Origin of the sequence: Streptomyces sp. NPDC050418 (genome assembly GCF_044458745.1) — a bacterium.
Taxonomy (GTDB): domain Bacteria; phylum Actinomycetota; class Actinomycetes; order Streptomycetales; family Streptomycetaceae; genus Streptomyces.
Genome location: NZ_JBITIG010000009.1, coordinates 340,729 through 396,775, shown reverse-complemented (window position 1 = coordinate 396,775; position 56,047 = coordinate 340,729). Strand labels below are relative to the sequence as shown.

Below are 56,047 nucleotides of genomic sequence, written 5' to 3'. Positions count from 1 at the left end.
CCGCTGCAGGCCGTACCGATGACCACGGACCGGGCGCTGGCGGAGAGCTGGTACGAGGGGCTGCGCGAGACCGGGATCGAGGGGCTGGTGATCAAGCGGCTCGATCAGGGGTACCGGGCGGGGCGTCGGTCATGGCTGAAGCTGCGGCACAGCGATACGCGGGACGCGGTGGTGGTCGGGTTCACCGGGCCGCCCGCGCGGCCGCAGGCGCTGGTGCTCGTGCTGCCCGACGACGACGCGCCCGTGCTGTCGAGCCCGCTGACGCCCGGGGTCCGGGCCCGGGCGGCGGAGCTGCTGCCCGCGGCGGAGGGCGAGGGTGAGCTCAACGCGGTCGGGCTCGGGGACGTGACGTACCGGAGGGTGGGCGGCGGGCTGGTGGTGGAGGTGCGGCAGCAGGTCACGCGGCATCAGACGGTGGGGGTGGTGCGGTTTCGGTGAGCGGGTGGAGGTGCCGGTTTCGGTGAGTGAGCGGGTGGTGGTCCGGGGGCTCGGGCACGTACTCCCGTCACGTCCGAAGCCACGTCCGCCGGTCGCGGGCCAGTGCGTACAGCGTCTCGATGTCCGTCGGTTTGCAGACGCCCGCGAGGGACGCGAGGGACGGGACGTCGGTGTCGTCCAGGACGCGGGTCTCGCGGAGCGCGCCGCGGATGTCGATGGCCGTGGCCGCGACCACCGCAAGGACCGCGTGAACCTCCGTGGTGAGGGCCAGGCAGGCGCGGTCGGCGGCGTGGCGGAGGCGGCCCAGGACGGGCTCGGGCGGGGTGCGGCCGATCGTGACCTGGGGGTCGGTGACGCGGACGCGGTGCTTGGTGGCGTGCAGCGCGTGGAAGGCAAAGACGCCGCCCGGCCCGATCAGGAGGTGGTGCAGCCGTCCGCCGCCGGGCAGCGGGACCGAGTGGAGGGTGCGCCAGCCCGCCGGTTCCATGCGGTCGAGCGCGTCGCCGACGGCCTGTTCGGCGAGGAGTTCGCGGCGGCGCTGGTCCGTGCGCAGCCGGCGGACCGGGGTCGGGTCGCGGTCGAGGGCGAGGATCAGCGCCTCGCCGGGGCGGTTGGGCGCCAGGTCGTCGTCCGGGTGGAGGGCGAGGCGCGCGAGCTCGGCGCCGGTCGGGACCGGCGGGGCGCCGACCGTGACCGGGCCGGTCAGATAGGGCGCGAGGGCCCGGAGCACCTCTTGTCTGCGCGCGTCCTTGAGGACGTTGACCCGGCCGGCCTCGCGGTCGTACCAGGCGATGTTCCGGCCGTCCGGGAGAAGTACGTAGTAGCGCTCATGTCCGTGTCGCCATGTGGGTACGACCCGCAGTTCGGTCATGCCGCATCACCCCACGGACCATGGGAACAGGTCGGGACGGCCCGGGCAATAACCCGGTAGGGGAACGCACCGCTTGGCACGGCCCAAACGTGCCCACGGTACGAACCCGGGCGGTTGAAGGCTGGATCAGTAATGGCTCTGTTCGGACAGCTATGGGCTGCTGTTACACAGCTGCCGAACTGCCGCAATGGCGGACCCATAGCTTCGAATACGTCGGATACATCGGATACATCCCGTACGTCGAAACCGCCGGCCCGAGCCGGAAGGACCCCACCATGCGCACTCCTCGCCGCAACCTCGTCCGCAGCCTCGCCGTCTCCGTGATCGCCGGAGGCGCCCTGCTCATCCCGGCGGCCTCCTCGTTCGCGGCCTCGCCCGCCGCGGAGCCCGCCGTGCACGCCGCCGGGTCGCCGTTCGCGCTCGCCGCGGGCGGCGGGATCGCGACGGCCGGTGCCGCGGGCCTCGGCTTCGCGATGCTCCGCCGCGGCCGTACGGACGGCTGAGCCTCCCCCGCTCAGAGCCTCCCCCTCACCGCACCTCCCTCCCCCACCCCCTCAGCAGCCCCACCTGCCCAGGAGAACCCCATGACCACCCCCACCCTCACGCGCACCCGCCGCACCACCCGTATCACCGCCGCCACCGCCCTCACCGTCTCCCTCGGAGCCGGGCTGATGGCCTGCGGGCAGAGTGCGCAGCCCGGGCCCGACGTCAAGGTCGCCAACACCGCGACCACGCAGGCCAAGCAGGCCGCACAGCCGCTGCAGCGGTCGAAGCCCGCGGGGCTGAAGATCCCGTCGGCCGGTGTCGACGCCAAGTCGATGCTGGATCTGACGACGGACGCGAACGGCGAGCTGGAGGTGCCCTCCGTGGAGCAGGCCGGACTGCCGGGCTGGTGGAAGGACGGGCCCGCGCCCGGCGAGAAGGGGGCGTCCGTGCTGGTCGCGCACTACGACACGGCGAAGGGCCCGGCGCTGATGAAGAACGTCAAGGACGTCAAGGTCGGGGACGCCGTCGACGTCCCGCGGGCGGACGGCAGCACGGCGCACTTCAAGGTCCGCGAAATCCAGCAGGTCAACAAGAAGGACTTCCCCACCCATAAGGTGTACGGGGAGACGCAGCGCGCCGAGCTGCGGATCCTGACCTGCGGCGGCGGCCTCAAGGACGGCCACCGTACGGACAACATCATTCTCTACGCCGACCTCGTGCCGTAACCCCGGAGTGCCGATGCCCCGTCCGGTGCGCACCGCCCTGGTGCTCCCCGTCCTCGCCGTGCTCGTCGCGTCCGCGGCGGGCTGCGGCAGTGCGGGCGGGCTCGAGAGCGCGGGGGCGACACCGAGCGCGGTCGGTCCGGCGCGGCTGTGGCCCGAGCTGCCGCCCGCGAGGAACGACACGCAGGACGATCTCGGCGACGCCAAGCCCGAGGTCGTCCCGGGCATCAAGGTGCCGGGCGGCGATCTGCGCAAGGTCGACGCGCTGGCCGTCGTGCGGGCCGAGGTCCGGGCCAACCCGGACGAGGCGAGCGGGCAGGACGCGATGCCCGCGGAGATCCGCACGAAGATCCTCGGCTGCGAGGGGAAGGCCGGGGACAAGGGCTGCCCGGTGCTCACCGCGTACTACCGGGATCTGACCGGCAGCGGCAAGGACGAGCTGATCGTCGGGATCGACCTGGGGAACAAGGACGAGTTCGGGATCGGGATCCGCATCTACACGCAGGACGAGGGCCGGCTCGTACGGATCATGTCGACGAGCCAGCCGGTGATCAGCGCGGAGCTGGCGGGGCGGGATCTGATCGTGCGCTCGCCGGCGCAGTTTGCCGGGTACGAGTTCCGTGACGTGTGGTCGTGGGACGCGACGGCGCGCTCGATGCTGCCGACGCGGATGGAGATCGTCCGGGCGCCCGGGGCGAGCGCCAAGCCGCGTCCGGCCTCGCCGTCCGCCGAACCGCGTGCCCCCTCGCCGTCGGCGGCCACCCCATGAGACCCCGGCTGCCCGCCTGGACCGCGACCCTCACCTGGAAGGCCGCGGTCTTCATCACGGTGATGTGCTGCGCCCTTGCCGCGATGCTCGGGACGTTCGTGCATGTCGCGGTCACCCGGCAGACCGTGGACAACCACCGCGAGAAGGCGCTCACCAAGCTGCAGGACGTCACCCGTTTGTACGAAGCGGGCGACCGGCTTCCGCCGGACTCGGGGATCGATCCGCCGGGCCTGCCCGCGTCGTTGCGGGAACTGGCCGGGCAGGGCAGCCGCGGCACGATGGTCAGCGAGTCGACGGGCCGGCCCATGATGTGGGCGGCGGGCCCGGCGGACAGCGGCCAGGTGGTGGCGGCGGGCATCGACTACGCGCAGGGCGCGCGGACCATCGAGGGACTCGACCGGGCGATCACGGTCTCCTCGGTCCTGGCGATCGGGGCGACGCTGCTGGTCGGCGCGTTCGGCGTGACCCGGGTGACGCGGCGGCTGCACCAGACGGCGACGGTCGCGCGGCGGATCAGCGCCGGTGATCTGGACGCGCGGGTCAATGATCCGCGTACGGAGGATCCCGGCCGGGCGCAGGACGAAGTGGCCACCGTGGCGGGGGCGTTGGACACCATGGCGTCCTCGTTGCAGGGGAAGCTGGAGAGCGAGCAGCGGTTCACGGCCGATGTGGCCCATGAGCTGCGCACCCCGCTGACGGGGCTGCACGCGGCGGCGGAGCTGCTGCCGGAGGGGCGGCCCGCGGAGATGGTGCGTGAGCGGGTGCAGACGATGCGGACGCTGACCGAGGACCTTCTGGAGATCTCGCGGCTCGACTCGCGGCGCGAGGAAGTGGATCTGGACTCGCACCAGTTGGGGCCGCTCGTGGAGCGGGCCGCGCAGGGTGCGGGCACCCGGGTCGAGGTCGTACGCGATGTGCGGGTCGAGACGGACCGCAGGCGCCTGGAGCGGGTGCTCGGCAATCTGATCGCCAACGCCCACAAGCACGGGCGCGCGCCGGTCGTGGTCACCGTGGACGGCCCCTCGGTGTCCGTGCGCGACCACGGCGACGGCTACCCCGGCTATCTGGTGGAGCACGGGCCGCAGCGCTTCCGTACGGAGGGCGGGGCGAAGGGGCACGGGCTCGGGCTGACGATCGCGGTGGGCCAGGCGCGGGTCCTGGGCGCGAAGTTGAGCTTCACCAACGATCCGGAGGGCGGGGCGGTGGCGCGGCTGACGCTGCCGTACGAGGACGGGGTGTCCGAGGGGGCGTGAGGCCTCCGGCCCCTTTTGCGAAGTGCGGGGGCTGCTCCTAGCGTGATCACAGCCTCGGGGATTGGCACACGCCTTTGAGGAGACCCATGTCGCTCCGGTCCACCACCCTGCGTCTCGGCATATCCGCGACGGCTGTCGCGCTCACCGCGACCGCCGCGCTGACCACGACCGCCACCGCGTCGCACGCGTCGCATGCATCGCACATGTCGCACGCGTCGCACGCCGAAGCGCAGGCACCCACCCCCCGGACCGCCCCCGACCGGAACGACCCGCCGCCGATCTACAAGGGGCGCGTCAACGCCCGCAACGGTCTGCTCCTGCGGGACTCCCCCACGCGCGGCAGCCGGATCGTGCGCACCGAGCCGTACGGCGCGTATGTGCACATCTTCTGCAAGACGCGCGGCGAGAGCGTCGAGAACAACGACCGCTGGTATCTGCTGACCGACGGCACCTGGGCCTGGGGCGCGGCGGCCTTCATCGACAACATCGGGCCCGCGCCGCGGTGGTGCTGAGGGCCCCGCGCCGGATGCCGCGGCACCCCGACGTCCTGACATAGCCGGACATCACGCCCACCCATTGCTACCGTCCGCGCATGACCGGACCCGGACCGACCGCGGACTTCCAGGACCTGGCGGAGCTCACCGACCCGCGGGACGCCGCCGTCGTCGCGACCGGGCCCGCGCGGCGGCGCGGGGTGGAACTGGCGCTGCTGGTGCTGGCCGTGGGGCTCTGCGTCTGCGGGTATCTGTCGGTCGGGCTCGCGCGGCACGGCTCCGTGCCGCAGGGCGCGGCCGGGTACGGGGCCGGTCTTGGGGTGCTCGCGCTGCTCGCGCACATCGCGGTGCGGCTGCGGGCCCCGTACGCCGATCCGCTGCTGCTGCCGATCGCCGTGCTGCTCAACGGGCTCGGCCTGGTGCTGATCTACCGTCTGGACCAGGAGACCCCGCTGGACCAGGCGGCCCTGGCCCAACTGGTGTGGTCGACGGTCGGGGTGGGTCTGTTCATCGTGGTCGTCCTGGCGCTGCGGGACCACCGGGCGCTGCAGCGGTACGCGTATCTGTCGGGTCTGGCCGCGCTCGCGCTGCTCGCCGTGCCGATCTTCTTCCCGCCGGTCAACGGGGCGCGGCTGTGGGTGCGGATCGGCGGGCTCTCGCTGCAGCCGGGCGAGTTCGCGAAGATCCTGCTCGCCGTGTTCTTCGCGGCGTATCTCGCGGCGAACCGCGGCGCGCTCGCGTACACGGGCCGGCGGCTGCTGTGGATGCGGCTGCCGACGGGCCGGGTGCTCGGGCCCGTCGTGGTGATCTGGCTGGTCAGTGTGGCGGTGCTCGTCCTGGAACGGGATCTGGGCACGTCGCTGCTGTTCTTCGGGCTCTTCGTGATCCTGCTGTTCGTGGCGACCGGGCGGAAGGGCTGGCTCGCGGTCGGGCTGCTGCTCGGGGCCGCGGGTGCGTACACGGCCGCGCGGCTCGAACCGCATGTGCACGCCCGGGTCGCCGACTGGCTGCATCCGCTGGCGTCGATCGAGGCGGGCGAGGGGCCCAACCAACTCGCCCAGTCCCTCTTCGCGTTCGCGGCCGGCGGGATGCTCGGCACCGGGCTCGGCCGGGGCGAGTCGGTCCTGATCGGCTTCGCCGCGAAGTCCGACTTCATCCTGGCGACGGCCGGTGAGGAGCTCGGCTTCGTCGGCCTGTCCGCGGTGTTCGTCCTGTACGCGGCGCTGGTGGCACGCGGCTACCGGGCGGGGCTCGCGCTGCCGGATGCGTTCGGGCGGCTGCTCGCGGTGGGGCTCGCGTCGATCCTGGCGCTGCAGGTGTTCGTGATCGCGGGCGGTGTGACGGGCCTGATCCCGCTGACCGGTATGGCGATGCCCTTCCTCGCGCAGGGCGGTTCGTCCGTGGTCACCAACTGGATCATGGTGGCGCTCCTGATCCGGCTGAGCGATTCGGCGCGGGCGCACGGTGCACGGGAAGAGGTGGCGGCATGACGCGTCAGATCCGCTGGGCCGCGGCCTTCTGTCTGCTCCTGACCGGGCTGCTGCTGCTCAACGCGGCCCGGATCCAGCTCGTCCAGTCGGCGACGTACGACGACAATCCCGCCAACCGCCGTCAGGACATCGCGCGTTACGGGCAGCCGCGCGGTGACATCTTCGTGGACGGGCGGCCGGTGACCGGGAACAAGGACACCGGGGAGCAGCTCCGCTTCGAACGCACCTACAAGAACGGGCCGTTGTACGCGCCCGTGACGGGCTACGCCTCGCAGGTGTACGGGTCGACGCTCCTGGAGAGCAGCGAGGACCGGATCCTCGCGGGCACCTCGCCGCTCCTGTCGCCGCTGCCGCTGGTCGGTGATCTGACGCGGGACCTGCAGCCGGGCGGGCGGGTGCACACGACGATCGTGCCGCAGATGCAGCGGGCCGCGTTCGAGGGGCTCGGCGGGCGGCAGGGGGCGGTCGCGGCGCTGGAGCCGTCCACCGGGAGGATCCTGGCGCTGGTGTCGACGCCGTCGTACGATCCCGAACTCCTGTCGGGCAACGGTGTCCTGGAGGCCCGCAACTGGTCGCGTCTGAACTCGGCCGCGAGCAAGCCGATGCTGAACCGGGCGATCCGGCAGACGTATCCGCCGGGTTCGGCGTTCAAGGTGGTGACGGCGGCGGCGGCGCTGGACTCCGGGGTGATCGGCGATGTGGACGCGCCGACGGACTCGCCCGACCCGTACCAACTGCCCAGCACCTCCACGTCGCTCGGCAACGAGGTCGAGGGCTGCGAGGACGCCTCGCTGCGCTATGCGTTCACCTGGTCCTGCAACACGGTCTTCGCGCGGCTCGGGGTCGAGGTGGGGCTCGGTTCGATGGCGGGGACGGCGGAGCGCTTCGGGTTCAACACGCGTGGGCTGCGGATCCCCTCCCCCGTGGCCACCAGCAACTTCGACACGTCGATGGACCAGCCGCAGCTCGCGCTGTCCTCGATCGGGCAGTACGACACGACGGCGACTCCGCTGCAGATGGCGATGGTGGCCTCGGCGGTCGCGTCGGGCGGTGACGTGCGGGCGCCGTTCCTGGTCGACCGGACGACGGACGGCTCCGGTGACACGGTCGGGCAGACCCGGCCGCGCTCGCTGAACCGCGCCTTCAATCCGCGGACGGCCGCGCTGCTGCGGGAGCTGATGGTCGGGGTCGTCGAGGAGGGCACGGGCAAGAACGCGGCCATCCCCGGCGCCCTGGTCGGCGGCAAGACGGGCACGGCCCAGCACGGCTACGGCAACACCGGCCTCCCGTACGCCTGGTTCATCTCCTGGGCGCAGAGCCCTTCGGCCGGGGTGCCGGAGGTGGCGGTGGCCGTGGTCGTGGAGGATGCCTCGGCGGTACGGGACGACATCAGCGGGGGCGGGATCGCGGCGCCGATCGCGCGGGCCGTGATGGAGGCGGGGCTCGGGCGGGGGTCCGCGTCGCCGGGCTTCGGTCAGGGTCCCCGGAGGGCTCAGCCCTCGGCGCCCTGAGCGGCGGTCAGCCCTCCGCTCCCTGAGCGATCGTCGCGCTCACCTCCTCGGCGCGGGCCGCCTCCTCGGCCGCGAAGCGCTCCGCGTCGAGCTTCTCGGCGATCTCCTCGTCCTGGGCCATCAGGAGGTCGAGGTTCTGGTTGCCCATCTCGAAGACGCCCATGTCCACGTACGCCTCCTGGAGGCGCTTGCCCCACAGGCCGATGTCGCGGACGCAGGGGACGATGCGCGAGAAGAGCAACTGGCGGAAGAGCGCCAGGAATTCGGACTGCTCGGAGTACTCCTCGGCCTCCGCCTTCGGGATGCCGAAGTTCTCCAGGACCTCGACGCCGCGCAGCCGGTCGCGCATCAGGTAGCAGCCCTCGATGACGAATTCCTCGCGCTCGCGCAGCTCCGCGTCCGTGAGCTGCTTGTAGTAGTCGCGCAGGGCCATCCGCCCGAAGGCGACATGGCGGGCCTCGTCCTGCATCACGTACGCGAGGATCTGCTGCGGCAGCGGCTTGTCGGTGGTGTCGCGGATCATGCCGAACGCGGCGAGCGCGAGGCCCTCGATGAGCACCTGCATGCCCAGGTAGGGCATGTCCCAGCGGGAGTCGCGCAGGGTGTCGCCGAGCAGCGACTGGAGGTTGTCGTTGATGGGGTAGGCCATGCCGACCTTGTCGTGCAGGAAGCGGCCGAAGATCTCGGCGTGGCGGGCCTCGTCCATCGTCTGGGTCGCCGAGTAGAACTTGGCGTCCAGGTCGGGGACGGACTCCACGATGCGGGCCGCGCAGATCATCGCGCCCTGTTCGCCGTGCAGGAACTGGCTGAACTGCCAGGAGGCGAAGTGCTGCCGCAGATCGCCCTTGTCGCGTTCGGTGAGTTTCGCCCAGTGCCGGGTGCCGTACAGGGAGAGGGACTCGTCCGGGGTGCCGAGCGGGTCGTACGGGTCGACCTCAAGGTCCCAGTCGATGCGCTTGGCACCGTCCCACTGCTTGTCCTTGCCCTTCTGGTAGAGGGCGAGGAGGCGCTCGCGGCCGTCCTCGTACTCCCAGCTGAAGCGGGCCGATCCGGTGGCCTGCACCTCCCAGAGAGGCGCGGCGGGCGGCTGGACATAGCGGTCATACGTCGACACGGACGGCTCCTTCTGCTCGCATACGGGGCGCCGGTGCGGGCCCCGAATCGCCTTGCAGGACCGGGCAGTTGGCAGGTTCACACGGTGGTAGATGCATCGTCAACAAGTCGCGCACGGGGGATTGACGGGCTTGCTGACAGGGAGTCTCATAAGTCGTGACCACCGGTAACCGAGGCACGAGGTGACAGCCGCCATGACGATGACGGACCCGGGCTCGCACGCGGCCTTGAGGGACGCGCTCGGTCTGCTCAAGGACCGGGAACAGGTCGCCGAGCGGCTCCTCGTCGCCTCCGCCAAGAACTCCTTCGACCCCGACAAGGAGCTCGACTGGGACGCGCCGGTCGAGGAGGGCAAGTGGTTCTGGCCGCCGGAGCTCGTCTCCCTCTACGGCACGCCGCTGTGGCGGCGGATGTCCGAGGAGCAGCGGATGGAGCTGGCGCGCCACGAGGCAGCGTCGCTCGCCTCGCTCGGGATCTGGTTCGAGATCATCCTGATGCAGCTGCTCGTCCGGCACATCTACGACAAGCCGATGGACAGCGCGCATGTGCGCTACGCCCTCACGGAGATCGCGGACGAGTGCCGGCACTCCATGATGTTCGCGCGCATGATCAAGAAGGGCGGGGCGCGCGTCTACCCCGTCACGAAGCTCAACCACAATCTGGCGCGGATCCTGAAGACCGTGTCCACGACGCCCGGTTCGTTCGCGTGCACGCTGCTCGGCGAGGAGATCCTCGACTGGATGCAGCGGCTGACGTTCCCGGACGAGCGGGTGCAGCCGCTCGTCCGCGGGGTGACGCGCATCCATGTCGTCGAGGAGGCGCGCCATGTGCGGTACGCGCGCGAGGAGTTGCGGCGGCAGATGGTCACCGCCCCGCGCTGGGAGCGGGAGCTGACCCGGGTCAGCTCCGGGCAGGCCGCGAAGGTGTTCTCGGTCGCGTTCGTCAACCCGCAGGTGTACACGGACGTCGGCCTCGACCGGCGTGAGGCGCTCGCGCAGGTCAAGGCGAGCGGGCACCGGCGCGAGGTGATGCAGACGGGCGCCAAGCGGCTGACGGATTTCCTCGACGACATCGGGGTGCTGCAGGGGGTTGGACGGAAGCTGTGGCGGAGCTCCGGGCTGCTGGCGTAGGGCGGTCTTGTTGAGCGCGCCCTTGCGGCGGGCGGGCGCGGATTACGCTTCGGGCATGTCCCCGGCGCCCGTTTCCCGCACGCCGTCCACGCCCGGCTCGCGGTCCACGCCTGAACCGAGCGCGCCGTCGCCGCGTGCGTACCGGCGGCTGAGCGTCGCCGAGCGGCGCAGTCAGCTGCTCGCGTCGGCGCTCGGGCTCTTCGCGCACCGTGCGCCCGAGGAGGTCTCGCTCGACGACGTCGCCGAGGCGGCGGGGGTCTCGCGGCCGCTCGTCTACCGCTACTTCCCGGGCGGCAAGCAGCAGTTGTACGAGGCGGCGCTGCGCTCGGCCGCCGACGAGCTGGAGCAGTGCTTCGACGAGCCGCCGACCGGGCCGCTCACCGAGCGGCTCGCGCGGGCGCTCGACCGGTATCTCGCGTTCGTCGACTCCCACGACACCGGCTTCGCGGCGCTGCTCCAGGGCGGCAGCGCGGCCTCCACGTCCCGTACTTCCGCGATCGTCGACGAAGTACGGCGCACCGCGGCGGCCAGCATCCTCGGCCACCTCCAGGTGACGGTTCCCGGTCCGCGCCTGCATCTCCTGGTCCGCACGTGGATCTCGTCGGTCGAGGCGGCCTCCCTGATCTGGCTGGACGAGGGCAAGCATCCGACCGCCCCCGACCTGCGCGACTGGCTCCTGGACCAGTTCATCGCCCAGCTCACGGCAACGGCGGCGTCGGACGAGCAGACGGCCGGGGTGCTCCGGGCGGCCCTCGCGCTGGAGCGGGCGGAGGGGCCCGCGGGGGTGCTGGTGCGGCGGGTGGTTCCCGTGGTGGGGGTGGCGGGGCACCTGCTGTAAGGGGCCCACCTGTGACACTGGCCCCGTGAACCGCGATCCGATCTCCTTCCACGGTGGGCCGCTCGACGGCCGGAGCCTCGATGTGCTCACCGGACCCACCGGGCATCCCCCGAAGCTGTACAAGATCCCCGTGCCCGCCACCGAGGACTCCCCAGCCCTGACCGTCGTCTACCGGCGGGTCGCCGCGGGGCGGCGTGGGGTGCAGCAGCTGTGGCGGTACGAGTACGACCCCGAGGGGAACGCCGACACCGGGCGGCTGCGGTGGCCGTGGTCGAAGCCGCGGCCGGGGGCGGGGCCGGGAGACGGGGCGGATGCGGGGCCGTCAGCAGGTCCGGATGCGGGGCCCGAGCGTTCCTGAGCGGGTCGTGGGCTCGGCGGGTGGGTACCCATCTTGGTGGACCCACCCGCGCGCGCCCGTGACAGCGGGAGTGCGTTGCTCGTTTGACCGCCTGGAGCACAACTGCCGTAGGCCCAGCGCACCGGGATGTTCGAGGGGGACGCCGCCGTGGAGCCACTGCGGGACGGGGAGCCGCGGGAGCTCGGGCCGTATCACGTCCTGGGCCGGCTCAGGGAGACCGCGTCGGCGCGCAGCTATCTCGCGCGGACCGACGACGGGCGGCCACTGACCGTCACGGCCGCCGTGCCGGAGCTGGCCGCGCTGTCCGCGTACCGGCGCAGATTCCGTACCGAGGCGCGGACCGCGGGCCGGCTGACCGGCGCGTGGGTGCAGCCGGTGACCGACGCCCGGCTCGACACCGAACTGCCCTGGACGGCCGCCCCGTTCGTGCCCGCCCAGTCGCTCGCGGAGGCCGTCACCCGGTACGGGCCGCTGCCCGAGCGCACCGTCCGCGTGCTCGGCGCGGCGCTCGCGGAGACGCTGGCGCGGGTGCACGCAGTGACGGGCACCGCGCTGCAGGGCCTCGCGCCCCACACGGTCCTGATCGCCGCGGACGGGCCGCGCATAGCGGCATTCGGGCCGCTGGGCGCGGCGAGCCGGGCGGTGCGGGCGGAGAGCGGCGGGCTCTCGGTGCGGCTCGGGTATCTGACGCCGGAGCAGCTCGAAGGGGCCCAAGTCGGGCCGCCCGCCGATGTGTTCGTGCTCGCGGTGCTGCTGACGCACGCGGCGACGGGACGGGCCCCGTTCGGCGAGAGCGCCGGAATCGCGGGCGGTGAGCCGGACCTCGGCGGCGTACCGGACGCGCTGCGCCCGCTGCTCGCGCGCTGTCTGACCCCGGACCCCGCGGCCCGCCCCACACCCTCGGCGCTCGCAACCGAGCTCGCGCCGGAGGGCGCGGCGGGGGCGGTACGGGCGGGGTGGCTGCCCGGACCGCTGGTGGACGCGCTGGCGGAGCAGGCGGCGGAGGTGGCGGGGCTGGTGGGCGCGGAGCACGGGGGCGGCCCGACCATGGACGCCGGCCCGCCTCCCCTCACGCCCCGGCTCACCGCGTCCTCCGCTCCTCCCCTCACGCCCCCGCCGACCTCTGCTTCTGCTCCTCCCCTCACGCCCCCGCCCACCACGGCGTCCGCCCCACCCCCTCCCGCGAAGCCGCCCACCCCACCCCGGCGCCCCCTCGACCGCCGCGCGCTGCTCACCGGTCTGGCCGCCGGGGCGGCGGGGCTCGCGCTCGGCGGAGGCGGCGTGGCGGCGTTCTCGACCGGTGAGGGGAGGGAGGACCCCAAGGCGCCCCGGCGGCTGCCCGGTGTGGCCCCGTATCCCCGGTGGGCGCACGAACTGCCGACCGATGCGGTCCTAGGCGCGCCGCTGCTCCACGACGGGGTGCTGGTGCTCCCGGCCGGCGGGCTGCGGGCGCTCGATCTGCGCACGGGCAGAACGCTCTGGAAGGTCGCGAGCGACGCCGACGAGTCCTCGCCGCTGCTCGCGTCCGACGGCACCTTCCTCACCTTCGGCCGCGACGCCCTGCGGTGGCGGTCGCTGAGCGACGGCAAGGTGAAGCTGACGGTCCCGCACAGCAAGTACTCGCGGGTGGGCGACGAGTTCGCCCGGGTCTCGCTGCTCGCGCGCAACGGTGATGCGGCCTGGTGGCACGGTCAGGTCGCGGGATCGCCCGAGCGCGAGCGCGTGTTCGCACACGACATCGCGCGCGGCACGCTGCTGTGGGCCCAGCCGTACTGGACGCCGGGGCGGGAGTTCACGGCATCCGAGTGGGCAGGCGTATACCGAGGTGACCTGCTCGCCTGGCAGGCGGACGAGCGGCCCGAGACGGCCGCGCAGGAGGCCCGCCGCAAGAAGCGGAAGGGCAAGGCGGGCCGGAAGCCGCCGTGGGAGCCCGAGTTCTACGCGCGGGACGGGAAGACGGGTGCCGAGCTGTGGCGCCGCTCGTTCGACGGGGTCGATCCGCTGGCGGGCGCGCTGGCGCTGGGGCCGGGTGGGCGGCTTTTCCATACGGCGAAGGGTGAGCTGCGGGCGTACGCGGTGGCGTCGGGCGAGGAGCTGTGGACGCGCGACGTGAGCGTCGCCGGCGAGGCGGAACCGGACGAGCACCACAGCACCCCGGTCCTCGGCGCACGCGGACGCACGCTGTTCACTTCCTGCCGGGGGCAGGCCGCGTACGCCCTCGACGCCGCGACGGGCGAGGTGCGCTGGGAGAGCGCGACGGGTCTGTCCGGTCCGGAGGTCAGCTCGCAGGCCGTGGCACTCAGCGCCTCCGGGCGGACGCTTCTGGCCCTGGACTCCGTGCAGGTCACGGCGTTCGAGGCGGAGAGCGGACGGCGGCTGTGGAAGTTCCAGGGCGCGGGGGACGAGGAAGGGCTTGGCTCCTCGGGGTACGAGGCGTACGCGGGCAAGGGCGTCACGGTGCTGCGGCTCGGGCGGCTCCTGTACGCGCTGCCGGTCGCGTAGGCGGGGCCCGGGCTTGCCCTGATCGGGTGAGCGAAGGGACCCATACCGCCCAGTTGTAGGCTTTTCAGCCTGCCGTCGACGCATGCTCCTCGTGGGCTGTCGGGCCGCCCGGAGGGGGCCGCCCGCCCCGCGACCGGAGGTGATGGCGTGTCAGGGCGTGTACTGCGGCTGGTCTGCGCGGCCGCGGTGGCCGCGGCCTCGGTGGTGGTGCCGGCGGGTGGTGCGGCGCACTCGGCGCCCGAGCCCGATGTCCCCGCCGCGGCGGCCGGGAAGCCGGTGGCCGCGCTCCTCGCCGATCTGCAGAAGCTGTACCGGGCGGCCGAGCAGGCCACCGAGACGTACAACACGACCGCCGAGCAGCTGAAGCGGCAGACCGCCGACACACGCCGCAAGAACGCCGAACTCGCCCGCTCACGGCTCCTGTTGATCGACAGCAGGCTGGCGGCGGGGCGGCTCGCACGGCAGCAGTACCAGGGGGCGAGCGGCTTCGACGGCTACGTACGGCTGCTGCTTTCCGCCGATCCGCGGACCGCGCTCGACCAGAAGCATGTGATCGCGCGGCTCGCGCGGGAGCGGGTGGAGACGGTGGGGCGGCTGAGCACGCAGGAGCGGACCGCGGACCGGCTGGCGACCGCGGCGCGCAAGGCCCTCGACCAGCAGCAGGTGCTCGCGGGGAAGCAGAAGAAGCAGCGGGACACGGCGGTGAAGAAGCTGGACGCCGTGGAGCGACGGCTGGCCTCGGTGAGCGCGGAGGAGCTCGCGGAACTGCGGAAACTGGAGAAGACGGACGCGGCCGAGGACCGCGACGAGCTGCTCGCGTCGGGCGCGCTGCCCGGCCCGGGCGGCGCGCAGGCGTCCCGTGGCGGTGCGGAGGCGGTGCGGTGGGCGCGGGCCCAGGTGGGCAAGCCGTACGCGACAGGGGCGCGGGGGCCGAAGGCCTTCGACGCGTCCGGGTTCACGGGGGCGGCGTGGGAGCGAGCCGGTGTGCAGCTGCCGCGGACGGGGCGCGGGCAGTGGGAGGAGCTGGAGCGGGTGCCGCTGAAGGCGGTGCGGCCCGGCGACGTGATCGTGTACGGACCGTCCGCGGCACATGTGGCGCTGTACGCGGGGAACGGCGAAGTGGTCGCACCTCGCCCCGGAGGCCGGGTGGAGGTGCAACCACTGGGCGGGCGGGCCGTATTGGGGGCGGTACGACCCGCCCCCAAGGCCTGAAGGACCGCTACGGAGCAACGGACGTCAGGTACGCGCCCGCCTTCTCCGGCTCGTAGAAGAACTCCTCGAAGTCCGAGGGGTCGTTGAAACCGTTCGCGAAACGGTCCGCCACCGGCTGCAGCTCGCCCGCCGCGCCGATCAGGTTCAGGACGTGCTCCGGCGGCGGCGACAGCATCGCGTTCGTCCACTTGGTGACGTGCTGGGCCGTCGTCCAGTAGCGGTCGAACGCGGACTGCATCCAGGCCTCGTCGAAGGGGCGGTCGCCGTGCTCGACGATCGAGGAGAGATACGAGGCGGCGCACTTCGAGGCCGAGTTGGAGCCCTGGCCCGTGATCGGGTCGTTGGCCACGACCACGTCGGCCACGCCGAGGACCAGACCGCCGCCGGGCAGCCGGCCGATGGGGTTGCGGACGGTGGGCGCATAGCGGCCCGCGAGCGTGGCGCCCGCGTCCGTGAGCTCGACCTTCGTGGCGCGCGCATACTCCCACGGGGTGAACTTCTCCATCAGCTCCAGCGTGAGCGCCAGGTGCTCGGAGGGGTCCTTCACGCCCTGGAAGACATCGAGCGGACCACCCGGGATGCCTTCCCAGAAGAGGATGTCGGCGCGGCCCGACGTGGTGAACGTGGGCATCACGAAGAGCTCGCCGACGCCGGGCACGAGGTTGCAGCGGACCGCGTCGAAGTCCGGGTGCTCGGGGCGGGTGCCCAGGCCGTGCACGTACGAGACGGCGAGGGCGCGCTGCGGCTCCGCGTACGGGGAGCGGGCGGCGTCGCGGCCGAACATCGAGACGAGCTCGCCCTTGCCCGCGGCGACCAGGACGAGGTCGTAGGTCCGCGAGAAGTAGTCGAGGTCGGAGACGGCCGCGCCGTGGATGACCAGCTGGCCGCCGCGCTGCGCGAAGGTCTCCATCCAGCCGGCGAACTTCACGCGCTGGTCCACGGACTGCGCGTGGCCGTCGAGGCGGCCGACCCAGTCGATGACCCGCTGCGACTCCGGCCCTGCGACCGAGACACCGAGGCCCTCGATGCGCGGGGCCTGGGACTCCCAGAAGTTCAGCGACAGATCGCGCTCGTGCTGCAGCGCCGTGTGGAACATGCACTGTGTGGACATGACCCGCCCGGCCCGGATCTCGTCCGCCGTCCGGTTGGACATCACGGTGACCTCGTAGCCCTGCGACTGCAGGCCGAGGGCGAGCTGGAGACCGGACTGGCCGGCTCCGACGATGAGTATCTTGCGCATGGGCAACTCCCCGGTGGAATAAGAGTGGTTCAGGCAGGGGTGAGATCGAGTGCGTGGCCCACGAGGGCGAGCAGCGTCTCGACGACCGGGATCCGGCGGCGCGCGTCCATGATCAGGACAGGGATGCGGTCGGGCACGGTGAGCGCCTCGCGCACGTCCTCGGCCGCGAACTCCTCGGTGCCTTCGAAGTGGTTGACGGCCACCACGTACGGCAGTCCGCAGCTCTCGAAGTAGTCGAGCGCGGGGAAGCAGTCGTCGAGGCGGCGGGTGTCGGCCAGCACGACGGCGCCGATCGCGCCGCGGATCAGGTCGTCCCACATGAACCAGAAGCGCTGCTGGCCCGGAGTGCCGAAGAGGTACAGGACCAGGTCGTCGTCGAGCGTGATCCGGCCGAAGTCCATGGCGACGGTGGTGGTCGCCTTGTCCGGGGTCGCGGACAGGTCGTCGGACGCGGCGGAGGCCTCGGTCATCAGGGCCTCGGTCTGCAGCGGAGTGATCTCCGAGACCGAGCCGACCAGGGTCGTCTTGCCGACGCCGAAGCCGCCCGCGACCACGATCTTCGTGGCGACGGGGGCGCGGGTGCGGTCCAGCTGCCAGGCCTTGGCGCCCTCTTCGGCCGGTTCGGCCAGGGGTATGGGACCGTCCGCGACGGTCCGCGGGTCAGAGACGGCGGAGTCCACCCAGCACCCTTTCGAGCAGAGCGCGGTCCGGGCGGCCGGGGCCGTGCCCGGTCCCGTACACACGGATCCTTCCCTGGTCGGCGAGGTCGCTGAGCAGCACGCGCACCACGCCGAGAGGCATCTTGAGCAGCGCGGCGATCTCGGCGACCGTGCGCATCCTGCGGCAGATCTCCACGATGGCCCGCAGCTCCGGCATGACCTTCGTGTGCAGGCTGCCGTTCGGGAGTTCGGGGCGCTCGTCGCCGCCTTCGATGGCGGGGACGGCCGCGACGAAGGTCTCGACGAGCAGCACATGGCCGAAGCGCGTTCGGCCGCCGGTCAGGGAGTACGGGCGGACGCGCGCGGGGCGCCGGTCCGCGCCGCGCACGGGGAGCTTCGCGGGGGTCACCGGAGGCCCGCCTCCGCCTGCTGGTCCCGTTCCCTGGACTGGCGCAGCTCGCTGCGGAGTTCGGGGGTCAGGACGTGGCCGGCACGGCCCACGAACAGGGCCATGTGGTACGCGACCACGCTCATGTCGCAGTCGGGGGTGGCGTGCACACCGAGCAGGGAGCCGTCGCTGATGGCCATCACGAAGAGGCTGCCCTCGTCCATGGAGACCATGGTCTGCCGTACGCCGCCGCCCTCCATGAGCCGGGCGACGCCGACGGTGAGGCTGCCGAGTCCCGAGACGATGGTGGCGAGGTCGGCGCTGGAGCCGCGGGGGCTCGCTGGGGAAGGGGTGCGCTCCTGGTGCTGCCCCGGATCCGAGGACAGCAGCAGCAGTCCGTCCGACGACACGACGGCGACCGAGAGGAGTCCCGGCACCTCTTCCACCAGGTTCGTCAGCAGCCAGTGCAGGTTACGGGCCTCGGTGCTGAGCGCACCGGGCGTGCTGGACACCGTCAACTGCGGGCCTCCTTGAGTGAGTCCCCCGGATCCGTGGTCTCTTGCGGGTCGGTCTTCGTCTGGTGCGCGGACTGGGTGCGCTGAGGTGGGACTTGAGGGTCTATGGGGGGCGTGGGGGGTGTGCCGTGCTGTGCGCGGGGGGTGGGCTCGGTTCCCGGGGCGGGCGCGGCGTTGGGGGTGGGCTCGGTGCCCGGGGCGGGCTGCGCGTTGTGGGTCGGCTCGGTGCCCAGGGCGGGCTGCGCGTTGTGGGTCGGCTCGGTGCCCAGGGCGGGCGCGGCGTTGGGGGTGGGCTCGGTGCCCGGGGCGGGCTGCGCTTCGGGCCGTGCTTCGGGCTCGGGGTGGGTCCGGGCCTCGGGCTCGGGGCGGCCGACGGACTCAGGCCGGCCGACGGACTCGGGCCGGCCGTCGGTGAGTTCGGCCTCCACGTCGCGGCGGCCCGCCTGGGCGCCCTGGCGGAAGTGGGCGAGACGGCGGCGGAGCGCGTCGGCGTCCACACCCTGGGGACGCCGGGGCGCGGCCGTCGCACTGGGCGCGCTGACCTTGGGGGTGCGCTTGGGCAACCCCTTCTCGGTGACCCGCTCCCACTTACCCGCACGCGCCGCGTCCTCCGCCTGCGGCACCTCATCGGCGACCCGCTCGTGCGCGTGGTCGTCGGGGATGGGCTGGGTGAGCGCGGGGGCGGCGGGTGGCGGGGTGGGCTCGGGGGACGGGGCCGGGATGCGGGCGGCCGCCGGTTCTGCGGCCGGTTCTGTGGCCGGTTCGGCAGACGGTTCTGTGGCCGGTTCCGGGACAGGGAGGGTGAGTTCGAGGGTGGTCTCGGAGGTGACGGCCGGGTCTTCGGTGCCGGGAACGGTCCCGGCACCGTCGGCCGTGTCTTCCTCGGCCTCGTGGGCCTCCGCCACGTCATCGCGCGGCGCTCGCGCACCGAAGGCCGCGGCGACCAAGTCCTCGCCCAGCGGCGCCTCCTGGCCGGCGGACGACAGCTCGTCACCGGCCGTCTGCCGTGCCCCGGGCTCGGGCTCGGGCTCGGGCTCGGGCTCGGGCTCGACAGCGTCGGCGGGTTCCGCCGCGGATTCGGCTACGGATACCCGTACGACCTGGGCGTCTGCGTCGTCGTCACCGTCTGCATCCCGTACGACATCGAGCGCCTCGTCCTGTACGGCATCAGCCGCCGTATCCCGTACGGCATCAGCAGCCGACGCCTCGGCATCGGCAGCCACCTGCTCCTGGACCGCCGGCTCCGGGGCCGGTGCCTCGGCCGCCGCCGCGCCCGACTCCAGTGGCTCCCCCACAACCCCCCGAGCCCGCCCACCCAGCTCGTTCGAGTTGGCCTCCGCCTCCGCGCCCGCCAGGTGGACCGGCGACGTCGGGAACGGGGACGTGAGGTGGTGGGTGTGGGAGGTGGCGGGGCCCGCGGCCAGGATGGGCTTGGGCAGGGTGGCCGTGGCCGTCGTGCCGGAGGTCGTGGGCTGGTCGCGGAGTTCGACGCGGACGCCGTGGCGCGCGGCGAGCCGGGAGACCACGTGCAGGCCCAGGCCGAGGCCCTCATCGTCGGCCGTGTGGAGCGCCTCGGGGTCGAAGTCCGTGAGGAGCACGTTGACCGCGTGCAGGCGTTCGGGGGCGAGTCCTATGCCCTCGTCCTGCACGGAGAGCATGACTTCGCCGCTCTCCAGGAGCCACCCGGAGACCTCGACGGCAGCGTCGGGCGGCGAGAACGACGTGGCGTTCTCCAGGAGTTCGGCCAGGAGGTGGCTGAGGTCGTCCGCCGCGAAGCCCGCCAGGTGGGCGTGGGGCGGCAGCGAGCCGATGCGGACGCGGTCGTAACGCTCGATCTCGCTGACCGCCGCCCGTACGACGTCGACGAGCGGCACCGGACCGGGATGCGTGTGCTTGTGCTCGGCGCCCGCGAGGACCAGCAGGTTCTCGCTGTGGCGGCGCATCACGGTCGCGAAGTGGTCGAGCTTGAAGAGCGTGGCGAGGCGCTCCGGGTCCTCCTCGCGGTCCTCCATGCCCTCGATGACGGCGAGTTGCCGGTCGACCAGCCCGAGGGTGCGCAGCGCGAGGTTGACGAAGGTGTGCTGAACGGATTCCTCGGCGTGGTGCAACGCATCGCGTGCCGCGGCGAGTTCCTTGCGCAGCTCGACCCGCTCACAGGCCAGCTTCTCGCGCTCCCCGACGAGATGCGCCCGGTCGGCCTCCAGAACCCCGGTCCGCTCGTGCAGCTTGGCGGTGCGCTCGTACAGCGCGTTGACGGACCGTACGACCGCGGCGAACTCGTCGTTGCGCCCGGTGAACCGCACCGGCTCCTCGCCGCCCGCGCCGGCCGCGAGGCGCGCCGTGCCCAGGCGCAGGACCGCGAGCGGGCGGGTGAGCGTGCGCGCCACGGCGATCCCGACGCCGAGCGCGAGCAGAGCGAGCGCGCCGACCAGCGCGATCCGCAGTTCGAGGGCGGTGACGTCGTCGTCGCGGAGGGCGGAGAGCTCGGCGATCCGGTCGGTGGCGAGGCTGTTCTCGACGCTGCGGAGCTGGTCGATCCGGGCCGTGAGCGCGGTCTCGATCTTCTCGCGGTTGTAGCCGAGCTCGGTGGGGCTGAGCGTCGGCCGGTCGGTCAGCCGGGCGAGGTAGCGCTCCGCGGTGGAGACCTCGGGGCCGGAGACGGTGGTGCTGAGCTTGGTGCGCTGCTCCACGGGCGCGGCGACCGTGAACGCGTCGAGCGCGGCCTGCTCGGAGCGCTGCGCCTCCTGGGCGGCGGCGGTGAGCGCGTCGCGGCGCTTGTCGTCGTCGCTGCGGGCCGTGGTGGTGACGGCGAGCCCGGTCACCGGGTCGATCACGGTCTGCGGGACGCTGCGCGGCGTCGCGTACGCGGCGAGCAGCAGACCGCGGACGGCGGCGGCCTCCGAGACGGCCCGGTCGAGGTCGGCGAGCGCGTGCCGGCCCGCGCCCGCGCGCGGCGGCAGCAGGTCGGCGAGGTGCTCGGTGAGGCGGTGCAGTTCGGTGAGCGCGACCGTGTACGCCTTGTGCGCGTCGAGCGCCGAGCCCTTGCCGCCGAGCGCCTTCTTGCGGATGCCCGCGAACTCGGCGAGGTCGGCGCGCAGGTCCGCGGGCGCCTCGGCCCGCAGCTCGGCGATCTGCCGGTCGATGCGCTCACCGCTGCCGGGACGCTTGTCCTCGGGACGGCCCGCCGCGATGTACGCGGTGATCTCGTCCCGCTCGTCGGTGAGCGCGTGCGCGAGGGTGGTGGTCTGCCGGGTGAGCTCCGCGAGCTCCACCAGGCGCTGCGTCTGTGCGACTTGGGAGGACGCGCCGAGCACGGCGGGTGCGCCCGCACCCGCGACGGCCGCGGTGACGACCGCGACGGCGACGATCAGACGGCTGCGTACCCGGACCGTCTTGCGGCCCTTCGCCGCCGGGTCGGCCTTCCCGCCCGGAGAACGGTCTGGCGTACGGCCTTGACGGGCCTGAGGAGCCGTCGGCTTGCTCTGCACCGGTGCTCGCATCCTCGTTGCTCTCGATGTTCTTGTTCTGTCGCGTCGTGCGCCCTGGGTGTGCTGCGGGGCGCGGGGGCTGCTTGGTGTGTCGCGTCGTCCACCTTCTGGGTCCGGTGTGGTGACGTGCCCTCTCTGGTACGGCTTATGACCATTCCAGCGCGCCTGTGTGGCGGTCGCCCATCATCGGGCGGGCCACCCGAAGGAGTGAACATCGCCGGGAGTTGAGGGATCAAGTTCCGGTTCGACATCGATACGGGACCGTGCGCGGCGCCGGTTGGACGGCGGGCCCGGCCTTTGGCAAGATGCCCCGCCCTCCCGGCGCAGAAGGGTCTGGTCCAGGCCAGGAACGGGGCCCCCGGGCCAACTCCCGTCGGACTCGCCCTCTGTGAAGGTCCCGTCCACACTCGTGCAGACTGCATGGATGCGCGTCGAACTCTCCACGGACCCCGGTGACCCCGCACGCCCCAACGAGGACTTCGCGTCCGTGGCCCTGCCCGCCTCGGGAAAGGGCGGGACGCTGGTCGTCCTGGACGGGGTGACGCCACCGGCCGGGGACGACGGTTGTGTGCACGACGTGCCCTGGTTCGTGGCGAGTCTCGGCGGCGCCCTGGGTGAACTGTCCGTTTCACGGCGGGACATGGACCTGGCCGGGATCCTCTCCCTGGCCATCGCCCGCACCGCCGAAGCCCACCGCTCCACGTGTGACCTTTCTCACCCTCGTACGCCTCAGGCGACGGTGGTCCTCGCGCGGTGGGACGCGGAGCGGGTCGAACACCTCGTCCTGTCGGACTCCCTGCTGCTCGCCGAGTCACCCGCCGGGGACGTCACCGTGGTGGCCGACCGCAGACTGGACACGCTGCCGGCGCGGGTGACGAACGCCCGTGACGCGGTGCGCGCGCTGCCGGAAGGCTCGCCCGAACGGGACGCGGCGGCGCGGGAGTACGTGGCCGCCGTCGAGTCGCTGCGCAATGCGGAGGACGGCTTCTTCACGGCCGCCGCGGACCCCTCGGCCGCCGCACGCGCGGTCACGGGCACCTGGCCGCGCACCGCCGTCCGCACCCTCGTCGGCCTGACCGACGGCGCGGGCCGCTGGTCCGACACCTTCGGCGAGGGCGACTGGTCCGAGTGCTTCGCCTTCGTGCGCAAGGCGGGCCCGCAGGGCCTGATCGACCGCGTGCGCGTCCTGGAGCGGGAGCGGGAAGCCGCGGGCGTACGGGCCCGCGGCAAGGCGCATGACGACGCGACGGTCGTGTGGGTCGAGCTGTAGGCCGGGGCTGCGGCTCGCAGCGGACCGGGCGCGGCCGGTTCTACTGCTCGCCGCCCGCGTTCAACTGCTGCAGCAGCCGTGCCAGTTCGGCCACCTCGCCGCGGTCCCAGTCGGCCAGCTGCCGTACGTAGCGCTCGCGGCGGGCCGTACGGACCGTGCTGAAGCGGGCCCGCCCCTCGTCGGTGAGGCGCAGCAGCGCCGCGCGGCCGTCGGCCGGGTCGGGGTCGCGGGCCACCAGGCCGAGGTCCTCCAGGGCGCGCAGCTGACGGCTCATCGTCGCCTTGCCGACGCCGAAGTAACCGGCGAGGTCCGTGGCCCGCTGCGGCCCCGTCTCCTCCAGGCGGACGAGCAGTCCGTACGCGGCGGGCTCCAGATCGGGGTGGACCGCGCGCGCCATCTCGCCGGAGCTGGCCCGTGCGCGCCGCAGCAGCACCGTCAACTCCCGCTCCAGAGCCAGGAATTCGTGGTCCACACCATTTTCCGGCGCGCCGGGACGCGCGTTGTCGTCGGGGCGGTCGTGCACTTCAGAGGCCATGAAACGCTTTCCGGATGCTGAAAGTTTCTGCCGGCCGCGGCTGTTGCCGCAGCTCGGCCAGTATTTCGCAGGCGTAGACCAACGGCAGCCCCATGGCCCTCTTCCCCCACGCGAGTCGCTGTGCGTAGCTTCTTAGTGACATGTCCACGCCGTCACCGGAGCGACATGTCGACAGATCCCCCCACCCTGGAGTCCCCCCTGTCCACCGGACTCCACGAGGCCTTCGGAGGCACGCAATGTCCGTGCACAGACCCGGAAGACCCCGTACCACGCGCCGCGTGAGCCCCCGCTCACGACTGACAGCCGCCGGCGTCCTGCTCGCCGTCCTCTCCCTCCTGTTCACCCTCCCCGCCACCGCCCAGGGCGCCGACAAGCCCGAACGCGGCGAGGCCCGTATGGGCATGGGCGTCGTCGCCCACGACGGCCAGGGCGGGCTGCCCCGCGAGACCCGCGCCGTCCAGACCGAGGGCGTCGACGTCTCCAGCCACCAGGGCAACGTCAACTGGTCGGCCCTGTGGACCAGCGGCGTGAAGTGGGCCTACGTCAAGGCGACCGAAGGCACGTACTACAAGAACCCGTACTTCGCGCAGCAGTACAACGGCTCGTACAACATCGGCATGATCCGCGGCGCGTATCACTTCGCGACCCCCAACACGACGACCGGCGCCGCCCAGGCCGACTACTTCGTGAACAACGGCGGCGGCTGGTCCCGCGACGGCAAGACGCTGCCGGGCGTCCTCGACATCGAGTGGAACCCGTACGGCGCGGCCTGCTACGGCAAGTCGCAGTCGGCGATGGTGACCTGGATCCGCGACTTCCTCAACCGCTACAAGGCGCGCACCGGGCGCGACGCGGTGATCTACACGGCGACGAGCTGGTGGACCCAGTGCACCGGGAACTACGGCGGCTTCGGCTCCACCAACCCGCTGTGGATCGCGCGCTACAACACCACACCGGGCACGCTGCCGGCCGGCTGGGGCTTCTACACGATGTGGCAGTACACGTCGTCCGGCCCGATCGTCGGTGACCACAACAAGTTCAACGGAGCGCTGGACCGCGTGGTCGCACTGGCCAACGGCTGAGCCCCGTCCCTGAACGTGGAGGCCCGGCCACCTGTGGGGGTGGCCGGGCCTCCACTCGTACATGTGCAGGATCAGCAGCGGCCCGCCGGGCGGTCGCGCTTCACGAGGTTCGTGTAGCCGGTGGTGCCGTCGAGCCACAGGACGCGGGTGCCGGTGTCGGCGGACGCGTAGACCTGGTCGCCGCGGTTGCAGGAGATGCGCTGCGCACCGCCCTTGCCGTCGGGGGCGGCCTGGTACAGCTTCGGCAGCGTCGCGTTGGCCCACGACGTGGCCGCCGGGAGCGTCACCACGGTGACGGCCTCGTCGGAGGCGGTGAGCTGGTACGCGTGCAGGGCGCCGTCGCCGGACTCCGGGGTGATCGTGGCGCGTCCGGTGCCGTCGGCGGCCGCGCGCATGACGGCGGCCCGACCGGTGTCGGTGCCGTCGCCGTCCTCGATCCAGAAGACGCCGTCGTCGGTGATCTCGGTCTGGCCGACGCCGGCGACCGTGTTCTTGTCGATCGGCATCAGCGTCTTCGTTCCGGTGGCCGTGTCGTAGACCTCGACGCCGAGCTTGTAGCCGTCGGACTCGGCCCACAGCTTCGCGTAGGCGATCTTGCCGTCGCGCACCGAGGTGAGTGCCGTGACGCTGACGGGGTTGGGAGCGAGCTCCTTGGTCTCGCCGGTCTTGATGTTGACGTACCGGGCCTGCTCGAAGCCGGACCTCGGGTTGATGTACGTGTACACGAGGACGTCACCGTCGAGCTTGACGGAGGTGACCTGGGCGCCGAGGGCGTCGACGACCTTGTCGAGGCCGCCGCCGATCGGGCGCACGTGGATGTTGACCGCGCCGTAGGTGAACTCGGCCCAGGCCACGTTCTTGCCGTCGGTGCTCGCGTAGACGTTGTAGTTGCCGTTGTTCGGGCTCAGGAGCTGGGGCGTGCCCTTGCCGTTCGTGTTGCCCGTCCAGATCGCGTACGGCTCGCTGCCCTCCTCGTTGGAGCGCGACAGCGCGTACTTGCCGCCGGCCGCGGAGACGCCGGTGCCCGCCACGTTGACCGTGGACAGGAGCGTGTCGGTGTCCACACCGAGCGCCTTCTCCCAGCCCGGTGCGATGCCGTGGGCGTCGAAGGAGCGCTTGACCACCGTCAACTGCGCCTTGGTGGCGCCGAGTTCCTTGGCGGCCGCGAGCACGGCGGCGCGGCCCTCGGTGAAGCCGTCGAGCGGCGTCATGTACGCGGACATGGCGCGGTAGACGATCTGGTCGGCGAACTCGGCGCCGAGGTCCTCGCGCAGGTCCCACAGGGCGCCCGAGAAGATGGTGGAGTTGAGGTGCACGCCGCCGTTGTCGCCGCGGTAGCTGACGCCGATGAAGTCCTCGGACGTGGTGGCGCCGTCGTTGAGGTCGCGCAGCGCGCACTCGCGCGGGCTCAGCGTGGTGCACAGGTCCTCGCCGAGCAGACCCGCGTCCGGGTCGTCCATGGACTGGCCGTTGGCCTCCAGGTCGATGGCGTTGCCGAAGTAGTCGGCGAGCGCCTCGTTCATGGCGCCGGACTGGCCCGCGTAGACGAGGTTCGCGGTGTGCTGGACGACGCCGTGGGTCATCTCGTGGCCGACGACGTCGGCGTCGGCGGACAGGGTGCGGTAGTCGCCGCCGCCCTTGCCGTACACCATCTTGGTGCCGTCCCAGAAAGCGTTGTTGTACGGCTGCCCGTTGGCGGTGACGCCGACGAGCGAGTACATGTACCCGTCCTTGTCGTCGAGTCCCTTCCGCCCGAAGTGGTCCTTGTAGTACGCGTATACCTTGTTCGCGGCCCAATGGGCGTCCACCGCACCGGAGTCGGTGAACTCCGCGCCCAGGTCGGGCGTGGCGGACTTGAAGATCTGCGCATTGCTGGGCCAGACGCCCGACGCCTGGGAGACATCGGCGCCGCGGGCGTCCCAGGTCTGCAGCAGGGGGCCGTTGTACGGGTCGGCCGCGTCGCGGAACCCGTAGTCGTACATCTGGTAGGTGCCGTCACCGCCCTTGTACAGGTTGAGGTCGGCCTTCTCGCCGTTGTAGCGGGTTCCTGTGCCCTTCACCACGAACGAGGGCGCGTCCGCGGTGGCGGCCTCCTCCGGGGCGGGCTCCGTCGCGTCCGCGGCGCCTGCGGCGGCGGCCGGGGCGGACGCGCCGAAGGTCCGGATGCTGCTGTACTGCAGGACCGGGAAGCCCGAGTGGGCGTCGACGTACACCTCCTGCTTGACGGCCGTACCGTCCGCCGGGTTCACGCCCGTGACCGTGATGTGCCGGGTCAGCACGCCACTGCCCTGCGGCAGGATCGCCAGGTCCACGGCCTCGCCGGTCAGCGGACCGGAGCCCGGCTTCTCCCCCTTGGCCGGTGCGCGCAGCGGCCCGCCGCCCAGCTGCGCGGTGACGGCGCTGACCGCGCGCTCCACGGCGGTCTTCTCGGAGACCTTCGGGGTGACCGAGTCCAGCTGCACCTCGGTGAAGTAGCTGCCCGAGGTGCCGGTGACGGTGCGCCTGCCGTCCTTCTTCGTCATCCGGACCAGGTACTGGCCGCCGAGTACTGGGATGCCCTGGTGTTTCTGCTGGAGCCGTACGGTCTCCTTGCCGCCCTTGGCCGTGGACGTGCCCAGCGAGGTGAGGTCCTTCGCCGAGGTGTCCGCGATGTGGTAGCGGCTCTTCTTCGCCTTGAGGTGGCCGCGCGCCGCGTCGGCGGGGCTCTGCGCGGCGGAGACCTCCTCGTCCAGGCCGGTCACGAGCGACGGGGTGTCCGTGCCCGGGTCCGGCTCGGTGACCGCGGCCGCCGGTGCGTCCGCCGCGTGGGCGGCCGGCACCCCGGTGACGAGGAGACCGGCGGCGGCGAGCAGCGCCGCCACTCCGTGGCCGACGGATATGCCTCCCGGCCTGTCTGCTCCGCGTCTGTTCGCTGAAGTCCGCACGACTCTTCCCTTCGCTGTCCCTGCACGGGACCGACCTGCAGGGGACCGCCCCTTGTACGGGACGGCCCCTGACGGACGGGTAAACGGAATCCGGATGCGGACATGCAACGGCCGGACGGCGGCCGCGAACAATGTGCTGCCGGTGGTCACTTGTGGACGTGCACACTTGTGTGGCCTGCATCTATCGGCCGAGAATCGCCCGGTGACATCGGGTGGGGACGACACGCAATGGCAGGCTCTCGGGCTCGGGCCGGACGAACTGAGGGTGTACGAAGCGCTGCTCGGCGGGGCCGGGCACGGCTCCCGCGCGGAGCTGGCGCGTGCGGTCGGGCTGGGGCCGCGGCGGGTCCTGGGCGCCCTGCGGCACCTCGACCAGCACGGTTTCACGCTGCCGCCGCCCCGCCGCGGCGAGCTGCCCGTCGCCGTCCCGCCGGCGACGGCCCTGCGCCATCAACTGCACCGGCACCAGGCGGAGCTGCTGCGCCGCTCGGCCGACCTGGAGGAGCTCACCGGCTCGGTGGACCGGCTCGCGGCGCAGCTGATGAGCACCGCCGACACAAGTGCGCCGATGCTCGGCGTCGAGACCGTACGCGGCGGTGCGGCCATCGCCGAACGGGTGGCCACGATGCTGGCGTCGGCGACCGAGGAGGTCGCGCTCCTCGACCGCCCGCCGTACGCGTCCAGCACGCCCAACGGCATGCCCGCCCCGCTCGACGTGGCCGCGCCGGTGCGCCGCGGCGCCCGGGTGCGGGTGGTCGTGGACGGCGAGGGCATGACGTTCGCGGGCCGCGCCCGGGGGCTGAACGACCTTGCCGCGCAAGGCGTCCAGATCCGCGTCGGCAAGGATCTGCCGACCAAGCTGTTCATGGTGGACCGGCGGGTGACGCTGCTGCCGCCGACCGACGCGGCCGACCCGACCGCCTCGGCCCTGGTCATCCGTGACGCGCTGCTCAGCCACGCGCTGGTGCCGCTGTTCGAGGCGGTGTGGGAGCGGGCGGTGCCGATCGGCTCGGACCCGGACGGCCAGGTGACCGAGGAGGACCGGGAGTTGCTGACGCTGCTCGCGTCGGGCCTGAAGGACGAGGCGATCGCGCGCCGTCTGGACGTCCATGTCCATACGGTGCGGCGACGGATCACGCGGCTGATGCAGGTGCTCGACACGCAGACGCGGTTCCAGGCCGGGGTGCAGGCCACGCTGCGGGGGTGGCTGACGGTGTAAGTGGGCCGCAGCCTGCCCGTACGTCCCCTACGCGCCCCTACTTGCCGGTGTGCAGGCGGACATGCAGGGCGTGGATCTCGTCCTCCAGCTCGGGGACCGGGCCCTCGACGACGACATCCGGGGCGACCGTGTTCACCGGGAGGGGCGCGACCGGGCCCGTCGGAACGCCGAGGTCGGTGAGCCACCGGGTGAGCTGGGCCGAGGAGGCCACGTAGACGATGCGGGCGAGGCCGACCCAGGCGTGGGCGGCCGAGCACATCGGGCAGTGCTCGCCGGAGGTGTAGACGGTGGCGCCCGCACGCTCCTCGGGGGTCATGTGGGCGGCGGCCCAGCGGGCGAGCTCGAACTCGGGGTGGCGGGTGTGGTCGCCGCCCGCGACGCGGTTGCGGTCCTCGGCGCGGGCGTTCCCGTCGGCGTCGACGAGGACGGAGCCGAAGGGTTCGTCGCCTGCGTCCAGGGCTTCCTCGGCGAGTTCCACGCAGCGGCGGAGGTGGGCGAGGTCGGTGTCGTTGAGCATGGGGGAAGCGTATGCCGGGGGTGCGGTGGCGTGCGGAAGGCCCGGGCCCCCTTGGGAGGGGACCCGGGCCTTCGTCATCCGGACGCGTCCGTCACGCCGCGACCGGAACCTCCGCGGGCGCCCCGTTCGACGCCGGCGACAGGGCCAGTTCCAGGACCTGCCGTACGTCCGTCACCGGGTGGACCTCCAGCTTCTCCAGGACCTCCGCGGGGACGTCGTCCAGATCGGCCTCGTTGCGCTTCGGGATGATCACCGTGGTGACGCCCGCCCGGTGTGCGGCAAGCAGCTTCTGCTTGACGCCGCCGATGGGCAGCACCCGGCCGGTGAGCGAGACCTCGCCGGTCATGGCCACGTCCGTACGGACCTGGCGGCCGGAGAGCAGGGACGCGAGGGCGGTGGTCATCGTGATGCCCGCGCTCGGCCCGTCCTTCGGCACCGCGCCCGCGGGGAAGTGGATGTGGACCCCGCGGTCCTTCAAGTCGCCCACCGGGAGCTCCAGTTCCGCGCCGTGCGAGCGCAGGAAGCTCAGAGCGATCTGTGCCGATTCCTTCATCACGTCGCCGAGCTGGCCGGTCAGGGTCAGACCTGCCGCGCCCGTCTCCGGGTCGGCGAGCGAGGCCTCGACGAAGAGCACGTCGCCGCCCGCGCCGGTGACCGCGAGGCCGGTGGCCACACCCGGTACGGCGGTGCGGCGCTCGGCCGGGTCCTGGGCGGACTCGGGCACATGGTGCGGGCGCCCGATGAGCGTACGGAGATCGTCGGCGCCGACCGTGAACGGCAGCTCGCGGTCGCCGAGTTCGTGCTGGGCCGCGACCTTGCGGAGCACGCGCGTGATGGCCCGCTCCAGGTTGCGGACACCGGCCTCCCGCGTGTACTCGCCGGCCAGCTTGCGCAGCGCGTCCTCGTCGACCGTGACCTCGTCACCGTTGAGACCGGACCGCTCCAGCTGCCGGGGCAGCAGGTGGTCGCGGGCGATGACGACCTTCTCGTCCTCGGTGTAGCCGTCGAGCCGGACCAGGTCCATGCGGTCGAGCAGGGCCTCCGGGATGGCTTCGAGCACGTTGGCCGTGGCCAGGAACACCACGTCGCTGAGGTCGAGTTCGACCTCCAGGTAGTGGTCGCGGAAGGTGTGGTTCTGCGCCGGGTCGAGGACTTCGAGGAGGGCGGCCGCGGGGTCGCCGCGGAAGTCGGAGCCGACCTTGTCGATCTCGTCGAGCAGCACCACCGGGTTCATGGACCCGGCCTCCCTGATGGCGCGGACGATACGGCCCGGCAGCGCGCCGACGTACGTACGCCGGTGGCCGCGGATCTCCGCCTCGTCGCGGACACCGCCGAGGGCGACGCGTACGAACTTGCGCCCCATCGCGTGCGCCACGGACTCGCCGAGCGAGGTCTTGCCGACGCCGGGCGGCCCGACGAGCGCGAGCACGGCACCGCCGCGCCGCCCGCCGACCACACCCAGGCCCCGGTCGCTGCGCCGCTTGCGCACCGCCAGGTACTCGGTGATCCGCTCCTTCACGTCGTCGAGGCCCGCGTGCTCGGCGTCCAGGACCGCCTTGGCGCCCTGGATGTCGTACGCGTCCTCGGTGCGCTCGCTCCACGGCAGTTCGAGCACCGTGTCCAGCCAGGTGCGGATCCAGCTGCCCTCGGGGGACTGGTCGCTGGACCGCTCCAGCTTGTCGACCTCCTTGAGCGCGGCCTCCCGTACCTTCTCGGGCAGGTCGGCGGCCTCGACGCGGGCGCGGTAGTCGTCCGACTCCTCGCCGTCGTCCTCGCCGTTGATCTCCCGAAGCTCCTTGCGTACGGCTTCGAGCTGGCGCCGCAGCAGGAACTCGCGCTGCTGCTTGTCGACGCCCTCCTGGACGTCCTTGGCGATGGACTCGGCGACATCCTGCTCGGCGAGGTGGTCGCCGAGCCACTGGATGGCGAGCTTGAGGCGGGCCACCGGGTCGGTGGTCTCCAGGAGCTCCACCTTCTGGGCGGTGGTCAGGAACGGCGAGTAACCGGAGTTGTCGGCGAGGGCGCCCGCGTCGTCGATCTGCTGGACGCGGTCGACCACCTGCCAGGCGCCGCGCTTGCGGAGCCAGCTGGTGGCAAGTGCCTTGTATTCCTTGATCAGTTCGGTGACGGAGCCCGGCAGCGGCTCGGGCGCACTGTCGTCCACCTGCGTGCCCTCGACCCACAGGGCGGCGCCCGGTCCGGTCGTGCCCGCGCCGATCCGCACACGGCGGCGGGCGCGGATCAGGGCGCCGGGGTCGCCGTCGGCGAGGCGGCCGACCTGCTCGACGGTGCCGAGGACGCCGATGCCCGCGTAGGTCCCGTCGATGCGCGGCACCAGCAGGACGCGTGGCTTGCCGGTCTGGCCGCGTGCGGCGGCTTGGGCGGCCTCCACCGCGGCGCGTACATCGGGATCGTTGAGGTCGAGCGGAACGACCATACCGGGCAGGACGACCTCGTCGTCGAGCGGCAGGACGGGCAGGGTGAGCGGTGAGGACGTCGAAGCCATGATCTCCCCTTCGGCATTCAAGTTGAGCTATGCCGACTCAATGCTTGTGCGCCTCCGAATGTTCCCCGGCACGCGTTCGCTGTGAGCGATCGGCTCGCGAGCGGGGCGTCACGGACTCGGCGGACGGGCGGGCGTCACGGTCTGCGCGGGCGGGCACCGGCGGGCCCGTAGGCTCGTGGGCATGAGTGCGCTCGTACCGTTCCTGATCATTACCGGCGCCTTCGCCCTGATGCTCGGCCCCTTCATCTGGCTGGCCGCGCGGATCCGGCGGCGGGGCACTGGCGGCGGGGCGATGAGCGGTGCGCTCGCGGCGTACGAGGAGGCGTTCCGCGCCACGTCCCACGACGCGTACGTGGAGATCCAGGCGGAGGCCGAACGCAAGACGCCCGCCCCTTCGCCGGACAACCACTGGGGGTTCGGCCGCTGGGTCCGGCTGCGGCGCGGGCGTTGAGCAATCCGCCGCCCCCGCCTCGCACAGAAACCCCTTGCGTAAGGGTCCATGGCCGTGTTCATCTATTACGGCACTGGAGCTCACGGGAGGGGACCTGCTCATGGAGAGCGCGCGCGAGGACGTCAACGTCAGGGAATGGGTCGACGGGTGGGTCGTGTCGCGCGGTGCCTCGGAACCCGTCGTGGAGCCGTGGGGCTACACCGTGCACGTCGGGCAGATCCCGCACGTCAGCCGCCATGTCCTGGCCGCCACCAACGACGCCGTACTCGAAGCGGACGTCCGTAAGGTCACCGAGTCGAGCCGCGGGGTGAACTGGCACCTCAAGGTGTTCGCCGACCCCGCACGCGTCGTGCCGTGGCTCGCTCCCGGCTGGGAACCGTACGGCTCGGGCGACTATCTGATGACGACGGAGCTGCGGCCGGAGCCGGAGGTCGTCCTCGCGGACGGGTACCGGATGCACACCTGGACGCGCGGCGGCGTCACCCGCGTCCTGGTCGCCGACGAGGACGGCTCGTTCGCCGCGCGCGGGCAGATCGCGCCGGTGGGCGCGAGCGCGGTCGTCGACCAGATCGAGACGGCCGAGGAGCACCAGCGCCGGGGCCTGGGCAAGGCGGTCATGCGCACGCTGCACGCCGCGGCCCGCGCCCAGGGCTCGACCCGCGCGGTCCTCGCGTGCACGCCTGAAGGGCGGCTCCTCTACGAGGCGGTGGGATGGCGGATCGTCGCGCCGCTGACGAACGCGAGGTTCGTGGGGCCCACGGGATAGAACCCCGTCCCCCACATACCGCGGCTCCGGCCGGACCATGGTCACCCGCGACACCGCCCCGGCAGGATTCCCTCATGACCTTCATGAACCGGCAGACGATCAGCTCGATCGCGCACGGCGAGCACCCCATCGGCGCGCCCCTGCAGGACGCCTCGGTGGAGCGGCTGCTCGGGCGGGCCCTGGTGCGGGGCGACGAGCGGGTGCTCGATCTCGGGTGCGGGGCGGCGGAGTGGCTCGCGCGGGCCGCGGCCGGCCGGCCGGGCGTCACCGGCGACGGGGTCGACCTCAGCGAACCGGCGCTCGCCCGCGGGCAGGAGCGCCTCGACGCGGCCGGGCTCGGCGAGCGCGTCACGCTGCACCGGCGGGACGCCATGACGTTCCGCGACCCTGAGCCGTACGACGCGGTCCTCTGTATCGGCTCCACGTACGCCTTCGGCGGGCTGATGCCCACGCTGGACGCGTGCGGACGGCATCTGGCGCGCAAGGGCCGGGTGCTCGTGGGCGAGGCGTTCTGGGAGCGCGAACCCAACGCCCGTACGCTCGCGGCCGGCTTCGAGAAGGACGACTACACGGATCTGGCGGGCACGGTCGCCCGGGTCACCGAGGCGGGCTGGACCCCGGTGTACGCGCACGTCAGCACGCGTGCCGAGTGGGACGACTACGAGTGGTCGTGGACCGGCACCCTGTCCGCCTGGGCCCTCGACCACCCCTCCCACCGCGGGGCGAACGAGGCGCTGGCGGAGGCGGAGAGTCACCGCGAGGCGTGGCTCGAGGGCTATCGCGGTGCGCTGGGGTTCGTGACGTTCGTGCTGCGGTGGGACTGAGGTTCGTCGGGCCCTGGGGTTGAGGTTCGTCGGGCCCTGGGGTTGAGGTTCGTCGAGCCCTGAGGCTGAGCTCACCCCGTGGGCCCCGTTGCCCCGTGGCTCCACGCCCCTCACCCCGTGGCCCCGCACACGACTCTGCACGCGTCGACGAAGCCCCGTACGACCGGGTCGTCATCGCGTGCCGGTGACCAGACCACGGCCGCGGTGCACGGGGCGACGCCGGTGACCGCGACCTGGGTGATGCCGGGGCGCGGGTAGAAACGGGCGGCCGAGGACGGAGCCAGGGCGATGCCGTAGCCGTTGACGATGGCGTTGAGCCAGTCGTCGGGGTGACGGGTCTCGGCGCCGACGACTGGCGGGCGGCCCTCGCGGGCGTCGGCCGCCAGCCACCAGTCGCGCCAGGCGCCCGCCTGGACCGGGGCGGCCACGAACGGTTCGTCCCACAGCTCCCTGAAGTCGACCTCCGCGCGGTCCGCGAGGCGGTGGCCGGACGGCAGCAGGAGGCAGCGCGGCTCGGTGAACAACTCGGCCGTACGCCACCGTTCCTGACCGGGGAACGGCAGATACAGGAGGGCGGCGTCGGCCTCGCCGTCGGCGAGCCCCGCGGTCGGTTCGGACCACGTGCCCTGCCGCATCTCCACGCGCAGGCCGGGGTGCCGCTCACCGAACGCCGCGATGATCGCCGGGGTCGCCTCGTTGGCGCCGCTGCCCATGATGCCGACGCGCAGGACGCGCTGCGCGCCGCTCGCCGCGTCCTTTGTCTCGCGCACCGCGTGGCGCAGGGTGTCGAGCACGTCCGGCACCCGCGCGGCGAGCGCACGGCCCGCCTCGGTGAGGGCCATCCCGGACCGGGAGCGGACGAAGAGCTGCACCCCGAGCAGCGTCTCCAGCTGCTTGATCTGCTTCGTCAGGGAGGGTTGCGCCACGTACAGCCGCTCGGCCGCGCGCGTCAGGTTGCCCTCCTCGGCGACGGCGGCGAAGTAGCGCAGCAGCCTGGTGTCCACATCCATGCCGCCAGGCTATGGATGCAGGTATTGGACGGCCAGGCCAGGGCCCCGCGACGGTGGAGATGATCCACGGAAGGGACCTGATCATGTACGCCGCCTACCTCACGCTCACTCTGCTGACCGCCGCCGCGACCGGTGCGGGCGCCTACCTCGACTTCACGGGGCATCCCGCGATCGTGGCCATCGCGGAACGGCTGCGCGTGCCGGTGTCCTGGATGGTCCCGCTGGGCGCCTGCCTGGGGGCAGGGTCCCTGGGGCTGCTCGCGGGCCTGGCGGTACGCCCGCTCGGGATCGCGGCGGCGGCCGGACTCGTCCTGTACTTCGTGGGCGCGGTGCTCGCGCATCTGCGCGTGGGGGACCGCGATTTGGGCGGGGCGCTGCTGCTTCTCGGGGTCTCGGCGGCGACGCTGGTGGCGGCCGTGGGGGCGCCGGGGTGACGGGGCCGACGTGACGGGCCGGGGTGACGGGGCCGGGGGTGCCCTACCGGACCGCCAGCCGCCACAGCGAGGTGATCTCGCGTGAGCGTGCCTCGTGCAGCGGGTCGTCGCGGTCGGCCGCGCGTCCGTGCCGGGGCGTGGTGGTCTCGCGGCCCGTCACCTTCAGGCCGGCCGCATCGATCGCGTCGGCGAGCTCCGACTCACCGCGCAGGCCGAGGCGTTCGGCCAGGTCGGAGAGGAGCAGCCAGGCCTCGCCGCCCGGCGTGAGGTGCTCGGGCAGGCCCGCGAGGAAGCCCCGCAGGAAGCTGCTGTCCGGGTCGTAGACGGCGTGGTCGAGCCGGGTGCGGGGGCGCAGCGGCAGCCACGGCGGGTTGCAGACGACCAGGTCGGCGCGGCCCTCGGGGAACAAGTCGGTCTGCTGTACGTCGACTTGGGCACCCGCGCCGAGCCGTTCGGTGTTCTCGCGCGCGCAGGCGACCGCGCGCTCGTCGAGGTCGGTGGCCACCACCCGCTGCACGCCCCGCCGGGCGAGCAGCACGGCGAGCACACCGGTCCCGGTACCGATGTCGAACGCGACGCGCGGCGCCCTTGCGCCGGACGACTGGTCCGCGGCGTCCGGCGTACGGAACTCCGCCTCCGCCGCCAGGTCCAGGTACTCCCCCCGCACCGGCGAGAACACCCCGTAGTGCGGATGGATCCGGTCACCGCCGAGCGCCGGGATCTCGACCCCCTTGCGGCGCCACTCGTACGCGCCGACCACTCCGAGCAGCTCCCGCAGCGACCCCACGGCCGCGCCCTCGGACTCCCCGTACGCCTGCGTACAGGCCTCGGCCACCTCGGGCGCCCGCTTGAGCGGAATCGTCCAGCCGTCGTCGTACGGGACGAGCAGCAGTCCGAGGATGCGGGTCCGCCGGGCCTGTTCGCGGCGCTGCAGATGGAAGGCCTCGGTGAGCGTCTGGGCCTTCGGCAGCCGCCGCGGCTCGGCCCGCTTCCCCAGCGAGGTCAGGAGCTGCCGCGCCGACGGGTAGTCGCCGGTCCACAGAAGTGCGGTGCCTTCACAGATGTGCCGGTACGCGGCGGCGACACCGATCCGGCTGTCGGCGGGCACGACGCGGCGCGGCGCGGGCGCACCGGAGTCGGAGATCCAACGGGCGGTGCGCTCCTCGCCGTCGGCAAGGGTCCAGGTGAGGGTCACGGGGCCAGCGTATTTGCCGACCGGGCCGCACCGGGAATCGCGGACGGCGCGCTGCGCGGGGCGCGACCCGGGCGGGACCGGGCCGGCGCCGAAATCCCCCGACGCCGCCGACCGCCGGCCGACACAATGGGCGCATGCACACCGACCCCACCCCGCCCCTCGTCCTCGACCGCCGCACCGGCCCCCACGGCGAGGTGGTGCTCCGGCGGCACGGGGACCTGCTGCAGATCATCGCCAACGGCACGTTTCTGATGGACACCTCCGACGGGCGGTCGGAGCGGCTGCTCGTGGATGCCGCGCGGGACGCGCTGCCGCCGGGGCGGGAGCGGCCGAGTGTGCTGATCGGCGGGCTCGGGGTCGGGTTCTCGCTGGCGCACGCGGCGGCCGATCCGCGGTGGGGGCGGATCGATGTGGTCGAGCGCGAGGAAGCCATCATCGAATGGCATGAGAACGGCCCCTTGCGGGAGATTTCGGGCGAGGCGCTGCGCGACGACAGGACTCGTATCGTCCAGGCCGATCTCGTCTCGTACGTACACAGCGGAACGCACTCCGTCATTCGCGGAGCAACGCACTCCGGAACCCCCGCCGCGGCACCCTCCGGGACCTCCGCCGCAAATGAGAGATACGACGCACTCTGCCTCGACATCGACAACGGCCCGGACTGGACTGTTACCGAGGGAAACCTCTCCCTTTACTCTCCGCAAGGACTCGCCGCGTGCCGCGAGATGCTCAACTCCGGTGGGGTTCTTGCGATTTGGTCCGCGCAGCCGTCCGCTGTTTTTGAAGAGTCGTTGCGGAATGCCGGATTCAGCAACGTACGTACGGAAGAGATCCCCGTTGTCCGCGGCGTCCCCGACGTGGTTCATCTCGCCATCAGGGCCGCATAGCCGAGGGGGTGTGACTGCCCGTACGCTGCTGACCGACAACGCGGATCTTTGCGCGCGGAACTCCGGAGCGAGGGGTTCGGCGAGCGGTACCACGCAGAGCCACGCGTCGGACCACGGACAACGAAGGCGTATCCCAGGGGCGGGGCCATGGAGCAGACACACACCTCCCACAACGGCACGGCGGCCACTCAAGGCGCCCAGCGACGGGTCCTCGTCGTCGAGGACGACGCCACCATCGTCGACGCGATCAGCGCACGGCTGCGGGCCGAGGGTTTCCTGGTGCAGACGGCGGGGGACGGCCCCGCGGCCGTCGACACCGCCGAGGCCTGGCAGCCCGACCTGCTGATCCTCGACATCATGCTGCCGGGTTTCGACGGCCTCGAGGTCTGCCGCCGCGTCCAGGCCGCGCGCCCGGTGCCGGTCCTGATGCTGACCGCGCGCGACGACGAGACGGACATGCTGGTCGGTCTCGGGGTCGGCGCGGACGACTACATGACCAAGCCCTTCTCCATGCGGGAACTGGCGGCACGCGTGCATGTGCTGCTGCGCCGCGTCGAGCGGGCCGCGCTCGCCGCGACCACCCCGCGCTCGGGGATACTCCGGCTCGGCGAGCTGGAGATCGACCACGCGCAGCGCCGCGTCCGCGTGCGCAGCGAGGACGTACACCTCACCCCGACCGAGTTCGACCTCCTCGTCTGCCTGGCGAACACCCCGCGTGCGGTGCTCTCGCGCGAGCAGCTGCTCGCCGAGGTGTGGGACTGGGCCGACGCGTCCGGCACCCGCACCGTCGACAGCCACATCAAGGCCCTGCGGCGCAAGATCGGCGCCGAGCGGATCCGTACGGTGCACGGGGTGGGCTACGCGCTGGAGACGCCGACGCCATGAGCGGCGCGGAAGGCACGGGCGGTGCGTCCGGTACGGCCCGCGCCGCCGTGGTCCGCCGCATCGTCAAGCGGCCCTTCGCGGTCACCCTGCTGTGGTGGTCCCAGCTGCTCCTGTGGGGCGCGGCCGCGCTGCGCCGCCGCGCGGAGGCCCAGGGCCGGCGCGGTGAGGCGCTGCAGCGCCGGGCCGCGGACGTACGGGAGCGGGCGGAGGCGACCGGACAGGCGCGCCAGGGCCGGGTCCTGACGAAGCTCGTCGCGTCGCTGCAGGATCTGCGGCCGTTCTCGATCAAGACCAAGCTGGGCACCCTCGTGGTGATCTCCGTGCTGATCACCACGGGCCTGCTGATGATCGCCATACAGACCAAGACGGAGCTGCGCTTCATCACGGTCTTCTCAGTGATCGCGACCCTGCTCATCACCCAGTTCGTGGCGCACTCCCTGACCGCGCCGCTGGACGAGATGACCACGGTCGCCCGCTCCATCTCGCACGGCGACTACACCCGCCGCGTCTCCGGCGCCGACCGCCGTGACGAGCTCGGCGACCTCGCGCAGACGATCAACCGCATGGCCGACGACCTGGAGGCCCAGGACCAGCACCGCAAGGAGCTGGTGGCCAACGTCTCGCACGAGCTGCGCACCCCCATCGCTGCGCTGCGCGCGGTCCTGGAGAACGTGGTCGACGGCGTCTCGGCGGCGGACCCGGAGACGATGCGTACGGCACTGAAGCAGACGGAGCGTCTGGGCCGGCTCGTCGAGACGCTGCTCGACCTGTCCCGCCTCGACAACGGCGTGGTGCAGCTGCACGCGCGGCGCTTCGAGGTGTGGCCGTATCTCTCGGGCGTCCTGAAGGAGGCCAACATGGTCGCCTCGCAGCGCCGTGGGATGCCCTCCGGCTCGGGCCGGCACACGCGTACCGACGTGCATCTGACGCTCGACGTCTCCCCGCCGGAGCTGACCGCGCACGCGGACGTGGAGCGGCTGCACCAGGTCGTGGCGAACCTGATCGACAACGCGGTCAAGCACTCCCCGCCGCACGGCCGCGTGACGGTCCGCGCCCGCCGCGGCGAGTCCCCGGACTCCCTGGATCTCGAAGTGCTCGACGAGGGCCCCGGCATCCCGCGCTCCGAGTGGCACCGGGTCTTCGAACGCTTCAACCGGGGCACCCACACCGATTCCCCGGGCAAGAAGTCCAGCGACGGCGGTACGGGTCTCGGCCTGGCCATCGCGCGCTGGGCGGTCGATCTGCACGGCGGACGGATCGGAGTGGCCGAATCGGCTCGGGGCTGCCGTATCCGGGTCAGTCTTCCGGGGACCACTCGGGCACAGAGTTGACGTAGGGTTCGAAACGGACGCGGGTCATGGGGGCCGCAGCCGCGGGTTCTGTTGTCCGCACGACGCGGAACCCCGCATGTTTCCCGCCATTTCCCGCTCCGAAACGCGTCTTGTGATGTCTTGTGATGTGACTTACGTGACGGAAGGCCCGCCCGGTCTGCACCTCTCGGCCCGGGAGGCGTAGCCTTTATTCCCGCTGTCCATCACCTTGTGAAGCGGAAGAGGGCGGTTACCGCCGTGTCGCCACAGTCCCCCAGTAACTCGAGCACCACGACCGACCAAACGGGGCAGGGCAAGAACCCTGCCGCCGCGTTCGGTCCCAATGAGTGGCTCGTCGACGAGATCTATCAGCAGTACCTCCAGGACCCGAATTCGGTCGACCGTGCCTGGTGGGACTTCTTCGCCGACTACAAGCCGGGGGGCAACGCCGCCGCCCCGCTGAAGACGGAGAGCGCCGGAAGTCCCGCCCCTGCCGCAGCCGCGGGGGCTGCGAGCACCACGGCCGCCCCGGCTGCTCCCGCGGCCGCCCCGGTCCAGGCCGCGGCTCCGGCCGCTCCTGCCGCCCCGGCCGCCGCTCCGGCCCAGGCCGCTGCTCCGGCTCCGGCTCCGGCTCCGGCGAAGCCCGCGGCAGTTGCCGCGCCCGCCACCGCCAAGCCCGCCACCCCCGCCGCGAAGCCGGCTGCCCAGGCAGCACCCGCGGCCGAGGCCCCGGCCGGCCCCGAGCTGATCACCCTGCGCGGCCCTGCCGCCGCCGTCGCGAAGAACATGGACGCCTCCCTCGAGGTGCCCACCGCGACCTCGGTGCGCGCCGTCCCGGTGAAGCTGCTCTTCGACAACCGCATCGTCATCAACAACCACCTCAAGCGCGCCCGCGGCGGGAAGGTCTCCTTCACGCACCTCATCGGGTACGCGATGGTGCAGGCCATCAAGGCCATGCCCTCCATGAACTGGCATTACGCGGTCAAGGACGGCAAGCCCACCCTGGTCAAGCCGGAGCACGTCAACTTCGGTCTGGCCATCGACCTGGTGAAGCCCAACGGCGACCGCCAGCTGGTCGTGGCGGGCATCAAGAAGGCCGAGACCCTGAACTTCTTCGAGTTCTGGCAGGCCTACGAGGACATCGTCCGGCGCGCCCGCAACGGCAAGCTGACGATGGAGGACTTCACGGGCGTCACCTGCTCGCTGACGAACCCGGGCGGCCTCGGCACGGTCCACTCCGTGCCGCGTCTGATGTCCGGCCAGTCCGTGATCATGGGCGTCGGCTCGATGGACTACCCGGCCGAGTTCCAGGGCACCTCGCAGGACACCCTGAACAAGCTGGGCATCGCCAAGGTGATGACCCTCACCTCGACGTACGACCACCGTGTGATCCAGGGCGCCGCCTCCGGCGAGTTCCTGCGCAACGTCGCGAACCACCTCCTCGGCGAGGGCGAGTTCTACGACGAGATCTTCAAGGCGCTCCGCATCCCCTACGAGCCGGTCCGCTGGCTCAAGGACATCGACGCCTCGCACGACGACGACGTCACCAAGGCGGCGCGCGTCTTCGAGCTGATCCACTCCTACCGGGTGCGCGGCCACGTCATGGCCGACACGGACCCGCTGGAGTACCGCCAGCGCAAGCACCCCGACCTGGACATCACCGAGCACGGGCTCACGCTGTGGGACCTGGAGCGCGAGTTCGCGGTCGGCGGCTTCGCCGGCAAGTCGATGATGAAGCTGCGCGACATCCTCGGCGTCCTGCGTGACTCCTACTGCCGCACCACCGGCCTGGAGTTCATGCACATCCAGGACCCGAAGCAGCGCAAGTGGCTGCAGGACCGCGTCGAGCGCGGTTCCACCAAGCCCGAGCGCGAGGAGCAGCTGCGCATCCTGCGCCGGCTGAACGCGGCGGAAGCCTTCGAGACCTTCCTGCAGACGAAGTACGTCGGCCAGAAGCGCTTCTCCCTGGAGGGCGGCGAGTCCGTCATCCCGCTGCTCGACGCGGTCATCGACAGCGCCGCCGAGTCGCGTCTGGACGAGGTCGTCATCGGCATGGCCCACCGCGGCCGCCTCAACGTCCTCGCCAACATCGTCGGCAAGTCGTACGCGCAGATCTTCCGCGAGTTCGAGGGCAACCTCGACCCGAAGTCGATGCACGGCTCCGGCGACGTGAAGTACCACCTGGGCGCCGAGGGCACCTTCACCGGTCTGGACGGCGAGCAGATCAAGGTCTCGCTCACCGCCAACCCCTCGCACCTGGAGGCGGTGGACCCGGTCCTGGAGGGCGTCGTCCGCGCCAAGCAGGACATCATCAACAAGGGCGGCACGGACTTCACGGTCCTGCCCGTCGCGATCCACGGCGACGCGGCCTTCGCGGGCCAGGGCGTCGTGGCCGAGACCCTGAACATGTCGCAGCTGCGCGGCTACCGCACCGGCGGCACCGTGCACGTGGTCATCAACAACCAGGTCGGCTTCACGGCGGCGCCCGAGTCCTCGCGCTCCTCCATGTACTCGACCGACGTGGCCCGCATGATCGAGGCCCCGATCTTCCACGTGAACGGCGACGACCCCGAGGCCGTCGTCCGCGTCGCGCGGCTCGCCTTCGAGTTCCGCCAGGCGTTCAACAAGGACGTGGTCATCGACCTCATCTGCTACCGCCGCCGCGGCCACAACGAGACGGACAACCCGGCGTTCACGCAGCCGCTGATGTACGACCTGATCGACAAGAAGCGCTCGGTGCGCAAGCTCTACACCGAGTCCCTCATCGGCCGTGGCGACATCACGCTCGAAGAGGCCGAGCAGGCGCTGCAGGACTACCAGGGCCAGCTGGAGAAGGTCTTCACCGAGGTCCGCGAGGCCACCTCGCACTCGGCCCCGGCCGAGGTCCCCGGTGCCCAGGCCGACTTCCCGGTGACGCTCACCACCGCGGTCTCCCAGGAGGTCGTCAAGCGGATCGCCGAGTCCCAGGTCAACATCCCCGACCACATCACCGTGCACCCGCGTCTGCTGCCGCAGCTGCAGCGCCGTGCGGCGATGGTCGAGGACGGCACGATCGACTGGGGCATGGGCGAGACCCTCGCCATCGGTTCGCTGCTGCTCGAGGGCACCCCGGTCCGCCTCGCGGGCCAGGACTCGCGCCGCGGAACCTTCGGCCAGCGTCACGCCGTCCTGATCGACCGTGAGACGGGCGAGGACTTCACCCCGCTCCTGTACCTCTCGGACGACCAGGCGCGCTACAACGTCTACGACTCGCTGCTCTCCGAGTACGCGGCGATGGGCTTCGAGTACGGCTACTCGCTGGCCCGTCCCGAGGCGCTCGTCATGTGGGAGGCGCAGTTCGGTGACTTCGTGAACGGCGCGCAGACCGTCGTCGACGAGTTCATCTCCTCCGCCGAGCAGAAGTGGGGCCAGCACTCCGGTGTGACGCTCCTGCTCCCGCACGGCTACGAGGGCCAGGGCCCGGACCACTCGTCCGCCCGCCCGGAGCGTTTCCTGCAGATGTGCGCGCAGGACAACATGACGGTCGCGATGCCCACGCTCCCGTCGAACTACTTCCACCTCCTGCGCTGGCAGGTCCACAACCCGCACCACAAGCCGCTGGTCGTCTTCACGCCGAAGTCGATGCTGCGTCTGAAGGCCGCGGCGTCCAAGGCGGAGGAGTTCACCACGGGCGGCTTCCGTCCGGTCATCGGCGACTCCCAGGTCGACCCGGCCGCGGTCCGCAAGGTCGTGTTCTGCGCGGGCAAGGTCTACTACGACCTCGAGGCCGCGCGCGCCAAGCGCGGTATCACGGACACGGCGATCATCCGTATCGAGCGCCTGTACCCGCTGCCGGGTGCCGAGCTCCAGGCGGAGATCGCGAAGTTCCCGAACGCCGCGAAGTACATCTGGGCCCAGGAGGAGCCGGCGAACCAGGGTGCATGGCCCTTCATCGCCCTCAACCTGATCGACCACCTGGACCTGGCCGTCGGCGCGGACATCCCGCACGACGAGCGCCTGCGCCGCGTCTCGCGCCCGCACGGCTCGTCCCCGGCGGTCGGCTCGGCCAAGCGCCACCAGGCCGAGCAGGAGCAGCTGATGGCCGAGGTGTTCGAGGCGTAAGGCCCGGCATCATCGGTTGTACGTGAGCGGGGCCGCACTCCCTTCGGGGGGGTGCGGCCCCGCCCTCGTACCGCCTTATCCTGAACCCATGTACTTCACGGACCGTGGCATCGAGGAACTGGAGAAGCGACGCGGCGAGGAGGAGGTCAGCTTCGAGTGGCTGGCCGAACAGCTCCGTACGTTCGTCGACTTGAACCCGGACTTCGAGGTCCCGGTGGAGCGTCTGGCCACGTGGCTTGCGCGGCTGGACGACGACGAGGACGAGTAGGACTCCCCCGTCTCAGTCGCGCGCCCGCACCGAGTCGTACGCGAGCCCCAGCGCCCCGTTGACCATCAGCACCACCCCGGCCGTGGCCCACCCCGGACTCCGCCGCCGCGCGGCGAGCACGAGGACCGGCGCCCCGGCCAGCAGCTGGACCCATGCCAGCGCCCGGACGCGGGGCCCGCGGACCCAGGGCCCGATCGGGCCGCGTTCGATGACGTCCAGCTCGTCGCTGACCGCCTTGCGCCAGCCCGCCCACTCCACCGACGCGACCCCGGGCACGCGCGCGGCCGCGGCCAGCAGGTCCGCGTGCGGCAGGCCGGGGGTCAGACCCTCGGGCAGGACGAGGCCGTCCCGCCCGAGCACCGCGAGCAGCCCGACCAGCCGCGCCCGTGCGTCCGCCGCCGCGTCGGGCCGGGCCAGGACGTCGAGGGCCTGCATGTCGAGTACGGGGTCGAGGCCGAGCCGTGCGACGAAACTGCTGAGCGCCTCCTCCTCCCCCGCCGGCGTCCCGTTCGCCAGCCACACGTACCCGATCGTGCGCCGGAAACCGGACGCGAGCGTGAACCCGGCCCGGTCCTCGTCCCACCACAGAGCGAGCACCGGCCAGGGGCCGCCGATGGCGAGCGCGGTGGCCCAGCCGTTCGCGACGAGGTCGACGGGCCCGTCGCCGGTCCGCCAGGGCCGCCCTTCGGGAACGAGCACACTCCACTCCGGCCCTGCGGACGCGAGCAGCATCCGCTCGCGCATCACCTGGGCGATGGACCCGACCGCGGCGGGGTCGGAGCGGCACAGGAGCAGCACTCCGGAGCGCCCGTGATCGTCAGCCATGAGCTCACGCTAGGGCACTTTGCCCTGATTGGCGCGTTTCCCCTAGGGGCATCCCGGACCCCGAAATCAGGTACCGGGCCGTTGCCCGCGCCTTGACTCCCGCCATCCGCGATATATCGTGTCTAGGGATGGGACGCGATATGGCGCGTCATTGCATCAACGTCATGGTCACGGGCATCACGCCACCGGACCGCGCACCCCGGCCGAAGGAGGTCAGCCATGCCAGAGTCGACGTGGACCGTCGCCGAGCCCCAGAAGCTCACCTTCGACGACCCGGTGACGACCCTGCAGGTTCGTATCGTCAATGGAACGGTGAACGTCGTCGGCACCGACAGCCCCGACGACACCACCGCCCGCCTCGAGATCTCCGAGGTGGACGGCCCGGAGCTCACCGTCGTCCACGAGGACGGCGTCCTCACCGTCGGCTACGACGACCTGCCCTGGAAGGGCTGGCTCAAGTTCCTCGACCGCAAGGGCTGGCGCCGCAGCGCTGTCGTCTCCCTGACCGTGCCCACCGGCACGCGTGTCGAGGTCGGCGTGATCGGCGCGAGCGCGATGGTCTCCGGCATCGACGGGCCCACCACCGTCAAGGGCATCAGCGGCGACACCGCCCTGGTCGGGCTGACCGGCCCGGTGCGCGCCGAATCCGTGTCCGGCGATGTCGAGGCCCAGTCCGTCACGGGCGAGCTGCGGTTCAACTCCGTCTCCGGCAACCTCACGGTCGTCGACGCGGGCGCGTCCGTGCGGGCCGACTCCGTGAGCGGCGACATGATCGTGGACCTCGACCCGGCGGACCGCGCCACGGACGTCGCACTGAACAGCGTCTCGGGCGAGATCGCCATCCGCCTCCCGCACCCCGCGGACGCCGAGGTCGAGGCGAACACCACGAGCGGCGCCGTCTCCAACGCCTTCGAGGACCTGCGCGTCTCGGGCCAGTGGGGCGCCAAGCGGATCACGGGCCGCCTCGGTGCGGGCCGCGGCAAGCTCAAGGCGACCACGATCTCCGGCGCCATCGCCCTGCTGCGGCGCCCCGCACGCGAGGAGCCCGAGGGCCCGGCGGACGCCCCGCCGGCGCCCAGGGACACGCCGCCCGCCGACACCCCGCCCGCGTCCTCCGACGGCCCGTCCGGGAAGGTGCTCTGACATGCCCCCCGTCTTCGCCCACGGCCGCCTGCGGCTCTACCTCCTGCGCCTTCTCGACGAGGCGCCCCGGCATGGCTACGAGGTGATCCGGCTCCTGGAGGAACGCTTCCAGGGCCTGTACGCCCCCTCCGCCGGCACCGTCTACCCGCGGCTCGCGAAGCTGGAAGCCGAAGGGCTCGTCACGCACGCCACCGAGGGCGGCCGCAAGGTCTACTCGATCACCGACGCGGGCCGGGCCGAACTGGCCGAGCGCGCGGGCGAACTGGCCGACCTCGAACTCGAGATCAGGGAGTCCGTGGCCGAGCTCGCCGCCGAGATCCGCGACGACGTGCGCGGCGCGGCCGGTGACCTGCGGCGCGAGATGCGGGCCGCGGCCGGCGAGGCGCGCTCGTCCGGCCGGAAGGCCAAGCCCGGCATGGACTGGGAGGGCGCCTTCGGCGACTCCGAGTCGTGGCGGCTCGCCAAGGAGGAGCTGCGGCGCGCGAAGCAGGAGCTCAAGGACCAGGCGCGCCGCGCCAAGGACGAGTCACGCCGGGCGCGCGAGGACGCGCAGCGGGCCCGCCGGCAGGCGCAGGACGCCACGCGTGAGGCCCAGGAGGAGGCGCGCGAGGAGATGCAGCGCGTGGCCAAGTCGGTCCAGGACAAGGTCCAGGACCACTTCCAGCGCGGCGACTGGCCGACGGGTCTGCGCGAGGGCCTCTCGGAGATCACCAAGGAGCTCGGCCGCTTCGCGAAGCCGGGCACCTGGGGGGTTCCCGAGTCCGAGCCGCAGGTCGTGGTGGACTTCGGCAAGCCCGAGGCCACGAGCGAGCCGTCGACCGAGGCCGGTACCGGATCCGGTACCGGTACCGGATCCGGTACCGGTACCGGTACGGGGTCCGGCGCCACGTCCGGCGCCACGTCGGATGCCACGTCCGATGCCGTACGGGACGACGAGCCCCCATCCGCCGCGGACCAGCCCGCGTGGGTGCACGAGGAGCCCACCGGCGACCCGGCCCGCGACCTGGACCGGCTGCTCGACCGCTTCCGTGACGATCTCAGGGACGCGGCGCGCGATCACGGCGTGACGGCGGAGCAAGTCGCGGACGCACGACGTCAGTTGGCGGCCGCGGCGGTACGGATCGGGGCGGTGCTCCGGAAGCGGGCGTCGGAGTAGGCGCTTCGGAGCCCCTTGGGGTTCCTGGGTTGCGGGTGTGGGCCGGGGCTGACGTCAGCCCCGGCCCACACCCGTAACCAGGTCCCGCTCCCGCCTTACCCGCACTGCCAGAGGAACCGCCCCTCCTTGCCGTCCGGCGACAGGAACGCGTACCCCACCCCCATGTCGCCGAAGTTGACGAAGAACGGCAGACCCGCCGAGTCGAGCTGGGCTATCAGCTCCCAGCCGGCGCCCGGATGCTCCCCGCCCTGCAGCCAGTTGGGCTGCACGCCGGGCCCGCCGAGGAACTGCCACTCCTCGCCCTCCGGCGCCCGCTCCACGGTCCGCGGCACGAAGTCCTCGCCCGCCGACGGCCCCGCCCCGTCCGCACGCGTCGCCACGAAGTCGGGGACGCGGCCACCGGGCTGGACGATCAGCGCGTTCTCCCCGCCTTCCGGCTCGAACGTCGCCTCGTCCCCGTACTCCGACGCGGTCATGAAGAGATAGCCGAGCCGGCCGTCACCCAGCTCGAACTGCCCCAGAAACTCCATCGGCAGGCCGCTCTCCCGCGAGAGCGGCCACTGCGGCTCCTCCAGCCAGACGGGCTGGCCGCCGACCTTGGTGACCGGCCGGCACACCGCGGCGGGCGCGGGAACGAATTCGACGGGCACGGGCATGAGGGACTCCTTGTGCACCTGGTGAGCGGCGATACGGGTCGGTGGAGGGCGCGGAGAACTCAACTCCCGCCAAGCTAGCGCTCGCCACTGACAATCCCGCTCACCAGCGGCGATGCCTCAACTCGCCACCGCGTGCCCGTTCCCGTCGCCGCTCCCGTTCCCGCCGCCGAGGACGCGCTCCACGGCGTCGAAGCTGACTCCGCACCCGGCGAGCACATCCCGTACGACACCGGGCTTCGCCGTCAATGCGAGCAGCAGATGCTCGTCGCCGATGGACTTCTCCTTGCGCGCGAGGGCCACCCGCAGCGACTGCTCGAGGACCGTCTTCGCGTCCCGCGTGAACGGCCGGTGCCCGGACCCGGACCACAGCCGCCGGCGTGGCCGCCCGTGCGCGAGAGCGCCCTCGCCGTGCGCCTCCTCGACCCGCGAGACGATCGCACCGACGTCGATCCCCAGCCCGGCCAGGGCCTCGGCGTCCGCCGCGGACACCCCGCCGCGCCGCCGTGCCTCGTCGAGGCCCGTGATCACCGCGTCCGGGCGCACGCCCAGCGCGGAGAGGGCGAACGAGGCCTTCGTACCGCGGCCGTCGAGCAGCGCGAGCAGCAGATGCCCCGGCTCGATCTCGGCGGCGCCCGTCCGCTCCGCGTGCCCGACCGCGCCCTTGACCACGGCCCGGGCGCCCTCCGTGAACCGCTCGAACATCACTGCCTCCCGTACTTCTTGTGCACGGCCTGCCTGCTCACCCCGAGCTCGGCGGCGATCTCCTGCCAGGACCAGCCCTGGTTGCGCGCGCTGCGCACCTGGACGGCTTCGAGCTGTTCGAGCAGCCGCCGCAGTGCGGCGACCGCTCGCAGCCCGACCCTGGGGTCGCGATCTCCGGCCCGCTCGGCGAGATCCGTCGCTTCGGTCATGATGTCAATGTAGGTTGACAGAGACAGTGATGTCAACCTTGATTGACAGTCGCGACGGCGCGCGGGCGGTACCCCGCCGCCTCAGACGGAGAGCACCAGCTTCCCGAAGAGATCGCCGGACTCCATCCGTACGAACGCGTCGCGCGCCCGGTCCAGCGGCATGATGTCGTCGATCACGGGGCGCACGCCCGTGGCGGCACAGAAGGAGAGCAGGTCCTCCAGCTCGTCCTTCGAGCCCATGGTCGAGCCGACGATCTTCAGCTCCAGGAAGAACACCCGGGTCAGCTCGGCGTGCGAGGGCCGGTCGCCGCTGGTGGCGCCGGAGATCACCAGGGTGCCGCCGGGACGCAGCGACTTGATGGAGTGCGACCAGGTGGCCGCCCCGACGGTCTCGATCACCGCGTCCACGCGCTGCGGCAGCCGGGCGCCGGGCTCCACGGCCTCCACCGCGCCCAGCTCGATCGCCCGCTTGCGCTTGGCCTCGTCGCGGCTCGTCGCGAAGACCCGCAGGCCGGCGGCCTTGCCGAGCACGATCGCCGCGGTCGCCACACCACCGCCGGCGCCCTGCACGAGGACCGAATCCCCGGGCCGTACCCCGGCGTTGGTGAAGAGCATGCGGTACGCGGTGAGCCAGGCGGTCGGCAGACAGGCGGCCTCGGCGAAGCTGAGCTCCTTGGGCTTGGGCAGCACATTCCACGTGGGTACGGAGACCTGCTCGGCGAAGGTGCCCTGGTAGCGCTCGGTGAGGATCGAGCGGGGCTCCTTGGGGCCGACCCCGTGGCCGGACTGGCCGATGACCGAGTGCAGGACGACCTCGTTGCCGTCGGCGTCGATGCCGGCCGCGTCGCAGCCGAGGATCATCGGGAGCTTGTCCTCGCCGAGGCCGACGCCCCGCAGGGACCAGAGGTCGTGGTGGTTGAGGGAGGCGGCCTTGACGTTGATGGTCGACCAGCCCTCGCGCACGGCGGGAGCGGGGCGCTCGCCCAGCTCCAATCCGTCGAGCGGCTGATCACGGTCGATGCGTGCGGCATAGGCGGCGAACATGCTGGTGACGATAGGGCGCGGGCGGGGCGGGGCGGAACCGCACCACGGTGTGACGCGCCCCGCACCCGCCCGCCGCCCGCCCCGCCCGCCGCCGTCAGTCCCTGCGGTACTGCGCCGGGGACCCCTTCGTGCCCGGGTCCTCGTAGGAGCCCGCCTTGCCGCGGTCCACATGGAAGGTGGTCAGCGTCGACACCGGCGAGCGCGGGTCGCGCCGGTCGCCGATCACCCGCATGTGCGTGCTGAACCGCTCGGGCGTGACCTCGTACACGTCGTAGCCGTAGCGGTTGCCCTCGAAGTACTTGAGGTGCGGGTTGGCCTTGCCCATGAGCGGGCCGTTGGCGGCGTTCCAGTCGGCCGAGTACGCGCCGGACGTGACCGAGTGCGCGGTGAACTCCGTGCCCACGAGCGGGGATTCGGGCCGGTCGTAGTCGACGCGGATGTCGTCGACGAAGGCGGAGTGCCAGTCGCCCGTGAGCACGACGAGGTCTTCGAGACCCGCGGAGTGCACATGCCCGAGGACCTCCTTGCGCTCGGCGAGGAAGCCGTCCCACTGGTCCGTGAACATGAAGCCGCCGCCGGGCCGGCCGCGCAGCTGGCTGAGCATGATCGAGTTGGCCCAGACGTGCCAGGCGTCGGGCGCCTTGTCGATGCCCTGCTTCAGCCAGGCCTTCTGGCCGTCCCCGAGGATCGTGCCGTCGGGGAGGTTCTGTGCCGAGCGGTACGAACGCAGGTCGAGGACCGTCAGTTCGAGCAGATCGCCCCAGCGGCGCACGCGGTGGATCTCCGGGTCGGGCAGCGCCATCGAGCCGAAGGAGTCGCGGTGCGGCATGTGCTCGAACCAGGCCTGGTACGCGGCCGCCCGCCGCTTCATGAACGGCGCCCCGCCGCCCGTACCGCTGTAGTCGTTGACGACCTCGTGGTCGTCCCAGGTGAGGTACCACGGGTGTGCGGCGTGCGCCTCGCGCAGGGAGCGGTCGCCCTTGTAGAGGGCGTGCCGCTTGCGGTAGTCGCCGAGCGTGAGGATCTCGGGGCCGTCGTGGTCGCGGACATGGCTCTCGGGGACGCCGCCGACCTGGCCGTGCTCGTAGATGTAGTCGCCGAGGTGGACGACGAAGTCGAGCTCCTCGCGGGCGATGCCGCGGTGGGCCGCGTAGTAACCGTCGTGGAACGCCTGGCAGTTGGCGGTGGCGAAGGTCGCTTTGGCGATACGTCCACTTGGTGCCGTCTTCGTACGGCCTGTGCGGCTCGTCTTTCCGAGGGCGCGGAACGCGTACCAGTAGTGGCGGCCGGGGCGCAGGCCGTCCACGGCTATGTGCACGCTGTGGCCGAGCGTCGCGGAGGCCGGGGCGGTGCCGCGCGCGACCACGCGGCGCAGGCGCGGGTCCTCGGCGACGGTCCAGTGGACCTCGACGACCTCGGGCAGGTCCTGGTCCACGGCGAGGGGTTCGGGGGCGAGTCTCGTCCACAGGAGCACGGAGTGCGGCTGCGGATCGCCGGAGGCCACGCCGAGCGTGAACGGCGCCGGATCGTAGTCGGCGCCGAGGGCCTCGGCGGCCTCGCGGGCCTGCGCCGGGGTGAGGCCGACGGCGAGCGGCCAGGCGACGTTCAGGGCGCCGGCGGCGGCCGCGGCCTTCAGCAGATCACGACGGTTCACGACCGGCCTCCGGTGGCGTGCAGGGTGAGGGAAACGGCGTCCGCGTAGCCGTCGTTGGAGGTGCCGCCGCCGCTGCGTGTGAAGACGAGCAGGAGGCGGGCGGTGCGCGCGCCGGGCGGTACGGCGGCCTCGGCCGCGCACTGGACGAGCGCCGTACGACCCAGGCGTTCGGCGGCGCTCACGGGGCCGAGCACGCTCAGCGCGAGGGGTGTGCCGTCGGCGGAGCGGAACTCGACCGAGAGCCGGGCCCCGTCCTCCTGGCCGGCGTAGCCGCCGAGCCAGCCGCTCACCGCGTACCGCACCCGGCCCGCGTCCACGGCCCGCCGGCCGGTCCGGCCGCGCACCGGCAGCTCGACGTCCTGCACGAGGGCGGTGCGCGGGCTGGTGCCGCCGGAGAAGAACCGGCTGCCGCGCGCGGCGGGACCGGGATCGTCCGGGGTCGGATAGCCGCCGCCCAGGCTGTACGCGATCAGCGCGGGGGCGCCCTGTGCGATACGCCAGCCCGTGACGGTGCCGACGGGGTCGGCGCTCCCGCCCGGTCCGGATTCCGCGTCACCGTTGACGACGAGGTTCACGCGTCTGCCTCCAGGTCTTGGGGTTGGACAACCGCGCGCATCCCACCAGTCCCCGGTGAACCAGGGGAAGCCTGTACCCCAACTTCCGCTCCAGGAAGGCGCAAAAGGGCCCCGCCTCCCGAAGGAGACGGGGCCCTGAGGCCTGAACTCGCCTGCCGCTAGCGGCGGGCGACACCCTCCGCACGCGCGGCGGCGGCGACCGCGGCGGTGACCGCCGGGGCGACGCGCTCGTCGAACGGCGAGGGGATCACGTACTCGGCGGACAGGTCGTCACCGACGACGGCGGCGAGCGCGTCGGCGGCGGCGATCTTCATGCCCTCGGTGATGCGCGAGGCACGCACCTGGAGCGCGCCGGCGAAGATGCCGGGGAACGCGAGCACGTTGTTGATCTGGTTCGGGAAGTCCGAACGGCCGGTGGCCACGACCGCCGCGTACTTGTGCGCGACGTCGGGGTGCACCTCGGGGTTCGGGTTGGCCATGGCGAACACGAACGAGTCCGGCGCCATGGAGGCGACGGCGGGCTCCGGGACCGTACCGCCGGAGACGCCGATGAAGACGTCGGCGCCGGCGAGGGCGGACTCCAGGGAGCCGGAGATGTTCGCCTTGTTGGTCAGCTCGGCGAGCTCGCGCTTGACCGGCGTCAGGTCGTCGCGGTCGCGGCTGACGATGCCCTTGCGGTCGGCGACGGAGACATCGCCGATGCCCGCCTCCAGCAGGAACTTGGCGATGGCCACACCGGCCGCGCCGGCACCCGAGATCACCGCGCGCAGGTCACCGAGCGTGCGGCCCGTGAGCTTCGCGGCGTTGCGCAGGGCGGCCAGCGTGACGACGGCCGTGCCGTGCTGGTCGTCGTGGAAGACCGGGATGTCCAGCTCGTCCTGGAGCCGCTTCTCGATCTCGAAGCAGCGCGGGGCCGAGATGTCCTCGAGGTTCACCCCACCGAAGGACGGGGCGAGCCGCTTGACGGTCTCGACGATCTCGTCCACCGAGGTGGTGGCGAGGGCCAGCGGGACCGCGTCCACGCCGCCGAACTGCTTGAACAGAATCGCCTTGCCCTCCATCACCGGAAGGGAGGCGGAAGGACCGATGTCACCGAGACCGAGCACGGCCGTACCGTCGGTGACGACGGCCACGACGTTGGAGGTCCACGTGTAGTCGTGGACGAGCTCCGGCTGCTCGGCGATGGCGCTGCACACCTTGGCGACGCCCGGTGTGTACGCGAGGGACAGGTCGTCCTTGTCACGGACCGGCACAGTGGCCTGAACAGCCATCTTGCCGCCGCGGTGCAGCGCGAAGGCCGGGTCGAAGGGCTCGTCGGCCCCGTGCGTCCCGGCGTCGCTGCGAGGATTGACGATCTCCGCTGCCACTTTGTCTGACCCCTTAAAGGTTCAATCGTTGAGGGTTGCCACTCCCTGTTCAGGAGTGGGCGGGCACCGCACAGACGCCTCGCCGTTGGGCGATGGGCCTCCCGGAGGGAGTTGTCTGCGCGCGGGCGCGCCGCACACGCGCCCTGGTCCCCGGATGAGGGGTGTAACGCTCTTTTGTACAGGATGAACCTGGCTCTCCACGAGAGAGATTCGCCTCAGCCTCGGGATCAAGCTACGTCAAATGTGCGAGACCGGGCGAAAAGTGCAACAACCCTGTCCAGATCGCGAGATCAGGCGCATTTTGGCTGGTTAGCGACGGTTCACCAAAGGGGTCGTCACCCCCGGAATCAAGGGGCTCAACGCCCCGCTCCGCACCCGTTATCCGATTTTGACATGGGTGGCACCCTGAATCGGCGAGTCCGAATGGCAAGATGCCGTAATCACACAAGGTCGCGACACCCGAAGCAGTGTGCGCGTGACCACTGACTGATCTCCCTCATCAGCACACATCTGCCGGAGGACCCCCATGACCGCAAGCACCACTCGTCGCATGACCGCCAAGTCCCGGATAGCCGCGGTCGGCGCCATCGCGGTCGCCGGCGCGCTGATCCTGACGGGCTGCGGTGACCAGACCGGCGGCGACGACAAGACCGGCGGCGGCTCCAAGGGCGACAAGAACAAGGCCGCGCTCTTCGACAAGCTGCCGAAGGAAATCCAGGACAAGGGCGTCATCAACGTCGGTTCGGACATTGCGTACGCGCCCGTCGAATACGTGGACGACGACGGCAAGACGGTCGGTATCGACCCCGACATCGCGGCCGCCCTGGGCGAGGAGCTCGGTGTCGAGTTCAAGTTCCAGAACGGCAAGTTCGCCGACCTCATCGGCGGTCTCGGCGGCGGTCGCTACGACGTCGCGATGTCGGCCATGACGGACACCAAGGACCGTCAGAACGGCATCGACGGCGACACCGGCAAGAAGGTCGGCAAGGGTGTCGACTTCGTGGACTACTTCGTCGCGGGTGTCTCCCTCTACACCAACAAGGGCGAGACCCAGGGCATCAAGACCTGGGACGACCTCTGCGGCAAGACGATCGCCGTGCAGCAGGCCACCTTCTCCCTGGACCTCGCGAAGGACCAGGCCAAGAAGTGCAAGGCCGACGGCAAGAAGGCCCTGAAGGTCGAGGACTTCCCGACCAACCCCGAGGCCGAGACCCGGATGCGCGGCGGCGGCGCCGACGTCGTGTCCGCCGACTTCCCGATCGCCGCGTACAGCGTGAAGAACTCGGGCGGCGGCAAGAACTTCGAGATCGTCGGCGACCAGGTCGAGGCCGGCCCGTACGGCATCGCGCTCGCCAAGGGCAACGACAAGCTGCGTGACGCGATCAAGGCCGCGCTCGAGAACGTGATCAAGAGCGGCAAGTACGACGAGATCATCTCGAAGTGGGGCGTTGCCGACGGCGCCGTCAAGGAAGTCACCGTCAACGGCGGCAAGTGACCGGTTCCCGGCTCACGCTGGCTTGAAAGGCAACACCCGTGACTGTTGACGTCAACAAGACGGACGACCCGGGCGGCGCCCGCGGCGGCGGACCGGAGGTCATCAAGGCCATCCCGGTCCGCCACCCGCTGCGGTACGTCTCCGCCCTGATCGCGCTGGGCACCCTCGTCGCGATCGTCTACGCATTCGCCCAGTCCGACAAGATCAACTGGGCAGCGATACCCGACTACTTCTTCAACGAGCGCATCCTCGACGGTGTCGTCGAGACGATGAAGCTGACGGTCCTCGCCATGCTCATCGGCGTGGTCCTCGGCATCGTGCTCGCCGTGATGCGGCTGTCGAAGAACCCGGTGACCAGCTCCATCGCCTGGTTCTACATCTGGTTCTTCCGCGGCACCCCGGTCCTGGTCCAGCTCTTCGTCTGGTTCAACCTGGGCCTGGTCTTCGAGTTCATCAACCTCGGTCCGTTCTACAAGGACCAGTGGTCGGACTTCATGACGCCGATGCTGACGGCGCTCCTGGGTCTCGGCCTCAACGAGGCCGCGTACATGGCGGAGATCTGCCGCGCCGGTCTGCTCTCGGTCGACGAGGGCCAGACCGAGGCCTCGCACGCGCTCGGCATGAGCCACTCCAAGACCCTGCGCCGCATCGTGATCCCGCAGTCGATGCGGGTCATCGTGCCGCCGACGGGCAACGAGGTCATCAACATGCTGAAGACCACGTCGCTGGTCTCGGCGGTGCAGTACCTCGACCTCTTCCGCGTCACCCAGCAGATCGGTGAGCGCTCGACGGCCACGGTGGAGATGTACTTCCTCGCCGCGGCCTGGTACCTGGTGATGACCTCGATCCTGTCGGTCGGCCAGTACTACGTGGAGCGCTACTACGCGAAGGGCTCCACGCGTTCGCTCCCGCCGACGCCGATGCAGCGCCTCAAGGCCGCCGTCATCCCGTCGCGCAACCTGTCGGGAGGTCTCCGATGAGCCCCGTCCACAAGTCCGGCGGCAAGACCGCCATGGTCAAGGCCGAGAACGTCCACAAGTCGTTCGGCCATGTCGAGGTCCTCAAGGGCATCGACCTCGAGGTGGCGCCCCAGGAGGTGTTCTGCCTCATCGGCCCGTCCGGCTCCGGCAAGTCCACCTTCCTGCGGTGCATCAACCACCTGGAGAAGATCAGCGGCGGCCGGCTCTCGGTCGACGGCGAACTGGTCGGCTACCGCGAGAAGAACGGCAAGCTCTACGAGCTCCGGGACAGCGAAGTCGCCCTGAAGCGCCGGGACATCGGCATGGTCTTCCAGCGCTTCAACCTGTTCCCGCACATGACGGCGCTCGAGAACGTCATGGAGGCGCCGGTCCAGGTCAAGCGCGAGTCGAAGGCGGTGGCGCGCGAGCGCGCCCAGCGTCTGCTCGACCGGGTGGGCCTGGCCGACAAGGCGGGCAACTACCCGTCGCAGCTCTCCGGCGGCCAGCAGCAGCGCGTCGCCATCGCCCGTGCGCTGGCGATGGAGCCGAAGCTGATGCTGTTCGACGAGCCCACCTCGGCGCTCGACCCCGAGCTGGTCGG

At 71.9% G+C, this 56,047-nt stretch carries 51 protein-coding genes (2 of these 51 running past the window's edge); 30 read left to right on the top strand and 21 right to left on the bottom strand.

The annotated features are described in order from the left end of the window. A protein-coding gene (locus ACIBI4_RS24065) for an ATP-dependent DNA ligase (protein WP_399206060.1) crosses the window boundary here: on the top strand, positions 1–438 show its 3' end. 444 nt of this gene lie to the left of the window's left edge; the window shows 438 of its 882 coding nt (coding positions 445–882); its start codon lies beyond the left edge, outside the window; the stop codon is at positions 436–438. A 67-nt stretch (positions 439–505) separates the two neighbouring features. Here the strand turns inward: ACIBI4_RS24065 and ACIBI4_RS24060 are convergent, their stop codons facing one another. Further along, positions 506–1,309, bottom strand: a complete 804-nt coding sequence (locus tag ACIBI4_RS24060) for a nuclease-related domain-containing protein (protein WP_399206059.1) — start codon at positions 1,307–1,309, stop codon at positions 506–508. A 275-nt stretch (positions 1,310–1,584) separates the two neighbouring features. Here ACIBI4_RS24060 and ACIBI4_RS24055 point away from each other — a divergent pair, with 275 nt between their 5' ends. The 7 genes from ACIBI4_RS24055 (at position 1,585) to ACIBI4_RS24025 (ending at position 8,034) form a co-directional block, all read left to right on the top strand. Next, positions 1,585–1,812, top strand: a complete 228-nt coding sequence (locus tag ACIBI4_RS24055) for a hypothetical protein (protein ID WP_399206058.1) — start codon at positions 1,585–1,587, stop codon at positions 1,810–1,812. An 81-nt stretch (positions 1,813–1,893) separates the two neighbouring features. After that, complete coding sequence (locus tag ACIBI4_RS24050; protein ID WP_399206057.1) at positions 1,894–2,520, top strand: class F sortase; 627 nt, start codon at positions 1,894–1,896, stop codon at positions 2,518–2,520. A gap of 13 nt (positions 2,521–2,533) precedes the next feature. After that, positions 2,534–3,286, top strand: a complete 753-nt coding sequence (locus ACIBI4_RS24045) for a hypothetical protein (RefSeq protein ID WP_399206056.1) — start codon at positions 2,534–2,536, stop codon at positions 3,284–3,286. Continuing rightward, positions 3,283–4,539 (top strand): ATP-binding protein, encoded by a 1,257-nt coding sequence (locus tag ACIBI4_RS24040; protein ID WP_399206054.1) that lies wholly within the window; start codon positions 3,283–3,285, stop codon positions 4,537–4,539. The genes ACIBI4_RS24045 and ACIBI4_RS24040 overlap by 4 nt, the downstream gene beginning before the upstream one ends. Positions 4,540–4,625: 86 nt before the next feature. After that, on the top strand, positions 4,626–5,051 hold the full coding sequence (locus tag ACIBI4_RS24035; protein WP_399206053.1) for an SH3 domain-containing protein: 426 nt from the start codon (positions 4,626–4,628) through the stop codon (positions 5,049–5,051). An 80-nt stretch (positions 5,052–5,131) separates the two neighbouring features. Beyond that, on the top strand, positions 5,132–6,523 hold the full coding sequence (locus tag ACIBI4_RS24030) for an FtsW/RodA/SpoVE family cell cycle protein (RefSeq protein ID WP_399206052.1): 1,392 nt from the start codon (positions 5,132–5,134) through the stop codon (positions 6,521–6,523). Beyond that, a complete protein-coding gene (locus ACIBI4_RS24025) occupies positions 6,520–8,034 on the top strand; it encodes a penicillin-binding transpeptidase domain-containing protein (protein ID WP_399206051.1) in 1,515 nt (504 codons plus the stop codon). Before ACIBI4_RS24030 ends, ACIBI4_RS24025 begins: the two co-directional genes overlap by 4 nt. Positions 8,035–8,041: 7 nt before the next feature. On the opposite strand, the gene ACIBI4_RS24020 is transcribed toward ACIBI4_RS24025, so the two are convergent. After that, a complete protein-coding gene (locus ACIBI4_RS24020; protein WP_399206050.1) occupies positions 8,042–9,148 on the bottom strand; it encodes a ferritin-like domain-containing protein in 1,107 nt (368 codons plus the stop codon). Positions 9,149–9,341: 193 nt separating this feature from the next. Between ACIBI4_RS24020 and ACIBI4_RS24015 the strand changes: the two genes are divergently transcribed. The 5 genes from ACIBI4_RS24015 to ACIBI4_RS23995 all read left to right on the top strand — a co-directional run bounded on the left by ACIBI4_RS24015 (position 9,342) and on the right by ACIBI4_RS23995 (position 15,187). Further along, positions 9,342–10,277 (top strand): diiron oxygenase, encoded by a 936-nt coding sequence (locus ACIBI4_RS24015; protein ID WP_399206049.1) that lies wholly within the window; start codon positions 9,342–9,344, stop codon positions 10,275–10,277. Positions 10,278–10,332: 55 nt separating this feature from the next. Continuing rightward, positions 10,333–11,115 carry a TetR/AcrR family transcriptional regulator gene (locus ACIBI4_RS24010; protein ID WP_399206048.1) on the top strand — a complete coding sequence of 261 codons (783 nt, stop codon included), beginning with the start codon at positions 10,333–10,335 and terminating at the stop codon, positions 11,113–11,115. A gap of 25 nt (positions 11,116–11,140) precedes the next feature. Continuing rightward, positions 11,141–11,473: a hypothetical protein gene (locus ACIBI4_RS24005; RefSeq protein WP_399206047.1), complete on the top strand. Its 333-nt coding sequence runs from the start codon at positions 11,141–11,143 to the stop codon at positions 11,471–11,473. A gap of 126 nt (positions 11,474–11,599) precedes the next feature. Further along, the gene (locus ACIBI4_RS24000) at positions 11,600–13,975 is read left to right on the top strand and encodes a PQQ-binding-like beta-propeller repeat protein (RefSeq protein ID WP_399206046.1); all 2,376 of its coding nucleotides are present in this window, start codon (positions 11,600–11,602) and stop codon (positions 13,973–13,975) included. Between the two features lie 147 nt (positions 13,976–14,122). Beyond that, the gene (locus ACIBI4_RS23995) at positions 14,123–15,187 is read left to right on the top strand and encodes an NlpC/P60 family protein (protein WP_399206045.1); all 1,065 of its coding nucleotides are present in this window, start codon (positions 14,123–14,125) and stop codon (positions 15,185–15,187) included. A gap of 7 nt (positions 15,188–15,194) precedes the next feature. Here ACIBI4_RS23995 and ACIBI4_RS23990 read toward each other — a convergent pair whose 3' ends face one another. The 5 genes from ACIBI4_RS23990 to ACIBI4_RS23970 are packed head-to-tail and all read right to left on the bottom strand — an operon-like array spanning position 15,195 to position 21,477. Then, on the bottom strand, positions 15,195–16,427 hold the full coding sequence (locus tag ACIBI4_RS23990) for a styrene monooxygenase/indole monooxygenase family protein (protein ID WP_399206044.1): 1,233 nt from the start codon (positions 16,425–16,427) through the stop codon (positions 15,195–15,197). Between the two features lie 29 nt (positions 16,428–16,456). Beyond that, on the bottom strand, positions 16,457–17,107 hold the full coding sequence (locus ACIBI4_RS23985; RefSeq protein ID WP_399206043.1) for a GTP-binding protein: 651 nt from the start codon (positions 17,105–17,107) through the stop codon (positions 16,457–16,459). Further along, entirely contained in the window at positions 17,088–17,495 is a 408-nt protein-coding gene (locus tag ACIBI4_RS23980) for a DUF742 domain-containing protein (protein ID WP_399206042.1), read from the bottom strand. The genes ACIBI4_RS23985 and ACIBI4_RS23980 overlap by 20 nt, the downstream gene beginning before the upstream one ends. Further along, entirely contained in the window at positions 17,492–17,992 is a 501-nt protein-coding gene (locus tag ACIBI4_RS23975) for a roadblock/LC7 domain-containing protein (protein WP_399206041.1), read from the bottom strand. The genes ACIBI4_RS23980 and ACIBI4_RS23975 overlap by 4 nt, the downstream gene beginning before the upstream one ends. Then, the gene (locus tag ACIBI4_RS23970; RefSeq protein WP_399206040.1) at positions 17,989–21,477 is read right to left on the bottom strand and encodes a nitrate- and nitrite sensing domain-containing protein; all 3,489 of its coding nucleotides are present in this window, start codon (positions 21,475–21,477) and stop codon (positions 17,989–17,991) included. The genes ACIBI4_RS23975 and ACIBI4_RS23970 overlap by 4 nt, the downstream gene beginning before the upstream one ends. A 424-nt stretch (positions 21,478–21,901) precedes the next feature. On the opposite strand from ACIBI4_RS23970, the gene ACIBI4_RS23965 reads away from it, so the two are divergent. Beyond that, the gene (locus ACIBI4_RS23965; protein ID WP_399206039.1) at positions 21,902–22,747 is read left to right on the top strand and encodes a hypothetical protein; all 846 of its coding nucleotides are present in this window, start codon (positions 21,902–21,904) and stop codon (positions 22,745–22,747) included. A gap of 40 nt (positions 22,748–22,787) precedes the next feature. Here ACIBI4_RS23965 and ACIBI4_RS23960 read toward each other — a convergent pair whose 3' ends face one another. After that, complete coding sequence (locus tag ACIBI4_RS23960; protein WP_399206038.1) at positions 22,788–23,282, bottom strand: MarR family winged helix-turn-helix transcriptional regulator; 495 nt, start codon at positions 23,280–23,282, stop codon at positions 22,788–22,790. A gap of 236 nt (positions 23,283–23,518) precedes the next feature. Between ACIBI4_RS23960 and ACIBI4_RS23955 the strand changes: the two genes are divergently transcribed. Next, positions 23,519–24,364, top strand: a complete 846-nt coding sequence (locus ACIBI4_RS23955) for a lysozyme (protein ID WP_399206037.1) — start codon at positions 23,519–23,521, stop codon at positions 24,362–24,364. Positions 24,365–24,435: 71 nt separating this feature from the next. On the opposite strand, the gene ACIBI4_RS23950 is transcribed toward ACIBI4_RS23955, so the two are convergent. Continuing rightward, positions 24,436–27,288, bottom strand: coding sequence for a M4 family metallopeptidase (locus tag ACIBI4_RS23950; RefSeq protein WP_399206036.1), 2,853 nt, complete (start codon positions 27,286–27,288; stop codon positions 24,436–24,438). A gap of 202 nt (positions 27,289–27,490) precedes the next feature. Here ACIBI4_RS23950 and ACIBI4_RS23945 point away from each other — a divergent pair, with 202 nt between their 5' ends. Then, on the top strand, positions 27,491–28,507 hold the full coding sequence (locus ACIBI4_RS23945; protein WP_399206035.1) for a LuxR family transcriptional regulator: 1,017 nt from the start codon (positions 27,491–27,493) through the stop codon (positions 28,505–28,507). A 37-nt stretch (positions 28,508–28,544) separates the two neighbouring features. Here the strand turns inward: ACIBI4_RS23945 and ACIBI4_RS23940 are convergent, their stop codons facing one another. Both ACIBI4_RS23940 and lon read right to left on the bottom strand, forming a co-directional pair. Beyond that, entirely contained in the window at positions 28,545–29,024 is a 480-nt protein-coding gene (locus ACIBI4_RS23940; protein ID WP_399206034.1) for a nucleoside deaminase, read from the bottom strand. Positions 29,025–29,115: 91 nt separating this feature from the next. Beyond that, positions 29,116–31,530 carry an endopeptidase La gene (lon, locus tag ACIBI4_RS23935; RefSeq protein WP_399206033.1) on the bottom strand — a complete coding sequence of 805 codons (2,415 nt, stop codon included), beginning with the start codon at positions 31,528–31,530 and terminating at the stop codon, positions 29,116–29,118. Between the two features lie 181 nt (positions 31,531–31,711). Between lon and ACIBI4_RS23930 the strand changes: the two genes are divergently transcribed. From ACIBI4_RS23930 to ACIBI4_RS23920, 3 genes are all read left to right on the top strand, one after another. Next, entirely contained in the window at positions 31,712–31,981 is a 270-nt protein-coding gene (locus ACIBI4_RS23930) for a hypothetical protein (RefSeq protein ID WP_399206032.1), read from the top strand. Between the two features lie 100 nt (positions 31,982–32,081). Next, positions 32,082–32,747 carry a GNAT family N-acetyltransferase gene (locus tag ACIBI4_RS23925; RefSeq protein WP_399206031.1) on the top strand — a complete coding sequence of 222 codons (666 nt, stop codon included), beginning with the start codon at positions 32,082–32,084 and terminating at the stop codon, positions 32,745–32,747. Between the two features lie 74 nt (positions 32,748–32,821). Continuing rightward, positions 32,822–33,571 carry an SAM-dependent methyltransferase gene (locus ACIBI4_RS23920; protein ID WP_399206030.1) on the top strand — a complete coding sequence of 250 codons (750 nt, stop codon included), beginning with the start codon at positions 32,822–32,824 and terminating at the stop codon, positions 33,569–33,571. 110 nt (positions 33,572–33,681) lie between these two features. Here the strand turns inward: ACIBI4_RS23920 and ACIBI4_RS23915 are convergent, their stop codons facing one another. Beyond that, positions 33,682–34,581, bottom strand: a complete 900-nt coding sequence (locus ACIBI4_RS23915) for a LysR family transcriptional regulator (protein ID WP_399206029.1) — start codon at positions 34,579–34,581, stop codon at positions 33,682–33,684. Positions 34,582–34,640: 59 nt separating this feature from the next. Between ACIBI4_RS23915 and ACIBI4_RS23910 the strand changes: the two genes are divergently transcribed. Beyond that, entirely contained in the window at positions 34,641–35,015 is a 375-nt protein-coding gene (locus ACIBI4_RS23910; RefSeq protein ID WP_399206028.1) for a DoxX family protein, read from the top strand. Between the two features lie 43 nt (positions 35,016–35,058). On the opposite strand, the gene ACIBI4_RS23905 is transcribed toward ACIBI4_RS23910, so the two are convergent. Then, entirely contained in the window at positions 35,059–36,210 is a 1,152-nt protein-coding gene (locus tag ACIBI4_RS23905) for a 50S ribosomal protein L11 methyltransferase (RefSeq protein WP_399206027.1), read from the bottom strand. A gap of 134 nt (positions 36,211–36,344) precedes the next feature. Between ACIBI4_RS23905 and ACIBI4_RS23900 the strand changes: the two genes are divergently transcribed. The 5 genes from ACIBI4_RS23900 to ACIBI4_RS23880 all read left to right on the top strand — a co-directional run bounded on the left by ACIBI4_RS23900 (position 36,345) and on the right by ACIBI4_RS23880 (position 43,661). Continuing rightward, positions 36,345–37,097: a spermidine synthase gene (locus tag ACIBI4_RS23900; protein ID WP_399206026.1), complete on the top strand. Its 753-nt coding sequence runs from the start codon at positions 36,345–36,347 to the stop codon at positions 37,095–37,097. A gap of 147 nt (positions 37,098–37,244) precedes the next feature. Then, a complete protein-coding gene (locus tag ACIBI4_RS23895; protein WP_399206025.1) occupies positions 37,245–37,982 on the top strand; it encodes a response regulator transcription factor in 738 nt (245 codons plus the stop codon). 269 nt (positions 37,983–38,251) lie between these two features. After that, entirely contained in the window at positions 38,252–39,313 is a 1,062-nt protein-coding gene (locus tag ACIBI4_RS23890) for an ATP-binding protein (protein WP_399206092.1), read from the top strand. Between the two features lie 237 nt (positions 39,314–39,550). Further along, positions 39,551–43,393 carry a multifunctional oxoglutarate decarboxylase/oxoglutarate dehydrogenase thiamine pyrophosphate-binding subunit/dihydrolipoyllysine-residue succinyltransferase subunit gene (locus ACIBI4_RS23885; RefSeq protein WP_399206024.1) on the top strand — a complete coding sequence of 1,281 codons (3,843 nt, stop codon included), beginning with the start codon at positions 39,551–39,553 and terminating at the stop codon, positions 43,391–43,393. 88 nt (positions 43,394–43,481) lie between these two features. Continuing rightward, positions 43,482–43,661, top strand: coding sequence for a DUF6104 family protein (locus ACIBI4_RS23880; protein WP_399206022.1), 180 nt, complete (start codon positions 43,482–43,484; stop codon positions 43,659–43,661). Positions 43,662–43,673: 12 nt separating this feature from the next. Here the strand turns inward: ACIBI4_RS23880 and ACIBI4_RS23875 are convergent, their stop codons facing one another. Continuing rightward, positions 43,674–44,486 carry a hypothetical protein gene (locus ACIBI4_RS23875; RefSeq protein WP_399206021.1) on the bottom strand — a complete coding sequence of 271 codons (813 nt, stop codon included), beginning with the start codon at positions 44,484–44,486 and terminating at the stop codon, positions 43,674–43,676. Between the two features lie 219 nt (positions 44,487–44,705). On the opposite strand from ACIBI4_RS23875, the gene ACIBI4_RS23870 reads away from it, so the two are divergent. Both ACIBI4_RS23870 and ACIBI4_RS23865 read left to right on the top strand, forming a co-directional pair. Further along, entirely contained in the window at positions 44,706–45,629 is a 924-nt protein-coding gene (locus ACIBI4_RS23870) for a DUF4097 family beta strand repeat-containing protein (protein ID WP_399206020.1), read from the top strand. A gap of 1 nt (position 45,630) precedes the next feature. Continuing rightward, on the top strand, positions 45,631–46,785 hold the full coding sequence (locus tag ACIBI4_RS23865; protein ID WP_399206019.1) for a helix-turn-helix transcriptional regulator: 1,155 nt from the start codon (positions 45,631–45,633) through the stop codon (positions 46,783–46,785). Between the two features lie 95 nt (positions 46,786–46,880). On the opposite strand, the gene ACIBI4_RS23860 is transcribed toward ACIBI4_RS23865, so the two are convergent. From ACIBI4_RS23860 to ACIBI4_RS23830, 7 genes are all read right to left on the bottom strand, one after another. Beyond that, a complete protein-coding gene (locus tag ACIBI4_RS23860; RefSeq protein WP_399206018.1) occupies positions 46,881–47,441 on the bottom strand; it encodes a hypothetical protein in 561 nt (186 codons plus the stop codon). 117 nt (positions 47,442–47,558) lie between these two features. Next, positions 47,559–48,143, bottom strand: a complete 585-nt coding sequence (locus ACIBI4_RS23855) for a Clp protease N-terminal domain-containing protein (RefSeq protein WP_399206017.1) — start codon at positions 48,141–48,143, stop codon at positions 47,559–47,561. After that, entirely contained in the window at positions 48,143–48,352 is a 210-nt protein-coding gene (locus tag ACIBI4_RS23850; RefSeq protein WP_018571396.1) for a helix-turn-helix domain-containing protein, read from the bottom strand. The genes ACIBI4_RS23855 and ACIBI4_RS23850 overlap by 1 nt, the downstream gene beginning before the upstream one ends. Positions 48,353–48,433: 81 nt before the next feature. Next, positions 48,434–49,396, bottom strand: a complete 963-nt coding sequence (locus ACIBI4_RS23845; RefSeq protein WP_399206016.1) for a zinc-binding dehydrogenase — start codon at positions 49,394–49,396, stop codon at positions 48,434–48,436. A 94-nt stretch (positions 49,397–49,490) separates the two neighbouring features. After that, a complete protein-coding gene (locus tag ACIBI4_RS23840; protein WP_399206015.1) occupies positions 49,491–51,050 on the bottom strand; it encodes an alkaline phosphatase D family protein in 1,560 nt (519 codons plus the stop codon). Next, positions 51,047–51,625, bottom strand: coding sequence for a phosphoesterase (locus ACIBI4_RS23835; protein WP_399206014.1), 579 nt, complete (start codon positions 51,623–51,625; stop codon positions 51,047–51,049). Before ACIBI4_RS23835 ends, ACIBI4_RS23840 begins: the two co-directional genes overlap by 4 nt. A 158-nt stretch (positions 51,626–51,783) precedes the next feature. Continuing rightward, complete coding sequence (locus ACIBI4_RS23830) at positions 51,784–52,992, bottom strand: NADP-dependent malic enzyme (RefSeq protein WP_399206013.1); 1,209 nt, start codon at positions 52,990–52,992, stop codon at positions 51,784–51,786. A gap of 526 nt (positions 52,993–53,518) precedes the next feature. Between ACIBI4_RS23830 and ACIBI4_RS23825 the strand changes: the two genes are divergently transcribed. The 3 genes in view from ACIBI4_RS23825 to ACIBI4_RS23815 are tightly spaced (at most 38 nt apart) and all read left to right on the top strand, a layout consistent with a single transcriptional unit that may run on beyond the window. Then, positions 53,519–54,487 (top strand): ABC transporter substrate-binding protein, encoded by a 969-nt coding sequence (locus tag ACIBI4_RS23825; protein ID WP_399206012.1) that lies wholly within the window; start codon positions 53,519–53,521, stop codon positions 54,485–54,487. A 38-nt stretch (positions 54,488–54,525) separates the two neighbouring features. After that, positions 54,526–55,467: an amino acid ABC transporter permease gene (locus ACIBI4_RS23820; RefSeq protein WP_399206011.1), complete on the top strand. Its 942-nt coding sequence runs from the start codon at positions 54,526–54,528 to the stop codon at positions 55,465–55,467. Positions 55,468–55,499: 32 nt separating this feature from the next. After that, a protein-coding gene (locus tag ACIBI4_RS23815; protein ID WP_399206091.1) for an amino acid ABC transporter ATP-binding protein crosses the window boundary here: on the top strand, positions 55,500–56,047 show its 5' portion. 205 nt of this gene lie beyond the right edge of the window; 548 of the gene's 753 nt are visible here — the first part of the coding sequence; its start codon is at positions 55,500–55,502; its stop codon lies beyond the right edge, outside the window.

What these genes read in the sequence shown, in the direction of transcription:
- ACIBI4_RS24060 (WP_399206059.1), bottom strand. Translation starts at nt 1,309, where the DNA reads ATGACCGAACTGCGGGTCGTACCCACATGGCGACACGGACATGAGCGC.
- ACIBI4_RS24055 (WP_399206058.1), top strand. Translation starts at nt 1,585, where the DNA reads ATGCGCACTCCTCGCCGCAACCTCGTCCGCAGCCTCGCCGTCTCCGTG.
- ACIBI4_RS24050 (WP_399206057.1), top strand. Translation starts at nt 1,894, where the DNA reads ATGACCACCCCCACCCTCACGCGCACCCGCCGCACCACCCGTATCACC.
- ACIBI4_RS24045 (WP_399206056.1), top strand. Translation starts at nt 2,534, where the DNA reads ATGCCCCGTCCGGTGCGCACCGCCCTGGTGCTCCCCGTCCTCGCCGTG.
- ACIBI4_RS24040 (WP_399206054.1), top strand. Translation starts at nt 3,283, where the DNA reads ATGAGACCCCGGCTGCCCGCCTGGACCGCGACCCTCACCTGGAAGGCC.
- ACIBI4_RS24035 (WP_399206053.1), top strand. Translation starts at nt 4,626, where the DNA reads ATGTCGCTCCGGTCCACCACCCTGCGTCTCGGCATATCCGCGACGGCT.
- ACIBI4_RS24030 (WP_399206052.1), top strand. Translation starts at nt 5,132, where the DNA reads ATGACCGGACCCGGACCGACCGCGGACTTCCAGGACCTGGCGGAGCTC.
- ACIBI4_RS24025 (WP_399206051.1), top strand. Translation starts at nt 6,520, where the DNA reads ATGACGCGTCAGATCCGCTGGGCCGCGGCCTTCTGTCTGCTCCTGACC.
- ACIBI4_RS24015 (WP_399206049.1), top strand. Translation starts at nt 9,342, where the DNA reads ATGACGATGACGGACCCGGGCTCGCACGCGGCCTTGAGGGACGCGCTC.
- ACIBI4_RS24010 (WP_399206048.1), top strand. Translation starts at nt 10,333, where the DNA reads ATGTCCCCGGCGCCCGTTTCCCGCACGCCGTCCACGCCCGGCTCGCGG.
- ACIBI4_RS24000 (WP_399206046.1), top strand. Translation starts at nt 11,600, where the DNA reads ATGTTCGAGGGGGACGCCGCCGTGGAGCCACTGCGGGACGGGGAGCCG.
- ACIBI4_RS23990 (WP_399206044.1), bottom strand. Translation starts at nt 16,427, where the DNA reads ATGCGCAAGATACTCATCGTCGGAGCCGGCCAGTCCGGTCTCCAGCTC.
- ACIBI4_RS23965 (WP_399206039.1), top strand. Translation starts at nt 21,902, where the DNA reads ATGCGCGTCGAACTCTCCACGGACCCCGGTGACCCCGCACGCCCCAAC.
- ACIBI4_RS23960 (WP_399206038.1), bottom strand. Translation starts at nt 23,282, where the DNA reads ATGGCCTCTGAAGTGCACGACCGCCCCGACGACAACGCGCGTCCCGGC.
- ACIBI4_RS23955 (WP_399206037.1), top strand. Translation starts at nt 23,519, where the DNA reads ATGTCCGTGCACAGACCCGGAAGACCCCGTACCACGCGCCGCGTGAGC.
- ACIBI4_RS23940 (WP_399206034.1), bottom strand. Translation starts at nt 29,024, where the DNA reads ATGCTCAACGACACCGACCTCGCCCACCTCCGCCGCTGCGTGGAACTC.
- lon (WP_399206033.1), bottom strand. Translation starts at nt 31,530, where the DNA reads ATGGCTTCGACGTCCTCACCGCTCACCCTGCCCGTCCTGCCGCTCGAC.
- ACIBI4_RS23930 (WP_399206032.1), top strand. Translation starts at nt 31,712, where the DNA reads ATGAGTGCGCTCGTACCGTTCCTGATCATTACCGGCGCCTTCGCCCTG.
- ACIBI4_RS23925 (WP_399206031.1), top strand. Translation starts at nt 32,082, where the DNA reads ATGGAGAGCGCGCGCGAGGACGTCAACGTCAGGGAATGGGTCGACGGG.
- ACIBI4_RS23920 (WP_399206030.1), top strand. Translation starts at nt 32,822, where the DNA reads ATGACCTTCATGAACCGGCAGACGATCAGCTCGATCGCGCACGGCGAG.
- ACIBI4_RS23915 (WP_399206029.1), bottom strand. Translation starts at nt 34,581, where the DNA reads ATGGATGTGGACACCAGGCTGCTGCGCTACTTCGCCGCCGTCGCCGAG.
- ACIBI4_RS23910 (WP_399206028.1), top strand. Translation starts at nt 34,641, where the DNA reads ATGATCCACGGAAGGGACCTGATCATGTACGCCGCCTACCTCACGCTC.
- ACIBI4_RS23900 (WP_399206026.1), top strand. Translation starts at nt 36,345, where the DNA reads ATGCACACCGACCCCACCCCGCCCCTCGTCCTCGACCGCCGCACCGGC.
- ACIBI4_RS23895 (WP_399206025.1), top strand. Translation starts at nt 37,245, where the DNA reads ATGGAGCAGACACACACCTCCCACAACGGCACGGCGGCCACTCAAGGC.
- ACIBI4_RS23880 (WP_399206022.1), top strand. Translation starts at nt 43,482, where the DNA reads ATGTACTTCACGGACCGTGGCATCGAGGAACTGGAGAAGCGACGCGGC.
- ACIBI4_RS23875 (WP_399206021.1), bottom strand. Translation starts at nt 44,486, where the DNA reads ATGGCTGACGATCACGGGCGCTCCGGAGTGCTGCTCCTGTGCCGCTCC.
- ACIBI4_RS23870 (WP_399206020.1), top strand. Translation starts at nt 44,706, where the DNA reads ATGCCAGAGTCGACGTGGACCGTCGCCGAGCCCCAGAAGCTCACCTTC.
- ACIBI4_RS23865 (WP_399206019.1), top strand. Translation starts at nt 45,631, where the DNA reads ATGCCCCCCGTCTTCGCCCACGGCCGCCTGCGGCTCTACCTCCTGCGC.
- ACIBI4_RS23860 (WP_399206018.1), bottom strand. Translation starts at nt 47,441, where the DNA reads ATGCCCGTGCCCGTCGAATTCGTTCCCGCGCCCGCCGCGGTGTGCCGG.
- ACIBI4_RS23855 (WP_399206017.1), bottom strand. Translation starts at nt 48,143, where the DNA reads ATGTTCGAGCGGTTCACGGAGGGCGCCCGGGCCGTGGTCAAGGGCGCG.
- ACIBI4_RS23850 (WP_018571396.1), bottom strand. Translation starts at nt 48,352, where the DNA reads ATGACCGAAGCGACGGATCTCGCCGAGCGGGCCGGAGATCGCGACCCC.
- ACIBI4_RS23845 (WP_399206016.1), bottom strand. Translation starts at nt 49,396, where the DNA reads ATGTTCGCCGCCTATGCCGCACGCATCGACCGTGATCAGCCGCTCGAC.
- ACIBI4_RS23825 (WP_399206012.1), top strand. Translation starts at nt 53,519, where the DNA reads ATGACCGCAAGCACCACTCGTCGCATGACCGCCAAGTCCCGGATAGCC.